Raw genomic sequence first — 57,671 nt, forward strand, 5'->3', positions numbered from 1 at the left:
TCACCAATCCCCGTTAGCTATAATCAAGCTAACCACTTGGCCTATCTGATTTCATGATCGATCAGATAGGTCTTTTTTATTGTTTTAAATGCTGTTCTCCCCGTGTCAATGTTTGGGGGGTAAAAACAGGTGAAAATATTCGGCGTGAATTACGTTTTAATAGTGGTATGCCTTGATTAAATTGTTTTGTTGCCTCAAGAACGAGAACTCCGCCGAAATAAGGAAAAAAACGCTTTTGCATTTTTTCAAATAGCACGGAAAAACGGCGAATATTTAAATTTTTCTGCGGTAAAAAATGCAATGTTTCGCTAAGTGATTGACAGGTAAAACCGGCATTGGTCACAATTTGATTTAATTGACCACGACTATAGGGTTCACCAGAACCAAAGGGCGTTGCATCAGAACCTGCCCAAAAGCCACGCCGGTTTGGTGCAATGATGATAAGCTTGCCATTGGGAGCTAAAACCCGCCATAATTCACGTAAGGTTTCGGTGGCGTTTTCAGTCTGCTCTAGGGCATGCACAAGAATGATCCTATCAAGACATCCGTCAGCAAGGGGCAAATCTTCTTCAAAGACTAAAGCTGTTGCAACATTTTGGCTTTCTGGCCAAGTTGAAGCGCCTTGCCGTGCTGGCATAAAGGCAAAACAGCAATCACATTTCAGGCGAAAAGGGGCCAGATAAGGAACGCAATAACCAAGCCCCATAATCCGTTCATCATTACGGATTGGAATATGCGGTTGCAGGGCGTATTTTAAGTTTTGCTGCACCTTTTTACCTAAAGGCGATTCATAAAACATCTGCAAAGAGTGAATATCAAGATACATTGCGTGCCAACCCTTTGCGCGAAAATGAAATTTGGATTGCTTTTTTAAAAACTGCTATTGCCAACAGCCTATTTGTTTACCCCGCAAATTATGAGCATCGAGATCGACAAGGAGACGCTGGTCTTTTTCCAGTAAATAATACCGCGTACTATTTTTAATCTCAAGCTTTTGCCATCCACCGCATTGTGTTGGCATCGAGGGCTGCGAAAAAGCAATTTTTTCGCTCCACGCTGTAGCTTTAGCAGTACAACCACACAAAAATGGCAGCCCTATTATCGGTAATAGTGCCAAAACGCTTCTATTTTTGGTTCGGTTTTGATGCACAATTTTCAAAAAAGACAACATAAATCCCCCATAAATTGCCAAATCTCATTTAAATAACGATAGTGTTATTGGTAAGTTATTTTATAATGATTAGATATTACTCGCTGTATGGCTTAAAGCATAGCAAAAAATATGCGTCTATTCATATATGGGTTTTTGACATAAATTAATGAATTGATTTACCATAAATATTTGCTAGGCTTTTGATGCAGCGTTTGTCTTAGTTTAAATGGTTTTTGCCAGATAATAACAAAAATCATACGAAATTTCCTATAAGCTTGTTAAACAATTTTTATGTAAGGAACAAATTATGGAATACCGTGCATTAGGAAAAACTGGGTTTAACATTGCGCCTTTAGTTTTTGGTGCTAATGTTTTTGGCTGGACTGTTGATGAAAAACACTCTTTTAATTTACTTGATGCTTTTATTGATGCAGGCTTAAATGCAATCGATACAGCAGATGCCTATTCAACTTGGGCACCGGGCAATAAGGGCGGTGAATCCGAAACCATCATCGGCAAGTGGCTTAAGCAACATCCCGAAAAGCGCGAAAAAGTTGTTATTATTACCAAAGTCGGTTCGGATATGTTGGAGCCTGGTAAAAAAGGGCTATCGGCGCGTTGGATAAAACAAGCGGCTGAAGATTCTTTAAGGCGCTTACAATGTGAAACAATTGATGTCTATTTATCCCATTGGCCAGATCCAGCAACCAGCCATGAAGAAACATTACGTGCCTATGAAGACCTTATCAAATCTGGTAAAGTGCGTGCCATTGGTTGCTCGAATTATGATGCAAAACTTTTGAAAAGCGCGCTGGATACAGCAAAATCCTTGAACTTACCAACTTATCAGGTGGTTGAACCTGAATATAATCTTTATGATCGCAGCGGTTTTGAAGGCGAACTTGCCAATCTTTGTAGCCAAGAAGATTTGGGTGTCATCACCTATTTTAGTCTTGCATCTGGTTTTCTTTCAGGCAAATATCGCAGCCCCAAGGATGTTGAGGGCAAAGCGCGCCAACGCATGGTTGAAAAATATGTAAATGAACGTGGACTGCATATTCTTGATGTGCTGGACACCGTATCAAAAGCACATAATGCGACCAATGCTGAAGTGGCACTTGCGTGGATTATTGCACAAAAGACAGTGACGGCACCTATTGCGAGCGCTACCAGCCTTGAGCAATTGGCAAGTCTTGTCAAAGCCACCTCACTCAAATTGAGTGATAACGATATAGCACAATTGACCAATGCCAGTGAGTATTAACCCAATAGGCATATAATTTAAGAGTTTTAGGCAAATCCATCCGCTTAGATTGGATTTGCCTTTTAATTTATACGCAAGGCTCCTTTTAAGGTCTTGCCGAAATTGGATTTAGTCACTAAATCTAGCGATCACAATAGTTTCGCAAAAATGCGACCGAATACGAAAACTAAAGCATATCGGCAATTTCCATTAAAGTGCTTTAGTCTAGGAGAGATGAATGATTGCCTTTTTTTCGACTATAAGTTATATATTAGACTTTGTTTGGCTGCTCATTATAGGCAGAATAATTTTTTCTTGGCTTTTTGCGATGAATATTATTAATCCGCGCAATCAGATCTTCGGTGTAATTGGTAATTTTCTTTATACGGCAACCGAACCTTTGCTGGCGCCGATTAGGCGTATTTTGCCGGATCTTGGGCCTATCGATATTTCACCAATTGTTATCTTTTTTATAATCTTTTTTTTACAAGAATTGATTGCAAGGTCTCTTGTACCAATGTTTGTTTAAAAAATTGGTCTAATAATCGCGCTAGATAATCCCCAAAAAATTAGAAGATAAAGCCGTTTTAGTTTTAAAAAACCTAAAACGGCTTTATTTATTTTGCATATTTGACCAAGCAGCCTCTGGTGCCAAAAACTTTAAAAACTGGCAATTTTTTTCAATTGATCATAATTATGAGGCGCGGCAACAAGAACTGGATGCCCTTTTTTAAGATTTTCACGATCGGTTGGGAACGGCATAATCTTGCCACCAGCCTCTTGCACAAGACAAAATCCTGCCGCACAATCCCATAAATGCATATAGGGTTCAACATAGCCTACAAGACGGCCTGCCGCGACATAGGCAATCATCAATGCGCCTGACGCATTACGATAAAAATTGCTACCAGCGGCTAAAAGATTTTGTAAAATATCAATCTTGCGCTCTGTCGAAATATGATGATTACAGCCAAAGCCCGTAAGTCCATTAGCAATAGTATTATGTTCGGTCACCCCAATTGGTTTTTCATTTAAAAAGGCACCATCACCGATCATTGCGCGATAAAGCTCGCTTTTACACGGTACATAAATAACGCCAATTGCTGGTTTGCCCTGATATAAAACCGCGATGGAAACACACCAATCACCAATTCCTGCTAAAAAAGGTGCTGTGCCATCTATAGGATCGATTACCCAAAGGAATTCTGATTGATGGTCGCTAATGCCACTTTCTTCGCCCAAAAATGCATCTTCGGGAAAATGTCGATAAATTGCATCCTGAATATGTTTTTCAACATTGCGATCAGCCATTGAAACCAAATCTTGCGGATTTTGCTTGGTTTCAATAATTAATTGATCACGATTATTGAAATAATCTAAGGCGAGGTTGCCAGCGCTTTTTGCCAATTGCAGCGCAAGAGCATAGCGCTCATGCAATAATTTTTCTGAATTTTTGGCCAAATTCTCATTGCTCGCCATGATCATAATATATCCGAGTTTTAAATGAATAATGTCTGTCTATTTAGTGCAATTTTATGACACAACCGTGACAGCTCCTTAGCAAAGCCTGTTTCTACCGCCAATTTTACCGATAAAAAAATCAAGCCTATGTTTTAAGCATAGCCTTGATTGAATATTTTTATGAATTTTTACCAAAACAGTTTGCAAAACTTAGCAAAATCCTGCTTGTTTAAGCTGGTTATAGGCTTGCAAAACTGCGCGGAAACGCTCCTCAGAACTACGATCGCCGCCATTTGCATCAGGATGGTGCCGTTTGATCAAAATCTTATATTGCGATTTGATTTCATCACTGCTTGCCATTTCTTTTAGCTCTAATGTGGCAAAAGCTCTTGCTTCCAGCACTTTCAATTTACGTTTAGGCGCCGCTTCAACACGCTTTTCATTAATCAGCCCATAAGGGTTACGTAAGCGCTTTTGCGAAACAGCGGAGCCTGAACGAATGCTGGAAAATTCCTGCGAGGTTTTAGTGGCTGTAGTGCGGTTAGAGCCTATTTTCCTTGTCGGGCGGTGGCCGGTTGCAGCATCCTTTTGGAACTTAGCAATTTCCGCGTCGCTAAGGTCGGAAAAATAATTAAAATTTTTATTATATTCTCGTACATGGTCAATACAAAAATGTAAAAATTGCCCTTCACGGCCACGACCAGCAGGTGCACGATGGGGGCCTGGCTTTTCACAGCCTTCCCATTGGCATTTCATTGTTTCAGGCTCGGCTTTTGCCTTTTTGCCTGAACTAATGCGTATAGAGTCAAAGAATTTTGAATTAATTGCCATGATATTTAGGTCATTCCGAATGGATTATAGTGTAATAATGTTTGACAATTGAATGAAATCGCACCAAACTTTATACAAGGCAAACTAATGCCCTTTCAAGAAAACACGATCAAACAATGATTTTGTCCTTTTTAATAAAAGATACTACGCTATATATGGGGTTTAAATTAAACTTTTAAACTTAATTAAACTGAAAGCGTTGCAGTTTCATATTTGGATTGGCGATTTTAACCAATTATAAAAAAACTGCAATAGCTACGATATGGTTTGGGAAAATAATTATGTCCAGCACGATTAAAGAAATAATGGAAAAAAAATTGCGCGCCGTTTTTACGCCTCAGCATTTAGAAGTTATCAATGAAAGTGCATTACATGCTGGTCATAGTCATGACGACGGTAGCTCTTTTGATGGTGAAGGTGAAACACATTTTAGAATAAAAATTACTTCAAGTGAATTTGTCGGCATGAAACGGGTAGAGCAACATCGTGCCATTAACGATGTATTAAAAGACGAGCTCGCTGATAAAGTTCATGCTCTTGCAATTGAGGCGCAAGCAACACCATAAACGCTACTTAACAGCGAACTATTTTTACGTGCTTTAGACCACAATCGTTTTGCTCCTTAACGAGAAATGCCAAACCTCATTTTAAATAATAAGTTTTGCCCCTAAGCTATGGAACTTCGATGCATATTCATGCGTTATCATCGCTTAAGTGGTTGCGAGATTAATATCTGATATCAAAGTAGTTAATAATAAAGTTTTATTTGTAATTCTTTGATTTGAATTATTGTAGTTTTTGATATAAATGAATTATATTTGATCGCGATTGCTTAAATGAGATAGTTAATCATTAATATGTTGGAATATATATGGAACGCGCAGCTAGAACCCAATGGCGTGATAGGCTTATTCTTGAAAATGCTTTAGATTATGCCATATTAACCACTGATATGAATGGAATTATTGATAGTTGGAGTGCTGGCGCGCATAATTTATTTGGTTGGCGCGAAGAAGAAATTATAGGCAAATCGTTAGACACGCTTTTCACGCATGAAGATCAAGTTGATGGATTGCCAGCCAAGCGGCGCGAAATGGCCCGTCAACACCGGCTGGATCCAGTTGAGCGCTGGCATTTACGCAAAGATGGCAGTAAATTTTGGGCATCGGGCGATTTGCAATTATTCCAAGATGAAAATGCCGCACCTTGGGGGTTTTTGAAAATTGTCCGGGATAGAACCAGCGAGCGGCAACATCAAGAGGCACTCCGCTTAAGTGAGGAACGTGCCCATCTTGCGCAGGAGGCCGGTGGCATTGGGTCTTTTTCCATTGATGTGGATCGAGGTATTATTCTTGCTACACCCAAATTTATGGAACTATTAGGACTTGAAATTAAGCCAGAACTTGCAATTGAAGAATTTTTAGATGTAATCGTTACCGATGTTTCTTATATTGCCAGCCAGATGCTTAATCCGCCAGATGATAATTTAGTATCGCTGGAAATTCAAATTCAACGCAGTGACAATAATGAAAGGCGTTGGATTGCTTTTCGCGCAGAAAAAGCACCAACTGATATTGGTGAAATGCAAGGGCATCGCCCGATCCTTGGCGTTATTCAAGATGTAACTGCAAGGCGGCTTGCCCAAGATAAAAGAGAAATGTTAGCGCAGGAATTAGCCCATCGGGTTAAAAATACCTTGGCTATGGTGCAAAGTATTTGCAATCAAAGCTTAAATAATGCCACGAACATTGAAGAAGCACGCCATATTTTAACTGCACGCATAAAAGCTCTTGCTGATGCACAAGATATATTAATCCATGGAGCTTCCTCCAGTATTAATTTGCATGAGATTATTGTCAATTGTCTTGAGGGCAATATTGGCCTAACCAATCGCTTTACCTGTAATGGCCCCAAAGCTGCTCTTGATAGTGAGGCGGCGCTTTCCATGTCGTTGGCATTGCATGAATTTGCAACCAATGCAGTAAAATATGGTGCTTTATCGATTGAACAAGGACGAGTGGAAATTACATGGGATTTTGATGATGGCAGATTTCATTTTGCATGGCACGAAATTGGTGGGCCTGAAATTACTAAACAACCAACCCGCAAAGGCTTTGGGGCAAAATTAGTGGAACGCTTATTGCCCGCAAGCTTGAACGGTGAAGCAAAACTTGATTATGCGCCAAATGGTTTTAGCTATCACCTTAGCGCCCCAATTAGTGATTTGATTAAACCACTTTAAGCCAATCCATGCGTCATTTACAGATTATATTACTTTGACTATTATTTAAAATTTTGGCTTAATAAAAGATGCTATGTCTTGTTATAATTTATAGTGATTTATAGATTGCCTCTCAACATTTCGCTTATTATTTTTAACTGGTCTTTTATTGGATTAGGTTTAAAATTATGTAGTTTTTGTTGGGATATTGGAAAACAACATTGACGACACTAAATATTGTTGGCACAAACAGCAAATAGCAAAAATATGTGGCAAAAAATGCGGCATATGTTATTAAATGTTTAAGTTTTTACTAAACTATCCATTGTCACTAGCACTAGTTACCATAAAGTGTCACCATCAGTGTCATTGCAAAGTTTAGGATTAAATTGCAAATATTATCTTTCTAGAGGGGTTTCCCGTGCACCGTCATTCTTATCTTTTTACTAGTGAATCCGTTTCAGAAGGCCATCCTGATAAGGTTTGTGACCGTATTTCTGATGAAATTGTTGACATGATTTATAAAGAAGCGCGAAAAACTAGCACCGATCCGTGGAGTGTTCGTATTGCATGTGAAACCATGGCAACCACTAACCGTGTTATCATTGCAGGCGAAGTTCGCGTACCTGATACATTTTTGAAAAAAGATAAGCAGGGCAATTTAGTTGCTGATGAGCAAGGCAATCCGCAAATCAATCCATCGCGTTTTCGTGCGGCGGCGCGCCGTGCCATTAAAGAAATTGGCTATGAGCAAGAGGGTTTTCATTGGAAAACCTGCCGTATTGATGTGCTACTCCATTCGCAATCAGCTGATATTGCCCAAGGTGTTGATAATGCGGCTGACCGTCAAGGTGAAGAAGGTGCTGGCGACCAAGGTATTATGTTTGGTTATGCTTGCCGCGAAACCGAAGATTTAATGCCAGCACCCATTTATTATGCCCATAAAATTTTGGAAGAAATTGCCACTGCCCGCCATAAGGGCGATGGCGAAGCTAGACTATTGGGGCCAGATGCTAAAAGTCAGGTAACGGTGCGCTATATTGATGGCAAACCAACAGAGGTAGTTTCAATCGTCCTATCGACTCAACATCTTGATGCCAATTGGGATTCAAAAAAGGTGCGTGAAGTGGTTGAACCCTACATTCGCAGCGCTTTACATGACATTAAAATTTCTGACAATTGCAATTGGTATATTAATCCAACGGGTAAATTTGTTATTGGCGGGCCTGACGGCGATGCTGGCCTTACGGGTCGCAAGATTATTGTTGATACTTATGGCGGGGCAGCCCCTCATGGCGGGGGTGCTTTTTCTGGTAAGGATACCACCAAAGTTGACCGTTCTGCTGCCTATGCCGCACGCTATCTTGCTAAGAATGTCGTTGCTGCTGGTCTATCTGACCGTTGCACTATCCAGATTTCATATGCGATTGGCGTTGCCCAGCCGCTTTCAATTTATGTTGACCTTCACGAAACGGGCAAGGTTTCCGAGGCGCAGGTTGAAGCAGCAATTCGCGCGGTGATGGATCTTAGCCCAACCGGTATTCGTAAACATCTTGATCTTAATCGTCCCATCTATGCCAAAACTTCAGCCTATGGGCATTTTGGACGTAAACCTGGCCGCGATGGTTCATTTTCTTGGGAAAAAACCGATCTTGGCAAGGCATTAAAGGCAGCAATTCAGTAATGCAATCGGATAAAACACCACATAGAACCCGTATGAGCGAGGCTTTTTATGGCCGCCGTCAAGGCAAGCCCCTACGGGACAATCAAATTAAGCGGCAAACAGATCTTTTGCCGCAGCTATTGGTAAACCTTGAGCAACCAGCGCCACAATCGCTAAAAGAATTATTTGCAAAGCCAGTTGAAGCTGTACGCCTTGAAATTGGTTTTGGTGGCGGCGAGCATTTATTGCATGAGGCTGGTCGTTTCCCTAATACCGGCTTTATTGGGGTGGAGCCGTTCGTCAACGGCATGGCAAAGCTATTAGCAGGTCTTGATGAATTGCCCGATTTGCAGTCCTCATTACGCCTTTATAATGATGACGCAACCGCACTGCTTGACTGGCTGCCTGACCAATCACTTGATGGCATTGATTTATTTTATCCAGATCCTTGGCCTAAGAAAAAACATTGGAAGCGCCGTTTTGTGAATGAGAAAAATTTGCAGCGTTTTGCCCGTGTTTTAAAAAAGGGCGCATTGTTTCGTTTTGCAAGTGATATTGATACCTATATTAATTGGACATTATTACATTGCCGCGAGCATGGTGGTTTTGAATGGGTAGCGGATAATGCCAGTGATTGGCATACACCCTATGAGGCTTGGCCCGGCACACGCTATGAAGCAAAGGCGATACGTGAAAACCGTACACCAGCATATTTGACATTTAAACATATTTAAAAGGGGCAATTCTGCCCCTTTACTTTTTTAATACTAAAAATACATTAGAGTCAGGCCCTAGATAGCAGTTTTGCCATTCGATAGATGATAAGCCTTTTCATAATATTGGCTTAATCATATTGAGTTTATAAGGTGGAGGCGACAGATGAATATTGGTTTTTTAGGCACTGGCACGATTTCTGATGCCATTATCCGCGGCCTTGCTAAATCGGATATTACCAAATCAAGCATTGATAAATCTAAAGGGGCGGTTAAATCAATCATTGTGTCACCACGCTCGCAATCTATATCCGCTAGACTTGCCACAGATTTTCCAAGCCTTGTGCATGTGGCATGTGACAATCAAGCGGTGATAGACCAATCGGATATTATTTTTATTGCTTTACGGGTGCAAGACGCGCAAGACTTGCTTAAACAATTACAATTTAAACCGCAGCAAAAACTTGTTAGCTTTATTGCAACCGCGTCAATTGATGATATTGCCGCTTGGAGTGGGCATAAGGGTGCCATTCTTCGCGCGGTGCCGTTACCATTCGTAGTGGATCATCAAAGCGCCACGCCAATATTTCCAAAAGATCAGGAAGTTGAAGGAATTTTTGCCAAGATTGGTGGCGCACTCAGCCTTGCCAATGAAGAAGAATTGAAAATTTTCATGATTGCAGGCTCACTTATGGGCAGCTATTATCGTTTTGCTGGCAGTGCAAATCAATGGTTGATTGATCAGGGCATTAATGAAAATATTTCAACGCAATTTATCAGTAAATTATTTGCAAGCCTAGCCCATGAAGCGCAATCACGGCAACAAATTGACTATAAACAACTGGAAATTGACCATTCCACTAAGGGTGGCACCAATGAGTTGGTCGCCAAGACCTTTACCGATAATGGTGGCATTGATGCGCTTATTAAAGGACTAGATAGCGCGCTTGAAAAAATGCAGTAACTTAAAATTTTATTTATTTTTATATAAATTTGCGAATTAGATATCTATAAATAGTTAGAAGATAAAGAAGGCAGCTATGGAAAACAAAGTTATTGATCCTAAAAAGACCGCTTTAATCTTGATGGATTTCCAAAATTTTATTTTAGAGAATTTTATTTCGCCAGAGCAAGCGGCACATGTAACGACAAATGCTGCAAAGCTACTTCAATGGGCACGCCAAGCCGGTGTTTTGGTTATCCATGTTAATGTTAGTTTTCGCCAAGGTTATCCTGAAATCAGTTCACGCAATGTTATGTTTGGTGATATTAAAGCCAATAAGCGAGTTATTCCCGGCAGTGACGAGATGATGATCTACGCGCCGCTTGCGCCACAAAATAACGAACCTATTGTTGGCAAACATCGCATTAGCGCATTTTCAGGTAGTGATTTTGATATGATTTTGCGGGCCAATAATATTGAAGAACTGGTGCTTGCTGGCGTTGCAACTTCGCATGTTGTTTTATCTACCTTTAACCAAGCCTTTGATCTTGATTATGGCTTGACGGTAATTGAAGATGCTTGCACCGATGGCGATCTTGATATGCATGATATTTTAATCAAAAAGCATTTCCCAAGACATGCAATGGTAATTTCTACGCAAGATTTTATAACTAGACTAGACTGAGTATTTTAAAATACTCAGCAATGTTTAAGTAAGTTTAACCAATTTTATTGCCTAGGTGGTGTATCACTTTTTCGTAATTATCTTTCATAACGTCACCGATTAAACCATCTACAATCAATTTACCTTTTTCCATAACAATGATGCGATCAAAACGATAAAGATTTTGTAGATCATGAGTTGCAACGATAAGACCATTTTCACCAACATATTCAAATATTGTATCCCAGACAGGACCAGCCAAGGCAGGATCCAATGAGGATGTCGGTTCATCAAACAAATTGAAAATACCAGGATTACGCAATAGCCTTAATAGCGTTAGCCGCCTTGCTTCGCCACCAGATATATTTTTTGCACCCTCGCTTAAATGGCGATTACTATCGGTTAGAAAGTGATTTAACCGCAATTGATGGAATGCCATCGAAAGATGACTAGCATTTTGTCCAAAGAATACCGCATGATGAATATTGCCTTCAAGAAATTGCGCTTGTTGAGGATTATAGCGAATAAAGGATAAATGCTGATCATCGCTATATTGGCTGATTGCTTTATCATTAAGAAATAAACGGGAATTTATATTTGTATCAAGACCAGCCAAGGCTTCCAATAATGTTGTTTTCCCTGAACCGCTTTCGCCAATAATCGCGACCTTTTCACCACATTTAAAGCATAAGTCCTGATCTATGGTGATAGGCGCGCCATCAAAGTTAGAGATAATTCCATGATTTAATCTAAGGCTGGTTATTTTTTCAACAATGTCGCTATTCTCTAAGCCTTTACGAGTAAAGTCTGGCTCATTTAACAATTTTGCTAAATATTGTCGATCTGAGGAAAATTGGTCTGCAAAGCGATAGGCATCCCCAATTTGGCTAACAGTCGTAAAAAGTAATGTTAGAGCTGAAAAAACAATGACAAGATCACCTGCGCTCATACGCGGCGTTGTCGATGCTTGATCTAATACTGCAGACAAAAGCATAAAGCCGGTAGCAAGGGCAATGCTAAGCGATTGATTTAAAGTTAAAAATGAACCCGAAAAGGCCGCTTTGACCGAAGATGTGACATAGCGGTTAAAAGCATTTTCAAGCGGCTTTGCGGCGCTTAGAGTTGCTCTTTCAAGCTTTACGGTTTTTGCAGCACCAAAAAGTGTTGCCAATTCGCCAACTAAACTATCTTCACAATCATTGACATCATCAATGTGAGCACGACGCCAAACAATAATATAATGGGTGATGATGACATATATAACGCAACCAATAAGCGTAAAAAACAATATCTTGATACCACCAACTACAGTAACAAGCCCTATCATTATAAACAATTGAATGATCAATGGTAAAATAGTGATAATAACATAATATAACAATTTTTCATGGGCCGCTATGCCTCTTTCAAAGCCTTTGATTAATAGACCAAGCCGTGTTGTATTAAATAATGAAAATTCCTTACCAAGCAAAGCATGTGTCCAATTAACCGATGCATCTCGCACCGCCATTTGTACAAATTTCGTAAGCACCACAGCCTGCAAAGGGGTAAGGAATACCTGCACTAAAGCCGCAAAAGCAAAGAGCAAAAGCCAAATATATTGTGCAGCGACATTAAAACCTATCGGATTAGTAATGGCATCAACAATTTTTCCCAATATAATAGGTGGCAAGATCAATGCAGCCTTACCCATACACACAATAGTAAGAAGTAGGAGAAATAATCCTAAACGCTTTTTAATCATTGGGATTAAAAATATATAATTCGACATTCCTCCTCCCTTTATACAATATTTTTCTTATTGTTGCCCCGATCATAGATTGGACTATTAAATTTGCAAACTGGTTTGTTTAATTAATTAAATTATCTATTTAAATGTTACGATATTACCTTATATGTAAGGCAAAATTTATAGCTAGCGTTTTTAAATTACAGTTTGAAGTGCATTTGTTTTATTTTTCGCAATAGCTTCTTCTCATTTCAAAAGCCACATTTATAGAGTATATATGCTTTTATTATAATTCGCCTTTTGTGTTGTTTTTTTCAAAAAGAAAATGCACCAAATAATCAAAAAAATTTTGTGCCATTAAACAAACAAAAAGATATTATTGATATAGCTAACAAAACTATTTTTTCTTGAAAGGTTCGGTTCGAACATGTTTCGTCTTACACGACATTCCCTGTTTATCGTTTGTTTGATGTTTGGCACGCTGGTAGCATTGATTAGACCGGGCCAAGCGCAGCTTGTTGTGGATGTAACGGCTAACCAGTTTAAGCCGATTCCCATTGCAATCACTGATTTTTTATCGGGCGACCAAACAGGTGCAGAAATTAGCCAAATCATTGCAGCCGATCTTGACCGTTCAGGTCTTTTTCAGCCGCTTGATCAAACGGCATTTTTAGAACGCATTACCAATCCTGATGCGATTCCTCGTTATAATGATTGGCAACAGATAGGTGCGCAAGGTCTTGTTACCGGCCGTGTTACCACCCAGCCCAATGGCCAATTGCGTGTGGACTTCCGCCTTTGGGATGTATTCAAACAAGATCAGCTAGAGGGGCGGTATTTTATATCCTCGGTTGTAACAACAGCATCAAAACGCCGCATTGCCCACCAGATTGCTGACATTATTTATGAAAAAATGACTGGTGAAAGCGGCTATTTTGACACACGTATCGTGTTTATTGATGAAACAGGACCACGTAATAAACGCGTTAAACGTCTTGCTATTATGGATCAAGATGGCGCTAATGTCAGCTATTTATCTACCGGACAAGAGCTCGTTTTAACACCGCGCTTTTCGCCAACTCAGCAAGAAATTACCTATATGGCCTATGGCAGAGATAATATGCCAAGGGTCTATTTGCAGCAAATTGAAAGCGGACAAAGAGAGCCAGTTCCTTTTAGCAATATGACCATTGCACCACGTTTTGCACCCGATGGACAAAAGGTTGTCATGAGTCTTTTGCAAGATAATGGTAGTTCCAATCTTTATGTCATGGATTTGCGCTCACATATGACAACGCGCCTTACGTCAACCTTGGCGATTGATACTTCGGCATCTTACTCGCCCGATGGTAGCAAGATTGTTTTTGGTTCTGACCGTTCTGGAAAGCCAAAACTTTATGTGATGAATGCTGATGGCAGCGATCAAAAACCGATTTCTTTTGGTGATGGTAGCTATTCAACCCCTGTTTGGTCGCCACGCGGCGATTATATTGCTTTTACTAAGCAATTGCAGGGGCAATTTTCCATCGGTGTTATGCGTCCTGATGGTACTGATGAGCGTATATTGACCAGTGGCTTCCATAATGAAGGCCCTACTTGGTCGCCAAATGGTCGTGTAATCATGTTCTTCCGTCAAGATCAGGGCAGAGGTGCAAAGCTTTACACAATCGATGTTTCTGGCCGCAATGAACGTCAATTACCAACCCCAAATGACGCATCTGACCCAGCTTGGTCGCCTTTGTTAAAATAATTAACAAAGCAAATGCAAAAATAAAAAGGCACAGAGTAATCTGTGCCTTTTTATTTGCGTAACATTTTTATCCTTATGATAATTCTGCCAATGCGCATTCTAAGCCTTCTGCAACCAGTTGGTCGGCACGCTGCTGGCTTGCCGCTTCACTATAGCAACGCAGTTCCGGCGCATTGCCAGAAGCACGAAAATGAATAATCTCGCCATTTTGCAAAATAACCCGCAAACCATCAATTGCATCCCAGCTTTTAACTGTGCCAAAGGGTTTAAAAAAGCGAATACGTTCAATTCCGTTGGAAAGAAGGACAAGAAATTTTTCGGTTTTTTCACTTGGCACACCTTGCACACGGCTGCTAGAGGTAAAGCGCAATGGCAATTCCTCACAAAGCGCATTAATCGGCAAATTATTCATTTGTGCTAGACCTAGAACACAAAGAATCGGCAATAATGCATCGCGGGTTGGCAATGCCGGTAAAACACCATTTTCTAATGCCGCATCACTGCCAAGCAATACACCGCCATTAGCCTCAAAACCAACAATCATTGATGAGCCATCTTGTTCAGCCTCATTCATATCGGCAATTACATAGGGCGAACCAACTTTACTGCGGTAAACATGAGAAAACCAGTTAGAGGTTTCTACGAGTGATGTTGAAGTGACCGGTGTCACCACCGCATCGGCATTTAAAAATTTTGCCGTCAGCATGCCAAGAATATCACCACGCAAGAAATTACCATCACCATCGGCAAGCAATGGTCGGTCACCATCGCCATCGGTGGAAATAAGCGCATCAAGATCATACTCCTTGGCGGCTTTTTTGGCTATATCACGGTCTTCTTGGCGCAAGGCTTCTGTATCAACTGGGATAAAATATTCAGCGCGATGCAGCGGAATTACCTCCGCTCCAAGCTCGGCGATAATATCCACCATAATATCACGGGCAACCGAGCTATGTTGATAAACGCCAATGCGCATTGATGAAAGGCTAGCAAAGGGAAGAACCGAAAAAGCCCGTTGGCGGTAGCGATCAAGCGCCGTAAGCGAGCTATAGGGTAAAATTTCAAAATCATCATAGGGAGCATGTAGAGGTAAACAATTTAAAATTCCCTGTTCATCAACCTTGGTGATTTCACCATCGGGCCGATAGAATTTCAAACCATTGCGATCTTCAGGAATATGACTACCTGTCACCATTATGGCCGGGCTTTGCTCATAAAGAGCGGATAATGCCAGCGCTGGGGTTGGCAATCGACCATAATTTTTGACTTTATAGCCCTCTGCAATAGCAGCCGCCATCACCGCATTAGCAATACGTTGGCTGCTTTGTCGCAAGTCACGGCCAACCAATAAGGTACCATCCTTATTTGAACAATCACATTTGCGCAAAAATCTTAAAAATGCAATTGTATAACGCTGGCAAATTTCATCATCAAGCTCCTCAACCAAGCCACGTAAACCGCTTGTACCAAATTTCAAATCGCTCATGATTTAGATCTACCCTAATTGGAATGAATGGATATGGTGCTTATGCTCAATTGTCATGCTGTTGCATTTTATTGATAAAATCAACAGCTACTTTTTCTCATGCATCACCATAAGACTGATAAAATTTTTAATCTATCAAACCAGTGTTTTGATTTTCCTTAAGCCTTACGATAAGCGCTGTTTTTTAAAGATTCGTAAAATCCATGACTTAGCTCAGAATTCTTCTAAACTTTTAGTCATAAAATACAGTTAAAAAGCCAAAAAAGTGCACTTTGAAATAGGATTGCTTAAATTTGAGCTAGAAGGATAAGTTTTTTATCTTTATATATCACACTATAAAATGGAAATGTTGGCAACTGCTCGTATATCTTCTATAAGGTGGATAGGCTATGTGCCAGATTGAATGAAGCTTTTGCTTTTATAAATTTTAAGGATATATCCCATGAATGCGCCGCTTGGTAATGTTGCTGAAGCCCTACAAGAAGAGGCTGCCCCATCTTTTCCTATTCCTGCCAATGTTTTTGCTGAAAAGGTGACAGAAGTTAAGCATTATACCGACCGCTTATTCAAATTTCGTATTACGCGGCCTGAAAGTTTCCGCTTCCGCTCAGGCGAATTCATTATGATAGGCTTGCCAAATGCTGAAAAACCTGTTTTTCGCGCATATTCTATTGCCAGCCCATTTTGGGACGAAGAAATTGAATTTTTCTCAATCAAGGTTCCTGGAGGCCCACTTACTGAGCATTTGCAAAAAATTAAAGTGGGTGACACGGTATTAATGCGCAAAAAGCCAACTGGTACTTTGGTGCTGGATGCGTTAATTCCTGGCAAGCGACTTTATCTTTTATCAACCGGTACCGGCGTTGCACCTTTTGCCAGCCTTATCCGTGATCCTGAAACCTATGAGAAATATGAAGAAGTGATTCTTATTCAGACAACCCGTGAATTAGCGGAGCTGGATTATGCCCGCGATTTGGTTAAACAAGTAAATGACGACCCACTCATTGGTGAATTCGCCAATCAATTGAAATTTTATCCTATGACCACCCGTGAGCAATCACCCCATATGGGCCGTATCACCGACACTATGCTTTCGGGACAATTTTTCAAAGATACTGGCTTGCCAGCGATTAACATAGAGGAAGACCGCGTGATGATTTGCGGCTCAATGGCAATGCTTAAGGATTGCGCGGCGATGTGCGAAACATTTGGTCTGGTGGAAGGTGCTAATAATGCACCAGCGACTTATGTGGTTGAGCGGGCTTTTGTCGATTAATCCAAAGTTTTAATATTTAAAGAACCAATGAAAAGACATCCCAAATGCCAACAGCTATAAGCCTTTGGGATGTATTGACACTGTCATCTAGCAGCCTATTTGCGATATTCATCCTTATATTGTAGTTAAGCATTTGCGTAATAGTAATATTGACGCAAACCATACAACAACAGCATTGGTGGTTTAAAGGTTAATCCTACTATTTGATATTTTCGGCAATTAGGTCAATGGCATGAATAAGACTGCACTTTTAAGCTTTATTTTTTTAGGCTTTATCTGGGGAACAAATTTTGTTTTTATAAAATGGGCATATCCCTATTTTGGTGCTGCACAAATAACTTTGCTCTGCGTTATTTTTGGATTTATCCCTGTTTTTTTCTATGCACTTTATAAAAAAGCGTTGCATGTTTCGCAATTGCGTTACTGCCACCATTTCATAATCATGGCATTATTGGTGATGGTCATTTATTATTTTGCTTATGCCGAAGGAGCGATACGCCTACCGGTCAGCACCGCTGGTCTTTTAAGTGGCACTGCACCACTTTTTACTTTTTTATGTGCCCTATTATTTTTAAAAGAGCAAAAAATCACTTGGCTTAATGCTTTTGCCATTTTCATTGGTTTTTGCGGTATTGCACTACTTGGTAATCCCTTTGCGCAAAGCGACTCCTTTGATATGATCGGCATTGGCTATATGATAATCGCGTCATTAAGCCTTGGCGTTTCCTTTGTATATGCACAAAAATTTCTGATGCCGCTCAATATTCCAATCATTGCATCAACGACCTATCAATTGGGGTTTGCAATTATTATCCTTTTGCCGTTCATTCCATTGAATAATATTGCCCCCATTTTTAACGATCCCAAAGCATGGATTGGCCTAATTATCGGTCTTGGTTTATTAAGTACAGGTGTAGCTTACGTCGCCTATTATTATATTGTTGAAAAATCTGGTGCAATTTTTGCCTCCAGTATCGTGTATGTACCACCGATTGTTGCTCTCGCTCTTGATATATTTGCATATCATCACAATGTTGGACTAAATAGCTATTTAGCAATTATTCTTGTACTGGCCGCGGTTGCACTGCTTGAGCTTGATTCATTTAAAAGCCGTGCGCAAGCTTTTTAGGATTATATCGCGCCAATTTCTTTTAATAAGATGCGCATTCTTTGCATAGTAAATGAAAAGCATGTTTTTTAAACGTAAAACCATTCAAGAAGCCTATAGCGATAATTTTGTTCTATCGGATAGGACTTTACCCTTAAAAGTTATAGCAAATAGCCGTGCTAAAAGATTGACCTTGCGCATTGAAAGTGGTGGCAAAGGCTTGAAGGTGACCGTGCCTCCACGCACCAGCAAAAAAGCAGTTGGCGAATTTTTAAACCGCTATAAGGGTTGGCTTGAGACGAAGCTCAACCATCTGCCACCACCAAGCCTTGATGAACCAATGCTTAAATCGGGGGTCAAGATTCCAATTTTTGGCAAACCCCACCGCATTTGTCATTTGGACGGGCGCGGCACAACAAGCTTGGTGACTGATAGCGAAGCCGACCCTCAAATTTTAGTTTATGGCGCAGAAAAGCATTTGCCAAGACGGCTAAAAGATTTTCTCATAAAACAAGCAGAATTGACGATCACGCCTTTGGTGGCAAAATATGCAACCGAAGTTGGGCGCAAACCAAAATCTATTCGTTTTAAAGATACAACGAGTCGTTGGGGATCATGTACTAGTGATGGGGCATTATCATTTTCATGGCGCATTATGATGGCGCCGCACAATGTCATTGATTATCTTGTTGCGCATGAAGTTTCTCATCTCATTGAAATGAATCACAGCAGTGATTTTTGGAACCTATGTGAAAAGCTTTGTCCCGAATCAAAAAAATGTCGAGCTTGGTTAAAACGCAATGGCCAAATGTTGCACGCAATTGATTTTGCTTCAAACTAACGACCTTTCTCGATAAAACCGATTTTATAGTCAGCGTTTGATAATATTTTTTCCTGCGCCGATAAATATTGCCAAAGGATATCCCCAGAGAAGAATCCGATAATTTCCGCAAATATTTTTATGATTCTTTGTAAAATTTAAAAGATTCGCGCTGATATGCAAAAAAATAAGGCATATTCGCCACGGTCGAGCATCGAAAATGGACGAAGAAAGGCGCAAATATGTCTAAAACAAGATCAGTTAACATTTTGTTTACTAAAGAATTTTTGCTTTTGTGCTTTTTCAGGCAAGTTTGTGCACATTTCTTTAGGTGTGGCTTTTTTACTACAGACATTTTCGTCAGAGCGACTATATTGAACCTAATTGCAGTCCTTTGCATGGAGAAATGAAAATGAAAATTAAGTATCTTTTAGCAGCATCAGCTGCAGCCCTTATCGCAGCAACAGCAGCAAACGCAGCTGACATCGTTCAGCCAGCTCCTTATGAGCCAGCTCCAGTTGTAACCGTTCCTACTTTTAGCTGGACCGGTGCATATGTTGGTGGTCAAATCGGTGGTTCATGGTCTGATTCAAATGTACGAACAGAACGTAACGTTGGCTTCCTACCACTAGGTTATACAAAAGGCACAAGCTGGAGCCCAGATGGTGATGGTTTTGTAGGCGGTCTATATGCTGGTTACAATTTTGAAGTTGGCAACAACGTAGTACTCGGTGCAGAAACCGATTTCGTATGGGGCGACGTAAAAGACAGCTATTCATCAATCGACCGTTATGCAGCTGATTCAGTATACAACTACAATACTGAAGGCAGCATCAAGCAAAAATGGGCCGGTGCAACTCGCGTTCGCGTAGGTTATGCAATGGATCGTTTTATGCCTTACGTAGCTGGTGGTGTTGCTTATACGAAAGTTGAGACTTCAGGTCAAAACTATTTGACAAGCGCAAATCCAGCAGCTCCTACAGTTCAAGCTGGTAGCGTTCTTGGTTACAATACTTCAAACACAATGACTGGTTGGACAATCGGCGCTGGTGTTGACTATGCTGTAACAGACAATGTTCTTGTACGTCTTGAATACCGCTATGCTGATTATGGTGATAAGACAAACACTTATACCCATACAAGCGGTCAAACATTCAAAGAAAAAGTTGACTACAAGTCAAACGACGTTCGCGTTGGTGTAGCTTACAAATTCTAATCTGAATTTGTTTCTAATAAAAAAGCCCCGAGTAAATGCTCGGGGCTTTTTTATTGCCTAATTTATGGCTTTAATATTTTTAGCGCAAATACCAACAATACATCTTTTCTCACGTATGATTATCAAAGATTATCTATAGTGAAATTTCCGCAACTAACTTGAATAACTTTATTGACAATGGCTTTGCCGATAATGCCCAATATTGAGCGTGATAAGGTCCTTTTCATTATTTTTTTATAAATTGTATCGTTTTTTTATAATATCTTCCCCATTTAATTCTTTTAACATATCGGTAAAAATTGGTGCCACATAACCAATCATATCCCAATTATTCATTGGTGTAACAAAGCTCGAAACTGATAAATCAGGATGACATAAGATATTCCCAAATGTTTTCGGGCGTAAATCTATAAGCAAGGATGCTTTATCATCCCCAGAGAGTGGCAGCAGAGTTTTAGGAAGTTGCGGCCCGATTTCATCATTATAGGGTTAGGGGCTATGATACCAATCTACTGCTCTTATAAAAAGCTTAGCCCATTGCACCAAAGACAAATTGATGTCAAGTTTGGATTCATAGAAATAATCAACTTTAAACCACCCACAATTATTGGTTGGGGCTGGAACAAGTGTTGAATATTTCAGCATAAACTCCACAAAATCGTCAGGCAGGCGGAGCCAACCATATGTTCAATTCTTTGTAATTGTTCTCGTGTAGTTGGTTGATAATAATCCAGGCCCGCAGCCTTTTTTTGTAACCAAGCGCGGTAAGCAATTGGATTTATTTCTTCAAGATTCATGAAATATTCCTCCCTTTTAAATCTGTTTTTAAATCAGATGAAATGCGAAATGAGTGGTCATATTTATGCTGCACTATCTATAGAATCAGCCTTGTCACCATTTTTTCATTTAAGGTAAATACGCAAAAAAGATCAGTTCGCTTGATCCTTAAACGAGGGTAATTAGCTAGGCAAAAACACCTAATAAGACTATTGTTTAAGCGATCAATAGATTGAAGTGCCAGCAAATTGTAGTGTCGTTTTCAGCACATAATATTGCAATAAAATCAATTAGCAATGTTAGAAAAAAACGATCACCGCCCTAATAATGCGTGATTAAAATTTTGACACAATGCATAAAAATAGAAAGCGTAGATAAACTATTACTTTAACAATATACAAAGCTACGCTAAGAGCATAAAAGCTATTACTCTCGCTTCATTTTTCCAGCAATTGCCGCATTAAGAATGGTAAGTGCTGCTTTTTGAGTAAAGCGAACAGGACTCATATGGGCAAGAGGGTGATTAACCGCCATTTGCTCTAGCAACAATTTTTCCTTACGCTTTATTTTGGTTGCACCAACCAAGTTTGTCAGCTTGCTTGGTACACCTGCTATACGACGTAGTTTTAATAAAGCTTTTGCAAATCCGATAGAGCCGCCCTTAATGCCAAGGCGATTAGCAAGATCGGTTAATCGCGGATCAAGGGTCTCAAGATTATAGGTCAGGACATGGGGCAGCAAAAGTCCTGCGGCTTTGCCGTAAGCAACACCATAAATAAAACTCAAACAACGAGCTAAAGCAGCTGTTGCACCTTGTCTGTTGGTGCCAGCAAGACCCGCCATCACCGCGGCACTTAATAAATGAGCATGGGTTTCATGATTAGCAGGATTATTGATTAATTGCGGCAATTGCGTAAACATCGTTTTTGTAGCTTCAAAAGACAAATTATCGGCCAAAGGATCATAACCACCAACGCACCAAGCTTCTATGGCATGGACAAGAATAGCAAGTGCGGAATCAACTAAAAGAGCCTTATTCTGTTTACCGGCAAGGGCAGTATCAAACAGGACTAGCTTGGGTAATTCCATCTGATGTAATGTGACAACCGGATATTTTTCCCCCACTCGATAGGAAAAACCGTAAGGTGAAAACTCGGTTGTATTACCGGCGGTCAAAGTGACAGCAATGACGGGCTTTTTAATTTTACTCGCAGCAAGGCGGGCAAAAGCAATGATGCGGCTCGAGCCAACCGCCACCACACAATCAAATTCACCTTTGACAATAATTTCATCGGCAAATTCGATGCACTGATCACTAATATAACCTATATCTTCCGAGTAGGTACCAAATGAATAATGTGCGCGGTCAAGCCTACGCAAGAGATTCCTCACAATAGCCGAATGAGCTGTTAGCTTATCACAAATAATAATAGGACTTTTGTAGCCATAATAATCAAGTTGCGCCTCAATTTCACCAATGCGACTTTCGCCCAACAAAATGCGAGTTGGAATACTCCATTCAACCTTGGTAATACTATTATTCAACATAATGAGTAATCTCTTTAAAATGCTTTGACGAATAGAAAAAAACATTTAGATTTTAATATTAATATGGGATATAAAAACAAAACTTCTATAAAATAATTGTCGTCAAAAAAATAATAACTCTATATTCTAAAATTTGCTCTTTTAAATTCCACTCGTAAAAAAACTCCCCTTCTAAAACTCTCCCCAACATTATTTTAGCTTTATAATATATTGAACAAGATATAGATTTGATAATTTATGCAAAAAAATACCAAATAAAATATTTAGCATATTTTAAATAGCTTTTTTAGATTTTACAATATTCTTGATTTTATACGCCTAAATCCTTGCCCTAATTATTATAACTGCGAGTGACGCGGTCAATAACCCGCCTCCCCATTAAACTTGCAGCAAGATCCATCATCAAGGTTGCAGTTTTGCCGCGCTCATCTAGAAAAGGGTTAAGTTCGACAAGATCAAGGCTTGAAACCAATTTGCTGTCACTTAAAAGCTCCATAATCAAATGTGCCTCGCGAAAGGTTGCACCACCAGGCACGGTCGTACCGACTGCTGGCGCAACCGATGGATCCAAGAAATCCACATCGAGGCTGACATGCAATATGCCTTTGGCTTGCTCAACACGCTCCAAAAAGCGTCGCAATAAAACGCTTACACCAAACTCATCAATATTGCGCATATCGCAAATGGTAATTGGTGTTTTGTTAAGAGCAATACGTTCATCACTATCAACGCTACGAATGCCAAAAAGGCAGAAATTTTTAAGAGGAACCGGATGTGCAAGCGCAGGATAATAGCCTTCAAAGCCTTTTTGTCCGCTTAAGTATGCAACTGGTGTGCCGTGTAAATTACCACTTTTTGTACTATCAAGCGTATGAAAATCTGTATGAGCATCAAGCCATAAAACAAAAAGTGGTTTACCAATTTCCAGCGCATAGCGTTGCATACCAACAACACTACCAGCCGATAAAGCGTGGTCTCCCCCCATGAATATTGGAAAGCCCTGCATGCGCTCTTGATAGGCACGCTCCGCAATCACGTCAATCCAATCATGCACCTGCGGTAAATGATAGATTTCCTTATTGGGATGGTGAAGCTTTGACTGATAAGTTGGCGTTATATTACCAGTGTCAATAACATTGTGCCCTAAATCTTCCAAAGCCTTAACGATGCCAGCGGCACGATAAGCACTTGGTCCCATCTCGCAGCCCAACCGTCTTGAGCCATCTTGTATGCCAACTCCAATGAGACGAATATCCATGCCTTATTCCGTTTATGTAATTTTAAAAAGAAACAAACTATCGCTATGTTATGCCGTTTTTATGTGATGTCATAATGACAAAATATTGAAAGCCCCCCAACTCATTCTAATATAGCATAAACAATAGATAACAAGCGGTCAAAACCTTAATTAATAACGGCAAAATATTCTTGCTCCAATTGCGCGATGAGGTCGGCTGCCGGCATAAAACGCGCCAAAGGCGCGCCACAACCTGCCCAATACCCACCAATATCAAAATTATGCTCTTTTGCCTTGATTGCCATCACCTGCTTTATCGCATCATAGGCATATGGATAGTCTGCAATAATGCTATTATCAATATTCATACCCCAATGGACAAAATCGCTATCAAGTGCACGTGCTGGCCGCCCAGAAATCACCCGGGTCATAGTGGTATTATTAGCTGCATCTGATTTTAACAATTGTCGATAATGATCATTTGCCGCACTTTCAGCACAACCAATAAAGGCGGTGCCAAGCTGCACGGCATACGCACCAATTTTTTTCAAAGCAGCAATATCTGCCCCATTCATAATCCCCCCTGCAGCAATGATAGGAATATTAAATGTGCTAACCAGAATATTAGTTAAAACATGAGTTGAAGATTGTCCGTCAACATCATCAGGATTGAAAATACCGCGATGCCCCCCAGCTTCATAACCTTGCGCAATGATGCCATCAAAGCCGTTTTTGGCTATAAAATCGGCTTCGGTAAGATTAGTTGCGCTAGCTAATAAAGTAGCGCCTGTTTTGCGAAAAATGTCAAGAATATTGGGGTTAGGAATACCAAAATGAAAACTGACAATTTTAGGATGCAAATCGCAAATGGCTTCAGCAAAACGCATATCATTTTTGATGGAACCATAAACTGCTTCAAGAGGTTTATTGAGTTGGGGATTTCCAGCAAACAATCTATCATTCAACACTTTGCGCCAATGCTGGTCTTTCTGAGGATCAAGCGTAACTGATGGCTCATGACAAAAAAAGTTTATGTTAAAAGGTGCATCGGTTAAGGCCTTAGTTTCCTCAATCATTGACACTGCATCTTCTAGCTTTAAATTACCGATACCAAGGGAACCAAGTGCACCAGCATTGCAAACGGCTGCAGCTAATTTTGGGGTGGATACACCAGCCATGGGTGCTTGAATAAGGGTAGAACGAAAATCATTGCTATTTATTTGCAGCTTAAACATTATAGTACCTTTTATTCGTCCAATTTTTTTGAACTTATCAGGAAAATCAGTACGCATGCAATTTTTATCTGGCATGAGTATTTTCCGCTACAAACTGTCTTGTTAACACCACAAAATATACAAAATAGTTTTTTGCATGACAGAATAAGCGCTTGCCCGATAAAGAAGCGAATAATTTGGTACTCGGTTAGACGGATTGGGACACCATACCCGGAATATGATTACTGCTTATTTGCGCCTGACAAAACTCATAAAATGCTTTAATTGCCTTCGTATGCTGGGCACTTTTAAGACTAAAAAGGCCAATTTTCATAACTGGCACTTCATCAGCGATAGGAATATATTGGATGGCTTTGCCATCAAGTGCTATTTGCGAGCGCGGAGCAACATTGGCAATTGAATAACCATAATCATTAGCGACCATGGTACGGATCACATCTTGATGAGGCGAACGAATAGCAATATTTGGGCTAAGGCCCTGTTGTTGAAAGAGACTAAAAAAATATTCACGACTATGGGGCAAATCCAAAAGCAATAAAGGCTCATCCGCAATTTCTTTGAGCGATACCGCACTACGATCTGCAAAATTATGTCCCTCGGCAATGATAAGATGAGGTGGTAAATCAGCTAGCGGTGTAAACTCAAAAAAATCTGGCACAAAACTATCATAACTCAGTCCAACATCAATAGCGCCGTCTTGAATGCCTTTCAATAAAACATCATGATTGGCAACACTTTGATTAAGCGTTATCGCTTTATACTCTTCCGTAAAAGCCTTTGATAATGCGGGCATGATCATCGGCGCAAGAGTCACCATGCAACCAACGGCAATTTGGCCGCGCAATTGACTCGTGACATCTTCAGTCACATTATATAGCTTTTCGGTTTCATCAATGATTTTCTTGGCTTGTATAAGTGCTTTTTTTCCCGCTGAAGTAAGTGCTAATCCCTGCGCATGGCGGCGGATAAACAATTTGGCTTGCAGCTCTTCTTCAAGATTGGCAATCGCTGTCGATATTGATGGTGATGAGACTTTAACGCGTTCGGAGGCAAGGCTGATGCTACCTGTTTCTGCAGTCGCTATAAAATATTCAATTTGCCTTAAAGTAATCCGCATCCTAACCCGTTCCGTTAATAAATTGATTGCTAATTAATTTTAATAATATCAAAGTCAAAATAACGTATATAAGATTTAAAAACTTAATATAAAATTTTCACTGCTATCCAACAATTAAAATCAATATTTAATTTAAATATTTCTATTTTATATCATTAAAATACTTGAATAAACCAAATAAAAATAAACTGAATACAAAACCACTTAAAAATATTATATAAAAATAATATAACACTGCTATGACAATGAAAGTTTAGGGTCTAGACTCATTAATTTTAATAATAATGAATTTTACAAAAATAAAGCAATTACTCAAGAAAATAAGATAACAAATTGTGTCATACAGTCGCAATAAGAGTAGATTCAAAACGCCTCAAGAATACAGCAGAGCATGGCGGGGGTAGCATAACTCTGCTGCATCTTGTTACCTCAACAAATGAAGTCTAAGCTTCATGAGGGGCATGTAAGATCAATCAGAAGACCTGCGGGGGGGGGAATGGTCAAAGGCTGATTGATCTGCTGCTAACACTATTGATAATATTTATATTCGTCAATAATTAAAAACTAAATTAGTATTTTTTTTGATTAGCTTATGAAAAAAAATTTTGTTTTCCTAATTTTTCGCCATAAACTGTTTCGAAATGGAACATTTAGAGTTTAATTACAAAAAATACCTAACTAGTTAAATATAAATTTAAAATTAATATTATTTTGCGTATAAATTACTAAAAAACTAAATAGTTATTATTAATTTATATTAACTTTTGATTATATCTATATAATTTTAGTATAAAAAAATTTAAAATAATTGTTTTATAATTCTTTATTCGATATAATTTAATTTCTGTCAATCATTTTAGTTTTTTTTTATAATAAATGTAAGGTTGCCTTATTTTTTTCATAAACAACGTTATAATACTTGCAGCTTTTAGCTTTTGATTATTAAGTCGGCCTTTAATTCCACGTTGAATAATTTGACTATCTCTTTTCGTGAATCACCCATAATATCAACGATTTTTCAAATATCTAAAAGGGTCAAAGATGGTGGTTTTAGAAAAAAACCTTGAACAATGGTTTAAACAATATCCTTTATTGAAAGATATGGTGGATCTACACCCGACCAGTTGGTTTAATTCAGCCTGTGCGCCTGTTAGCGAGGCGCTTGATGATGTTGGGTTGGTAAGAAGTGATATTGATGAAGCAGCCGCGCGATTACAACGCTTTTCCCCTTTTATCGCCCAAGCATTTCCCGAAACAACCGCAACAAATGGTATTATCGAATCACCGCTTTTACGCCTTACAAAAATACGAGAGATTTTTAATTTAAAAAGCGATACTCCAATCATTCGAAATTTATGGCTTAAAGCTGATAATGCCTTGCCTATATCAGGGTCAGTCAAGGCGCGTGGCGGCATTTATGAGGTTTTAAAACATGCTGAAGATATTGCTCTTGCAGCGGGGCTTTTGGCCCTTAATGATGACTATCGTCTTTTCGGTAGCCCCCAAATCAAGGAGTTGTTAAAAAATCGCAAGATTACCGTTGGCTCCACGGGCAATCTTGGGCTATCTATTGGTATCATCAGTGCAAAACTTGGTTTTCAAACTTACGTCCACATGTCCGCTGATGCGAAGCAATGGAAAAAGGATAAATTACGCGCTAATGGTGTGCAGGTTATAGAATATCAAACCGATTATGGCAAAGCGGTGGAAGAAGGGCGTCGGCAGGCTAATGGCGACCCCAACTGTTATTTTATTGATGATGAAAATTCACGCAATTTATTTTTAGGCTATAGTGTGGCAGCACAACGTCTCGCCAAGCAATTTGAAGATGCCGATATTAGAGTAGATGCCGAGCACCCACTTTTTGTTTATTTACCCTGCGGTGTCGGTGGTGGCCCTGGTGGCATAAGCTTCGGCTTAAAATGCGTTTTTGGTGACAATGTTCATTGTATTTTTGCAGAGCCCACCCATTCTCCAGCCATGTTCCTTGGGGTTTATACCGGCCTTCATGACAAAGTTAGCGTTCAAGATTTCGGCATTGATAACAAAACTGCCGCAGATGGGCTTGCAGTTGGCAGGCCATCTGGCTTTGTCGGCAAAGCAATGCAAAGATTGATTGATGGTTATTATACGGTAGAGGACAAAACCCTCTTTAGCTATTTAGCTCAACTCTATAATAGTGAAAACATTAAGTTAGAACCATCGGCAGCGGCTGGCTTTGCCGGCATTCCATTTGTTTTGCAAAATAAGGAATATTTAGAGCGCCAAAAAATCTCACAGCAAGATTTGCAAAATGCTACTCACCTTGTTTGGGCAACAGGCGGCGCAATGGTCCCTGATGATGAATTCCAACGCTATTTGGCACATGCCAATAAAAATATTTTATGATACCCCATATAAGCAAAAATATCGCAAATATTGGGATTAGATTTCAGATATAAAAATTAAAAAACTTTGCTGTAAAAAACTTACAGCAAAGCCTTATCATAAAATCAAAAAACTAATTTAATTGGCATTATTCAAATCAGGTGACGGCATATCATTTGCTGGTATTGGCAGGCGCGCCACCACATGACCTTGTTTATAATTATAAATAACCAATTCAGTACCACCGGATGGTGCTAAAGTTTCAAGTGAGATAAGATCACCCGAAAGGCTATGGGATAGAATACGCGTACCAATGGGTAAATCAATCTCGCGATTAATGGTAGCGGGCGGCGTAGTGGGCAAATTATTATTAGCGTTTTGGCCATTTCCAGCTGTTTCGGCAGCGCTGTTTATTGACTTAACCGCTAAATCATTGGGCACTGACGATTGGGTTATTTCTGCCGTTGCTGGCGTATCAGGTGTACGCGTTGCCTTATAAATAACCGCAACAAAGACCGCAATCACCAATAAAAGGGTAATAGAAACCGAAACAATCATCAAGCGCATTAATTTACGCCTTACACGTTCTACAGCTGGATCAAGAGTGTTTTGATTTGGAGCTTCCTGATAATGGTCTTGTTGATAAGTGTAATCACCGTCGTCATAACCATGATTGTGATTATTTTGCATTTCGGATTTTCTCCATTCAGCCTAATATTATAGCCGGTGTTCCGGAATTTAATTTTGTGAGCCATTTACTAATATTAAAACAAAGTCAATAGGTTGTAATTGTAGATAATGGCATTTTTAAATTTTTCTAGCCTCTACACTACCTAAATTCTTTAAAGGCTTTATTAATAAAATTGATTTGGCGCGTTTTACAGCAAAATCAAGTGAAGTCTTTTTTGCTAAAAGCCACCCCTCCCCATTTCATCAATGGCTTTTTTAAAATGATTTTATCAGGAAAAAATTATGAAACGCAGTTTGGGTTTGAACCATCCGCCACAATGCTATAAATAAACATCTAAGCGAAGCAATTGGTAGCAATTTCAAAGGCAAAGATTGGCAATTTGAAGGATCTTTTTGGATAATTAAAGCAATAGGCCTAAAAATATCGTTTAATTTGATATCGATTATACAAACACCAATAGCTTTCACATTTAAAAAATGCGGTAATTTAAGTAAAATATCGCGACTTATCGCGCCAAGAGAACATATTATATAGGATTATAATGCAAAAACTTATAACAGAAGCGGAAACCAAGAGCAAAAGGCTTGACCAGTGGCTCGCAACCGCATTAGCGGCAGATTTTTCTAGAAGCCGTCTCCAAAGCCTCATCCAAGAAGGTGCTGTTTCTGTTGATGGCAAGGTTATTTTAGAACCCAAATTCAAATTAAATGGCGAACAAACAATTACGCTCATTTTGCCAGAACCAGTTGATCCAGAACCACAAGGCGAGGATATCCCTCTTGATATCCTTTATGAGGATGAAGATCTTATTGTACTTAATAAGCCACAAGGTCTTGTTGTCCATCCAGGTAACGGTAATTGGCAAGGCACCATGGTCAATGCCCTTGTCTATCACTGCGGCGATAGCCTATCAGGCATTGGCGGCGTTAAACGTCCAGGCATAGTGCATCGTCTTGATAAAGATACCAGCGGCGTGATGGTCGTTGCCAAGAATGATTTTGCCCATAAGCATTTAAGCGCACAATTTGCCGATCATGGTCGCACTGGCGCATTGGAGCGCGTTTATAGTGCTGTCGTATGGGATGTACCTGCGCGTAACAATGGCACAATAGAAACCTTTCTTGGGCGATCAACCCGTGACAGAACGCGCCAAGCCGTCGTTGGTGAAAGCCGCAGCGATGCCCGCCATGCTGTAACCCATTATAGCGTTATTGAAAAATTTGGGGCAAGAGAAGATGCAGGGGCCTCAGCAAGCCTTATTGAATGCCGGTTGGAAACGGGTAGAACGCACCAAATTCGCGTCCACATGGCGCATCTTGGTCATTCATTGCTTGGAGACAATGAATATGGCGCATCTTTTAAAACAAAAGCAAACCGCTTACCAGACGAGGTAAGAGCGGTTGTTCAAGCCTTCCCACGGCAAGCACTTCATGCTGGCCAATTGGCATTTGAACACCCCAAAAGTGGTGAAGTAATGCATTTTGAAGCACCCATGCCGCAAGATATGGCAGAATTAGTAGCAGCGTTACGCACGATCAAGGTATAAATTTACAGTCAAGGTTTAAATTCAGAATTAAGATTTAAGTTCATTGAACGAATTGAAACTATTAAGCCCATCAGAACCATTCATGCAATGATTGGTTCTGATGGGCTTTTTGCAAAACATCTAAGTGATTTGTGTAAAATTAACGGTTTTCCCCCGGTACCCATAAAATATCGCCGCCCTTATCGCTATTGGCATAGCGTGCCGCTACAAAAAGCAAATCAGAAACGCGATTAATATAATGCAATGCCGCAAGATTAATCGGCTCGATTTCCTGTAGCGCAACCATATCACGCTCGGCGCGCCGACTAATCGTGCGGGCAAGATGCAAATATGCGCTTGCATGGCTACCGGCTGGCAAAATAAAAGAGCGTAACGGCTCCAATGTCTGATTTAAAATATCAATCTCTTGTTCAATACGACTGACTTGCGCGGCAACAATACGCAAATCATGGTTGTCTTGAACATTATCATCACGCAATGGCGTTGCCAGATCCGCACCAAGATCAAAAAAATCATTTTGAATGCGTAGCAGCATCACATCAAGCATACTGCCTTGCTCTATGTAAAGCCGCGCAACGCCAATGGCCGAATTTGCTTCATCAATAGTACCATAGGCTTCAATACGTGGATTAGATTTGCGCAAGCGCGAACCATCAACAAGGCCCGTTGTGCCATCATCACCTGTACGTGTGTAAATTTTGTTTAGCTTAACCATGAGATTACCCTTATTGATGAAAATGCAGTAACTTAACCTTAAAATTTAGGCTTGCTCTTGGCAAGCAATGACACCGTAACCAAAAATTATATATAAGATAAGCAAAAACTGGCGGACATGATAAAATATCAATTCAAGATCAAGGAGACTAAGGCCTAAAAAACAAAACCTAGTAAATAGCCTTTTATTGCGCCACTTTGCTCTTCAAGACATCATAACCATAGATAATGCATGATTAGATGACAGCAATCAGCATGACACAAAATTTAAAGAAATTTAAAAAAATGGAAAATATAAAACCAGATGGCTTTTAGCAAACTGGAGCGGGCGATGGGATTCGAACCCACGACCCCAACCTTGGCAAGGTTGTGCTCTACCCCTGAGCTACGCCCGCTCATCTGCGTATTGAAGCAGTATACTTCATTTCAGGATTGGCGTTATATGCAGCAATCACTTACAAATTGCAAGCGCAAAATTGAAATAAATCTCAAAAAATATAAAAATAATTTAAATCCTATAAAGAAAGGAGATTTACCAGCACTTATTGGACTTTTGATAGCGCAGTCAAATGGCATTCGATGCTTGATTATTTCAGCATGTAATGTGAATAGATGCTAATATTATAAAATTATTCAAAATATATGCTTAGTGACATAAGCAAATGCTATAGCAATTTATAAGAAATATATGCGCAAGATTTTGAAAATTGGAGCGGGCGATGGGATTCGAACCCACGACCCCAACCTTGGCAAGGTTGTGCTCTACCCCTGAGCTACGCCCGCTCATCTGCGTGTTGAAGCAATATGCTTCATGTCAGGATTGGCGTTATATGCCGCAACGGTTATGATAATGCAACAAGAAAATTCATTTTTTTATAAAAAAAATATAATGATATGATTTTATTGAATAATTTTAAATTTAAATTTGCATGTTTTTTTGGTAAAATGCGTTTCTGTAAAATTTTGATTCCTTTTAAGACAATTGCTTGCAAATTGGTACTTGCAAATTGGTACTTGCAAACTGGTACTTGCAAACTGGCTTTCGTTAAAATCAAGATGGAATAAAAGGCAGGGTTTTTGTTTTCAAGCATATCAGCATTAGATTTAATTTTGTGGTTGCGTAACCAAGCAGCAAGCCTTAAATCAAAAGGCATATAATAGAAAAGGATTCTTGGCAAAATGGCGCAACGAAAGGCCCATGAGGTTGATGGTTTTATTCGCAAGCCCTCGTCAACTTTTCCCATTATACTGGTCTATGGGCCAGATAAGGGATTGGTATCTGAACGCGCATCGCTTTTTGCCAAAAATACTGGCATAGACTTACAAGATCCTTTTTCAACCTTAAAGATTGATGCCAGCGAAATTGATAGCGACCCTGCTCGCCTTAGTGATGAAGCCCGTACTGTATCGCTATTTGGCGGCGAACGCTTAATCTGGGTACGCAATGGCGGTGCACAAAAAGGCTTGGCTGAGGCAGTAAAATGGTTGATAGCAACACCGCCACAGGGCACTTATGTTTTAATTGAAGCTGGTGATTTGAAAAAAGGCGTGACTGGCTTACGCGGTATTGTTGAGGCCGGGTCGTGTGCGATGGCGCTTCCTTGTTATAGCGATAATCAAAGTGGCATTGATGCGCTTATTGACCAAGTGCTTGATGAATTTTCGATGAAAATCTCATTAGATGCACGCAAATGGCTGCGTGAAAGCCTAGGTGCTGATCGCTTGGCCTCGCGCGGTGAATTAGAAAAACTATGTTTTTATGCCAAAGGGCAGAGCGAAATCAGCGTAGAAGATGTCGCCAATGCAGTTAGCGATGTCAGTGCGCTTTCGCAAGATGAAATTATTGATGGCGTAGTTTCAGGTAATGTTGATAGTTTCAACCAGCATTTTGACCGACAAGTTGAAAGTGGAGTCGCTTTATTTCTTGTTTTAAGCGCAGCTCAACGGCAATTCCAACAATTAATGCAGATGCGCGCGCAAATGGATAATGAGGGTAGTTCAGCAAGCCAGTTAGTGAAATCGGCGCGTCCACCGATATTTTTTAAACGAGTACCCATTGTCGAACGGGCATTAAATAATTGGACGATGCCGCGAATTATTCGCGCTATGGAACGGCTACAAACTGCCGTGCTTGAAAGCCGTAAATCCGCAACCCTTGCCACGCCAATTATCCGCCAAACATTACTCGCTTTAACGATTGAAGCGGCACGCGCAGCGCAGCGTTAAAAAACTAAGCTTGCCATATTATCCACAATATTGGTGAAAATAGCAAAACGCATTAAAGCTCTTTTCAAGAGATTGTTCACCTTTATCTGGCACAATTACTATTCAAAATGACAAAGACTCATTTTAGTCGCAGTTTTTTGAAATGCATAGTGCTTGAAGGTTTACGCCTCATTCACGCATAAAGATTATGATTTAGACGAATGACATAGAATACATATCTAAAAAGCGCAAAAACTTTAAGGATATGCGGTAATGGATAGAATATGCTTGCAACGATTGATACATTTTTAGCGCAAAGCCTTGCGGGTAGCACTCAGACACCAACATTAATCATTTGGTTTGGTATTTTTTGCGCCAAGGGGCTTTTATATTTCATACCGCTACATTTATTGCTTTTATGGTTTGCTGGCGGCAAATTCGAGCGTCGTGCTGCTTTGACAATTGTTGCAAGTATTATAATCGGTTTATTTATCAGCCATTTGATTGGTCTTGTTTTTTACCGAGAGCGCCCCTTTGTTGCCGGTATTGTTGAAGCACTTATTCACCATTCACCCAATGCGTCATTTCCTTCAAATCATGCCACAATTTGTGCCGCCTATTTTTTTAGTCTTTATTTATTGCGCTATAAAATGGCCGCAAAATTTGCGCTTGGCTTACTCGTGCTTGTTTGTTGGGGACGTATTTTTGTTGGCGTGCACTATCCCTTTGATATTTTCGCAGGAATTATCCTTGGTGGTCTAAGTGCTTATGGCTGCACCCGCTTTGTTTTACCTAAAATCCCAGCAATTTTTATAGCTTTTCCAGCACAAAAACTATCAGAGAAGTAAATATTATCATTGCTACGTCCTAAAACAAACCTTACAAAAATATTTCAATAGTAAAAAAGAAATTGCATTGATGCCATCGCATGCAATTTCCAAGTCTTTAAAAAAGCTTCATCATAAGAGCGTTTTTTGAAAAGTATGAAGCGGTTTTCGGACAAAAAATGCGGTGTAAACAATGGATTAGAGCGCCAATCTGACCCAACCAGATCGGTGCTCTAGTGGGACGGTGCAAGGGCTGGAAATTCGCTTAAATCTTCATCTTGATAACGGTTATACAAAAATTGCGGCCTCGCCATTGATGGGTTAAGGTCACTATCATTGAGTATAGTAGCTAATGATTGGTTGAAACTTGCAGTGACATTATCGCGAAATTGCTGATAGCAATCCTCGCGCATGTAAAGATAACCTAGCACCGGCATGATTTTAATAAAAGGCTGTGCAAAATCACATTGCTCTGGCCAATAGGCATAAGCCTCAGTTGGGTTAATCCCATAAACCAAGCGCCAAATTCGTGTTTTGTCCCAATGACGCTCTGGCATGAAAGAAAACGCTTCACCGCCGGTTTTATATTTATAATAATAATGCATATCGCGATTAACAATCAGCATTGGCGGCGGCGCAAAAGTAGCCATCAAAGCATCATATTGTTTAAAAATTGCTTTTTCATTGATATTTTCAATATTAACGCTGCGATATAATGATGTGCCTGTAAGCAGCATCAACGCAACCGCCAACAGGCTCATTTGCAGATATTTTGCAAGTGTTTTTGGCTTTGGTATTGGCTGGTCTTTCAAAAACCATATACTGATGAATAAAACGAGTAAGGGAAAGGCTAGCGCGATGCGTTCACCAAAATTCATTGTCTCTTGACCAAGGCTTGGTAAAAAACAAGAAAATAGCGGTAAAAAGTGCCATAGATTACTTTTTGACGACCGCACCGCAAAAAATAGCAAACCAAGCACCCAAATACCGCAAAAGAGTAGCTCCAGCTTTATTGCAAGCGGCAAAAATGGCTCGCTTAATAAGGCAATTAACCCCAATTGAAGTTGATTACTTTGAAAGCGGTAAAAATCAAATAGCCCCAAGTATAAAACACCGCTCACCAATGCAGCAATGAGACCGATAGAGAGAAGAGTAACCGCAATCAGTATTTGCCATTTTAACTTGGCAATATTACCACCCTGCCCTGCGTGCAATTTTACCTTGTTATTATCTTTTCTTTTGGACCAATAATAGCCGATAAGGGATAGCGAAAAAAGCCCGATATAAATGATTGCCGATTTATGGAAAAACACCGCAAGACATGAAAATCCCATAAAAACAAAAATATAGCGCGGATAGCGATACATAAAATTTACGGTAATCACTAAAATAATCCAACTGGTAAATTGTTTAGGAAATTCAACCGCCATAAAATAAAAGCTAGGTGAAATGAAAATCCAATACAAAATAATAAGCGCTAAAGCACCGTTTTTTATAGTTTTTAAAAGGAGATAAAAGGCAAGTAAAAACAAGCCAAAACTAAGAGCGATATAGATTTTCACCATTGCTTCGCCATTATTGACAAAATATGCAAGCGGTCTCATCAGCCAAAACAGCCAACTATCATCGGGAATACGCAAGCGACCATGATCAATGAGGCTTTGCGCTTGCACTGCATAATAATAGCCATCATAACCATAAAAGTAGCTTTGATGAAACAGAATAAGCCCAAGCTGAAGCGCAGCCATAAAAATGGCTAAGCAAATAAAGCCAGTTCTCCAATAATGCTTCATATTTTTGTACAAAACGGCACACGCTTAACAGGGACTACAAGGTCGGTATAAATATCGGATTTTACGGCATAAACATCTTTTTCAAGTAATATTTTACGCAATTTTTCCCGAAGTTCACCAATGGTTTTTGCTTCAACCACAAATCCGTCATCAAGTAAAACGCTAAGCCCTAAATCTTCACCTTCATATTCTTCCCTATCATAGATTGGCATAGCAACAAGGAAATTTAAAAGCTTTTTTTGCTCACTTTCAGCAAGATTTGAAAATTTTTCTATTTTAAAAAGATTTTGGAAAATTTGTGGGGCGGCATGGGCAATTTCATCATTTCCCTTACCACTTATATAACCAACACTGCGTGAAAAAGACGTTTGATATTTTTTACCAAATAGTCTCATCTCATTTGGTTTTACAAGCTCGAAATTACCTTCTGCAACTGTAGCAAAGGGGCGATTTTTACTATCTGGCTTGAAACGCGCAGGATAAAGCACAAAGCTGCCATTACTACGCAATCGAAAGGTTGAAACATAACAATGATCCTTGCGCAAGTACTTCTCGCTCAAAGTTGCCCAATCCATATCACCAAAAAAACTACTAAATGTTTTATCGGTAAAAGCATTGTCCGTAAGTTCGGCGATTATTGGTATTTCTTGACTAATAGGCACAATAATTGCGCCCTTATTGTCAATAAAGCGCAATTCGGATAACACAACATCTCTATAGGCTTGCCCTTTATAAATATCGGCAATTTCCAAAACAATTTGGCTATTCGTGATTGGTTTTGGCAGCATAATTTTTTGCATGGCTTGTTCGTCTTTGACCGCAATTTTTTCGCCATTTATCAAAAGAGCTTTCACGCGGCTATTAGCATAAAAATGCTTATCTGACCTTTGATAGCCATTCCATATCATCACACCCGCAATATTGTGTTGGTTTTTAAAGTTAAGGGCGATTTTGGTGCCAATGCCATTGCCTTTTTTACCATCTGTTGCAAAGGCCATGCTGGTATTGGAATCAAAAAGATGGCTTGGATGATAAGCATTTTGTGGATCAAGAATTGAAGTGGCATTGAGTTCTATCAATGGTGCTTCAATCGGTAAATTAACCGCCAAAGCATGCGGCTCATTATAAATTTCTTTAACTAATGAAGGTCCACCAAATGACTCTAAAATATCTTTATTCACAAGATCAATTGAAGTGACTTCCCATTTTGCAGCTAGGTTACCGTCAATGATGCGAAAAAATACCGATTTCGCTTTATATTGGAGTTTAAACGAGCCGTCTATACGATATGGTTCGCGCCTTAAAACATAAACGGCCTTACTGGGATCGATCTCGAAACGTTGAACAACAAAAGGAATTGGATCCCTATCTTCTCCCATTGTATCAGCAATAGCATCACTACCATCAAGATAGGCGGTAAAGGTGAGGCCTTCGCTATTACCGGTAACCGTTATCACGATATAATCTAGTTGGAAGGGCTGTTCAAATTGAAAGGCAAAACCTTCATTCACCCCGCCATCCTTGGTTTGTGGTTGCCAAGCCCCTTCACAATTTTTATCTAAAAGACAAATAATTGACGTTGATTGCTCTGTTGCGCTTGTTGGTGATGCCATTAAAATAGTTGGCACTATTTGATCTGTTGCGCTTGTTGGTGATGCCATTAAAATAGTTCGCACTATTTGATCTGTATTGTCTTGCGTATATCCTAAAGTTGGTAGGAAACCAATAATGACAATAATGACAGGGCAAAGCCGAAATAGATTATTAAAAAAATACCTCATCAGCTTATGCCCCTTTTTATAATTGAATAATCAATGGATATTGGCAAAAATTTAACAGCCATAAATGCTAACTTTTATTATTAACTCTGTATCTTATATTCTTCAACAGGCGAAATAAACCACATTTTCTCAAATATTGGTTTAGATTTTTGTACAAAATGGCACCCGATCAACAGGGACAACAAGGTCGGTATAAATGTCAGATTTTACCGCATAAACTTCTTTTGTCAGCAATATTTTACGCAGTTTTTCACGCACCTCACTAATTGTTGCCGCTTCAACCACAAATCCTTGGTCAAGCGAAACAAATAGACCAAGATTAAAATCTGGTTGATCCGCGTAAATTTTTTCAGGCTCTTCATAAAGTGGCTCATTAATAAGCAAACTCAACAGGTCTTTTTGTTCTTTTTCGCTAAGGTCAGAAAATTTTTCAATGGTAAAAAGGCTTTGAAAGATACTAGGTGCGACTTTAAGGAGCGCATTATCTTCATTTTCCTTTAAATAACCTGTCATACGTGAAAACATGGTTTGATATTTTTTGCCAAATAATTTGAATTTATTTTGTTGAATAATTTCAAAGTTACCCTCGGCAGCTATAGCAAAAGAATGCAGCCTATCAATGCCTTTAATATTGTGCGAATAAAGGGAAAAACTTCCATTGCTACGCAAGCGAAATGAACCAACATCACAAATATCAGCTTCAACTTCGCCGCGTGCAAAGACCATTTGACTCAAAAAACCACTAAAACTTCTATCGACGAAATGATTGTTAGTAAGTTCTGCTATCAATGGCGTTTCTTGGCTAACGGGTAAAATAATCGCGCCCTTATTGTCAATAAAGCGCAATTCGGACAGCACAACATCCCTATCGTCCGCCCCTTCATAAATATCGGCAATTTCCAAAACAATTTGGCTATTGGTGATTGTCTTTGTCAGCATAATTTTTTGCATGGCTTGTTCGTCTTTGACCGCAATTTTTTCGCCATTTATCAAAAGATCTTTCACGCGGCTATTAGCATTAAAATGCTTATCAGACCTTTGATAACCATTCCATATAATCACAGCCGCAATATTTTGTTGATCTTTAAAGTTAAGGACGATTTTAGTGCCAATGCCATTGTCTTTTTTACCATCGGTTGCAAATGCGTTACTGGTATTGGAATCGAAAAGATGGCTTGGGTGATAAGCATTTTGTGGATCAAGAATTGAAGTGGCATTAAGCTCTAGCAATGGTGCTTCAATCGGTAAATTAACCGCCAAAGCATGCGGATCATCATAAATATCTTCAACTAAAGATATTTCACCGTTTATTATTTCAAAAATATTTTTATTAACAATATCAATTGAGGTCACGGTCCATTTTACTGGTGAATTACCATCGGTAATACGAAAAAATACCGATTTGGCAGAATAATCAAGCGTAAGCGGTTTATTAATGACAGAGTACGGATCGCGCCTTAAAACATAAATGGCCTTCTTGGAATCGATCTCGAAACGTTGCAAAATAATACGAATTGGGTCGCTATCTTTATCTGCGCCATCAATAATAGTATCTTTACCGTCAAGATAAGCGGTAAAGGCAAGACTATTGCTATCACCTTCAACTGTGATGGAGATATAATCAAGATGGTAAGCTTGTTCGAATTGGAAGCCAAAGCCTTCATTAACCCCGCCATCCTTGGTTTGTGGTTGCCAAGCCCCATCACAATTTTTATCTAAAAGACAAATAATTGATGTTGATTGCTCTGTTGCGCTTGTTGGTGATGCCATTAAAATAGTTGGCACTATTTGATCTCTATTGTCTTGCGCAATTGCGCTTATTGGTAAAAAACCAATAGCCGCCAAACAAAGCCCCAATAGATAATTGTAAAAACGCTTGGTCATTGCCTTCCCCCCTTTAATGCAATTATTCGATGATTGGATATTGCCGAGCATTTGGCAATTCAAAATGCCACCATTCACTATTAATGCCTTTAAGCCCTGCTTTTTTCATTAAGCCAAACAATAGGTCGCGATTTTTGCAAGCAAGACTATCGGCTTTGGGGCATTTATAGTGCGCTGCGGCCTTACTGGTAAAATCATCAAAAGCAGTTGGAAAAAGCAATATTTTCCCATTTTCATCAGCTAAAGCCACATCAATCGCCGCGGCGCGATTATGGTTTGAACCGTTTTTTGGATTAGCAACATAACGGCGGTCGGGCATAATATCCCACATGGCTTTTTGTACAGCAAGTGGACGAAAACAATCCAATAGAACAAGTTGCAAGTGTTGATCTTGTAAATCCTTTTTAATTGTTTCAAGTTTTTTTGCTAAATCCTTATGAACAAGGCAGGTGCTTAGACCATGCTCTTTATAAATAGCACGATGCAAAAAATTATTGTCACTCGCATAGCGCAAATCAAGCAAATAAGGCGTGCCGTTTAATGTTATCAATTCAGCATTATCATTAAAATCTTTGCTTTGCCCAAAAGATGAAATACTGATTAAAAAATAGATACTTAAGCTAATTAATCCAAAAATCTGCTTCATTGAAAATCCTTTAAACTATCAACCACATCAAATGCATCGGGCACATACATCATCGGCGCAATATTTTTACGATAGAGCGTCTCGCTTATTAAGCTATCCCCTTGCCATTGCTGGCGCCAAATTTCATTAAAGCGGTAAAACTTGCCCTCGCATTGCAAAAATCTATGATTTTTTTCACAAATATCATATTTTACATTAAGCGTGTCATTGACCAAAATGTCACCAATCAAATGGTTTTCATCAAGGCTAAGACGTAACTGCCAAATATTTGGGCTATTATTGGTAAAGCGGTAATCAAGATAATTATAAAATATAGTTGCCCCACAACCAAATGGCACAAGCCGCTCATCATCGCGAAACATATCACGCGAATGGTGATGATGCTCAATAATATCTAAATTGCTATGCAATATCAACCAGTGCAGCATATTGGCAATTTGACAAAGACCACCGCCAATACCCGCCCTCATTGTATCACCTGACAGCTCCAAGCCTTTGCGAAAACCGCGCAGGCGATGGGCATGCCCCACTAATTTATAAAAAGAAAAAGTTTCACCAGGGTGAATGACAATACCATCAAGGAGCGGAATTGCCTTTTTTAAATTGGTAATCTTATTTAACTGCAACTGATGATAGTCTTCACCAAAATTGCGAATGAGCTTTGATTGATGGGAAAATACCCGATGGGGCAAACTGTCGACTTGCCGCTTTCGCGCAAATTTTTGTTGATCTTTGCTATTGCGCCAATAACGCAAACATCTTTGCCGCCAGATGGCGACAAAAAACAATATCGGATGTTTTTGGCTTAATCTTTTGGCCACACGTTCCCCCATCTGTAATCAAACCATATAAAAATGCTAAAATGATACAGTATTATTTAAGGCATTGATTTATTATTTTATAAAAAATTTAGAAAAGCTCGGCATTAAATTAATAAAAATATTAAAATAATAGTTTTATACAGCAAAATAATTGTTTAATAATAAAAATAATCATTGAAGAGGAGAAATGATGGCAAACAATAATGAAAATGACAATCAAAGCCAACAAAATGGTGGCGCGTTAAATCCTCAGCAAAGGCGTGCTATTATAGGCTATGATATCAGTTTTTATGAAATTTATCTTGAAGGCAATGACCTTTCACTTGCAACAATAAAGCAGATCGCCAGTCTTTATGAGGTAAATTTTGTCAAAGCAAAAGCAATTTTAAGCAAAGGTAAGATTTTTATCAGCAAAGGCCACCCGCTTAAGATATTTTTTTGGCTGAATAAATTTCATCAACTCGGTCTAAACTATAAAATCTATCCTAATTTTCCTTATGATCCTTTTTTATTTGCGGATGAAGACTTAAGCTTTCATCAAAAACACTGGAAACTTGGTGACGAACCGGCTTAAAAAATTTGAAATATTTTGAGGCAAGCCATGTTGAGACAAGCGATGCTTTGCGAGGGCAAAAATGAAAAAATATATATTTCTTTTTATTGGTGCTGTTTTTGTAGCTATTATGCTCATTGCCTTAAATATTGATAGGGAATTTAAACAGGCTTTAGCAAAGGCCGAAAAAGGTGACGCAAACGCGCAATATGAAGTTGGCGAAAGCTATGCCAAGGGCAAAGGTGTTGAGCTTGACTATAAGCAAGCCTTTCATTGGATTGAAGCATCAGCAAAGCAAGGCAATGTGAATGCACAAGCTCGTCTTGGTTGGCTCTATGCGAATGGACAAGGTGTAGACAAGGATTATACCCAAGCATTATATTGGTTTAAAACTCTCAGTGACCAAGGCAATCCTAAAGGACAAATAGGCCTTGGTTGGCTTTATGAAACTGGCAACGGTGTCAAACAAGACGAGGAAGAAGCAGTCCGTCTCTATCGTTTGGCCGCAGACCAAAACAATGCAAGGGGGCAAACGGTCCTTGGAATTATGTATGAAAGTAGTACGGGCGTCAAACAAGATATCAATGAAGCTCTACGCCTTTATCATTTGGCGGCAGAAAAAGATGATCCAGCCGCTCAAACTATTTTAGCAATTAAGTATTTTAACGGCACTGGCGTTGCACAAAACAATGTTGAAGGACTGCGCTTTTTGCAATTAGCAGTAGATCAAGACTATGCTAGGGCACAGAATTACCTAGGTATATTATATTTAGAAGGTGAAATCGTTGACCAAAGTGAACGCCAAGCTATCCATTGGTTTAAACTTGCTGCGGCTCAAGGCTATCCACCAGCACAAACTATAATGGGCTTTAGGTATCTTATTGGCGAAGGTGTAAAACTAGATAGGCGTAAAGGCATGCGCCTCATGTATTTAGCTGCAGAACAAAAAGATATTACAGCACAAGCTTGGTTGGGCTTTCACTATAGCTTACGATATACAACTGAATTAATGGTACGTAATCAGGAAGCAAGGATTAATGGTTCCGAAAAATATAGCGATAGCGGTCTTATCAAAGATGGAGAAAAGGCTTTTGGCGATGACCCTGAAATACAAAAATTGCGTGCGCTAGCTATTTATTGGCTTACATTGGCGGCAGACCAAGGCCATGAAAGTGCCAAAGAAGCCTTAGCCAGATTTCAAGCAGAGGATGAAAACAACGAAAATGAGGAAAATGAAAAAGATCCGAATTTGTCGCATAAAAAAAGTAACGATGAAAAGCCTAATCGCGTAACCGTTAAAGAACCGAACATATCCCATACATTAACTGTTGCTGAAGCATTTAACCGCGTCAATGAAAAAGACGCAAATTTATCGCAAGACATTGTTTTTGCTGAAGCACTTAATCGGGCAAATGATAAAGATCAACTAAAAAAGCAAGAAGAAATAGCAGCCGCTCAAAATGCTGCTGAAAAAGGTAATGCACAAGCGCAATATAATCTTGCAACCCTTTATTATAACAGCGATGAAAGCCCTAACAACATGCAATCAGCATTTTCTTGGTTTCAAAAAGCTGCAGAGCAAAACCATGTTGAGGCACAATTTAATTTAGCTATCATGCTATATTATGGTATTGGCACCCAAAAAGACATTGCCAAGGCAAAATATTGGTTGCAGCTTGCCGCCGACAATGGCAGTGCCGAAGCCAATGCCTATTTAGAAATGATTAAATAAAAATAAATTAGTACTTTATCGCGTTTATAAAAGCACAACTACCCATTGTCATGGTTAAAATATTTTCAATCCAAAATACTAAAATCTTATTTTTAAGAGTTTATTTAATTTGCTTTTTTATCACGTTTTTCAATAGCCTCACGTGGACCTTGGGGCAAACTTTGAAACATCGTTTCAATTTCTTTGGGTTTTGTAATTCTATCTTCAACAATAATATTTAATAATTTGAATAGGCTAAGAGCAATTTGTGGATCATCTTCAATATTAATTTCACCTGGGTGAACAGCATTATTGCCAATTACACGACATATATCCGCTGCTTGTTGTATGCGTGGTGACAAACCTTTTTCTACAAGAGATTTAATGTCATTATTAATATTTTCACCTTTTTCCCCAAGATGAACCATTAATTTTTGTAAGCATAACCGAAGTAAAGCAGATGCACCTTTAGGCGACAGGTTTACAATGCTTCTTGCTTCCATATAGTCAATTTTACAATTTTCAGGCATATCAATATTTGGTAGTTCGGCATTGCTTGCAACCGGAACAACCATCTTTTTATCATACCAATATGAAGCTCTGTCGCAGTGTGTACACTTTGCCATGAACATATCTGAAGATATTGTACGCGTATAATATCGAAGATATAATTCAGTCCAATCTTGTCTAGAATAAACATCACAATAGGGGCAACTATATGCTTCTTTTTGGTATTCTGGCGGATAATATGAGGTCATCCATTTAACCTTTTAATATTGGATTATTTTTTACAAATATATCAAAAACTATTTAGCAGATAAGATAATAAACCAGATAAAACAAGATAATAGCTTGAATATAAATTTAATTTTTATAGTTTTGGCGTAACTATCTCGTTATCTGCCCGCGTATTCATATTAAATGCCGCAGCCATAAGGGTTTTAGTATAATCTTCGCGCGGATTAGCAAAAATATCCTTTGCCGCACCCCGTTCCACCACTTTACCATCACGCATCACCAATACTTCATTGGCAAGGGCTTTAACCACTTTTAAGTCATGGCTAATAAAAAGATAAGAAAGATTGTGTTTTTGCTGTAATTCACGCAGCAAATCAACCACTTCTGCTTGCACACTCATATCAAGGGCAGAGGTTGGTTCGTCCAGCATAACAAAACGCGGATTTAACACCATGGCACGCGCTATCGAAATACGCTGCCGTTGGCCGCCTGAAAACTCATGTGGATAGCGGTGGCGCGTTTGCGGATCTAGGCGCACCTCCTCCATCGCAGCAATCACCTTATCCTCACGTTCATCATAGGTGAGTTTTGGCTGATGAATAGAAAGCCCCTCGGCAATAATTTCTCCCACCGACATACGTGGCGACAATGAGCCAAAAGGATCTTGAAAAACAATTTGAATATCGCGGCGCAATGGCCGCATTTTCTTATAACTTAATTTATTGATATTTTTGCCATCAAATTGAATAATACCTTTTGATGAAATCATACGCGTTAAAGCAAGCCCTAATGTCGTTTTACCTGAACCAGACTCGCCTACAACGCCGATGGTTTGGCCGGCTTTAATATTGATATCAATATCATTAACCGCCTTGATATAATCAGTGGTTTTACGGAAAAGCCCCGTTTTAATCGGAAACCACACACGCACTTTTTCACCACGCATGATAATTGGCGCATTGGGATCAACCGCAGGCGGATTACCCTTTGGCTCGGCCGCCAAAAGCTTTTTGGTATAGTCATGTTGTGGATTAGCAAAGATTTCTTCAACCGATGCCATTTCAACAATTTCCCCCTTGGTCATCACCGCAACACGATCAGCAATTTTGCGGACAATGCCAAGATCATGAGTGATAAACAACATCGACATTTTATGTTGTTTTTTTAAATCTGCTAAGAGGTCAAGGATTTGCGCCTGCACCGTTACATCAAGAGCAGTGGTTGGTTCATCAGCAATTAATAGCCGCGGATTATTGGCTAATGCCATGGCAATCATCACCCGCTGTCTTTGTCCGCCAGATAATTCATGCGGATAAGAACGTAAACGTGACGCCGCATTTTTAATGCCAACTTGCTCTAAAAGTTCAACCACGCGAGCACGCGCCGCATTAACACTCATTCCTTGATGGATACGCAAAATTTCACCAATTTGCTGCTCGACCCGATGTAATGGGTTAAGCGATGTCATTGGCTCTTGAAAGATCATCGAAATATCTTTGCCGCGCACGCGTTGCAATTGCTTTTCGCTAAGCTTCATCAAATCCTTATCCATATCATCTTGGCGAAACAGCATTTCACCTGATGGATGGCTAGCCATGGGATAGGGCAAAAGTTTTAATACTGATAAAGCCGTGACAGATTTTCCGGACCCTGATTCACCCACCAGCGCAACGGTTTCGCCGGGCATAATATCAAAGGACACATTTTTTACCGAAAGCTTTTCTTGACCATCCTGACGAAAGGCCACAGAAAGATCGCGGACTGAAAGCATTGGCGTCATTGAAGTGTCTTTCTTGGGTCAAATGCATCACGCGCTGCTTCACCAATAAAGGCAAGCAAGGATAAAAGCACGGCAAGAGTGATAAAGCCGGTTATTCCAATCCAAGGCGCATTAATATTGTTTTTTGCTTGCAACATTAACTCACCAAGCGAAGGCGAACCAGGTGGTAAACCAAAGCCAAGAAAATCGAGCGAAGCAAGGGCAGAAATACCAGCGGTTAACAAAAATGGTAAAAAGGTAATGGTGGCGACCATCGCATTTGGCAATAAATGGCGGATCATAATGGTGGCATTGGAAACACCCAGAGCCCGCGCTGCATTAACATATTCAAAATTACGAGCGCGTAAAAACTCGGCGCGTACCACGCCAACTAATGTTACCCATTGGAACAGCAACATAATTGCCAGCAAAACCCAAAAACCCTGCGCAAAAAAAGCCGATAGAATAATCAGCAAATATAGGGTTGGGATAGACGACCAAATTTCAATAAAGCGTTGGAAAATAAGATCGACCCAACCACCAAAATAGCCCTGTACCGCGCCAGCAGCAACACCAATAATCGTCGATAATACGGTTAAAATAACCGTAAAGGCAACCGACACGCGAAAACCATAAAGCGCGCGCGCAAAAATATCGCGAGTTTGATCATCTGTACCTAAAATATTCCAATTGCCAAATTTACATTCGGGATTAGCCGCACCGCCAGCATAAAACTTGCACCGCTCATCCATGCTTTGCATCCAAAAGGGTGGCGACAAAGCTTCTGACTGCTCGCCTTTTGTATCATAAGAATAATGGATAGGAGGCCAAATAGCCCAACCATGCTCTTCTATTTCTCTTTGGATGTCACTATCACGAAAATAAGCCGCCGCCAAAGTGCCGCCAAATTTTTCATCGGGATAATCAAAAAAGGCGGGAAACAGTAATTCACCCTTATAGCTTGCAATAATCGGCCGATCATTGGCGATAAAGGATGCCCCAAAAGAGCAAAGACATAAAAATATAAATATCCAAAGGGCCCAATAACCACGGCGATTTTTTTTAAAATTGCGCCAACGCCGTTGGTTAAGTGGAGATAAAAATGGCTGGCGATGTTTTTGTTTATTGTGCTTTTGCTCGCTTGAATGGTGCACATCCTGCGCAATTTCGCCAGCCAAGCCACTTGTCAAGCCACTTGTCAAACCATTGGCAGCAACTTCATTCGCCATAATATTTGAAGGATTATTGGCCATTAGACATCCCTCTTGTCAAAGTCAATACGCGGATCAACCGCCATATAGATAAGATCTGAAACAAGTGAAACGACCAAACCCAGCAATGAAAAAATAAACAATGTGCCAAGCACCACCGGATAATCACGCTTAACCACTGCCGTATAGCTCATTAACCCCATGCCATCTAAGGAAAATAGCATTTCAATAAGCAGCGATCCTGTGAAGAAAGAGGCAATAAAAGCCCCAGGAAAACCAGCAATAACCACCAACATTGCATTGCGGAAAACATGGCCATAAAGCACTTTGCGATCACTTAACCCTTTGGCACGCGCAGTGACCACATATTGTTTACGAATTTCTTCCAAAAAGCAGTTTTTTGTAAGGAGTGTCGTTGTTGCAAAAGCTGAAATTACCATAGCAGCAATGGGCAAAGTAATATGCCATAAATAATCAAGGATCTTGCCACCCCATGACAATTCATCAAAATTATCAGAGGTTAATCCGCGAAGTGGAAACCAATCAAAGAATGAGCCGCCTGCAAAGAATACAATCAACATGACGCCAAACAAAAAGCCGGGGATAGAATAGCCAATAATGATAACGGCACTTGTCCACACATCAAAGGCAGAGCCATCTTTAAGCGCTTTGCGAATACCAAGGGGAATAGAAATAGCATAGGAAATGAGCATCAGCCAAAGGCCAAGCGATACCGATACGGGCAAGGTCTTTTTAATCATATCAATAACAGAGGCATCAGAAAAAAAAGATTTGCCAAAATTAAATGTACTATAATCACGTAACAAAATAAGATAGCGTTGCCATGCAGGCTTATCAAAGCCAAATTTTTCCTCTAGTGCTTTAATAAAGTTAGGATCCATACCTTGCGCACCGCGATAAAGCGATTGACTGGAACTAGACCGCGAACCAATATTTTCAGCGTTAATGCCCATGTCACCACCACCACCAGAAATACGGTTAAGTGCGCCATCCCCACCACCTTGCAATTGAGCTGCAATAGTTTCAATAGGCCCACCTGGGGTAAATTGCAAAATAACAAAAGTTACAGTTAATATGCCAATAATGGTTGGTATAATTAACAATAAACGGCGGATTATATAGGCTGCCATCACACTTCCCCATTTTTAGACTGCGGCATTATCCACGCGGTTAATGTCATTTCCATTTTCTTTCTTTGAACATGCAGTTAGCTTTTAAAAATAAACAGTAAGCGGATTGTCGCTGATTTTGCCGCACGGATAAAAATAAACAATAAACCTATATGGTAAATAAAGTGCAAAATAACGGTTAATCAATAAAGTTAGTTTTAGTGATAAAGCCAATTAACGATTCCCAATGGATTGCTTTAAAGCTTGTTCCTTTTGCTGATCAATTGACCAAGAAAAAATGTCATAACCGGCCGCTTCTGGCTGTGGACGCGGAATATCAAATTTATCCCAATAAGCAATATTAATCTTTGATGATGTCCATTGCGGTACCACATAATAATTCCACAACAAAATACGGTCCATTGCTCTTGTTGCAGCAATCAAATCATCGCGATCCTTAGCATAAATAATCTCGTTAATCATTTTATCGACTGCAGGATTTTTGATGCCTACATAATTTCCACTATCATTTATATCAGCTGCAGCGGAGCTAAAAAAATTAAGCTGTTCATTGCCCGGCGAGTTCGATTGGCCAATTGCAATGGAAATTACATCATAATCAAAATTAAAAAGACGATTTTGATATTGCGCATCGTCAATGGTGCGCATTGTTACATCAATGCCAAGCCGTTTTAAATTGGCAATATAAAACGAGGTTGCCCGCTCGAAACGAGCATCATCTAACAAAAATTCAATTGTAAATGGTTGACCTTGCGCATTAACCAATTGATTGTTTTTTAACCGCCAACCAGCATCTTGCAATAATTGCATAGCTTCACTTAAATTTTTACGCAAGTCAGTCGGTTTACTATATTTTGGTAAAGTGAACGGCTTTTGAAATAATTCTGCCGGAATTTCATTCTTAACACTTTCCAACAGCTGCAATTCTTTACCCTTAGGTAACTCCTGGGCGGAGACAAAATCAAGGCCATAAAAATAACTGGTGATGCGCTCATATTTATTAAAAAATAATAAGCGGTTCATTTGTTCAAAATTAAAAGCAAGGTTTAATGCTTTGCGCACCCTGATATCATTAAATTTCTCACGACGTATGTTTAAAAAATAGCCTTGCATGCGACCACTTCCATGATTTTCAAAGCTTTCACGCTTAACCAATCCGTTTTCTACCGCAGAAAAATTATAGTTTTGCATCCACGATTGGATAGTATTTTCTTGCCGAAAATCGCTTATGCCGCCTTTTTTAAAGGCTTCCCATTTAGCATTATCGTTAAAATAATAAGTATAGCGAAGAGCATCAAAATTATAGCGGCCGACATTAACTGGCAAATCTTTGCCCCAATAATCATCAACCCGCTTATAAAGCGTCGACTTACCCGGATTATAATTTTCTAAACGGTAGGGGCCAGAGCCAAGAGGTATTTCACGTAAAGGTTTTGAAAAATCACGCTGTTTGCCACTCGCGTCTTTTGCCTCCCACCAATGTTTTGGCAAAATACGTAATTGTCCAAGAATATTTGGCAGCTCTCTATTTCCAGCCTTTACAAAGGTAAAAGTTACTTCATTTTTTCCCGTGACTTTAGCAGATTTTACGGCGCTATAATAGGAGCTATTACGAGTTGAGTATTTTTTAATAATGTCAAATGACCATACCACATCTTCGGGCGTAACCGGCGTACCATCGTGAAATTTAGCTTTATCGTTTATTTTAAATTTCACCCATGAATAGTCATCAGGATATTGGACAGCAGTCGCAATAAGCGGATAATTGACACCTTCTTGCTCAGTCGAACCTGCCATCAAAGTATCATAGATCAACAAAATATTGCGATCAGCCGTACCTTCAGGAATAAAAAAATTAAAATTATCAAAGGTACCTTGCAGCGCTATGTCGTTAAATGTCCCACCCTTTTTTGCATTAGGATTGACATAATCATAATGCTTAAAATCAGCACCATATTTTGGTGGAACGCCAAGGCTTGTACTTGTTCGCCATATTGGTTCAGTTTTAGGCAGGCTTTGCTGCGTGTCGTCAGATTGAGGTTTTTCTTGCTGATTGTTAACAGGATTAGCAAAGGCTATAACCGCGCAATGAAACGGTATAATCAAAGCAGTTAAAAGTATGATTTTTAAAAATTTCATTACTCTTTGCATATTGAACCTTTACCTAACAACCCATTTATAACCATCTATGGTCTGCATTTTAAATTGCATTATCAACGCATTTTGCCAAACCTATGGCAAGCATTTCATAATTAATTATCTTTAATAAATGAATAAGATAGACTTTTACACCAACAAAATAATGTAAAAATTATTGGCCAACACGATCTTGTTCTTTATCAACCTTTGGTAAATCCTGCGGATTATCGCTTAAGGAGCGTAAATAAAGCAAAAGATCAGCTCGATCTTGTGCATCTTTCATGCCCTTATAGGTCATGATTGTGCCTTTTAAGGTGCGTTGTGGTGCGCTTAAAAATGCGTCCAAGCTTTGATAATTCCATTTTGCACCATTTTGTCCCAATTGGCGCATGGCGCTTGAATAATTAAAGCCATTAAGCGAAGCAGCTGGACGATCGACAATCTGCCACAAATTAGGTCCTAGACGGTTTGGACCATTCTCAGTGGGTATATGACAAATACCACACTCACCAAATAATTTTCGCCCATGTTCTATATCACCTGTTGCAAGGCGCGCTTCCAACGTCTTAGTTGTTGCAGTTGTTTTATCAGCGACATTATTTGCGCTTGGCTCTTGCACAAGACTATTTTCACTTTTTATTGGATCAGGATTGCTATAAATTGTCTCACTAACATAATAAAGTGTGATAAGCACAATAAGCCATAATAGGCAGACAAGAATAAAATTATTAATGGTAGCAACGGAAATGCGAAACATGAGACAAAGAAAAACCTTTTAAAAATAGCTTTGGTAAAATAGAACTTTTGTAATAAGACTGCAACGTCTATAAAGTCGCAGCACACCCACCATCGGCAATGATTTAAAGTGGTAATGCTGTTTTTGAGGATATTTCATGACCCAATCCGCCCTTATCATTATTCCAGCCCGTTTGGCTTCTACTCGTTTACCCGGCAAGCCACTTGCCGATATTTGCGGCAAGCCGATGATTGTCCATGTCGCAGAGCGCGCGCGAGCTGCCAATATTGGCCCGGTTGTTGTCGCAACCGATGATGAAACCATTAAAGCGGCGGTGCTTCAACATGGTTTTAATGCGGTGATGACAGCCAAAGAACATGAATCAGGTTCTGACCGTATTTTTGAAGCTTTGCAAAAGGTGGATAGCAATGGCAAATATGATGCGATTATCAATGTTCAGGGCGATTTGCCCACCATTAGTCCAGATGAAATCCGTGCCGCTTTTGCGCCGCTTGATGACAAAAATGTCGATATAGCTACCCTTTGCGTTGAAATTACCCGTGAAGAGGAAAAAAACAACCCCAATGTCGTCAAAGTTGTTGGTTCGCACATTATGCCGCAACGTTTGCGCGCCCTTTATTTTACCCGCGCCACCGCACCTACAGGCCCCGGCCCACTTTATCATCATATCGGGCTATATGCCTATAGGCGTGAAGCTCTAACCCGCTTTGTTAGCCTAAAACCTTCTCCATTGGAGCAACGCGAAAAGCTAGAACAATTGCGTGCATTGGAAGCTTTTATGCGCATTGATGTTGAAATTATCAATAGTATTCCCCTTGGTGTTGATACCCCAGAAGACCTTGAACGCGCCAAAGAAATCATAAAATTAGAAAATGGAAAGGCTTTAAAATAATGGCTACACAACCAGCGCAACAAAAAGCAAAAATAGCCTTTCAAGGGGATTATGGTGCTAATTCCGATACGGCCTGCCGCAATATGTTTCCCAATATGGAGCCTTTGCCTTGTGCAACTTTTGAAGATGCATTTAGCGCCGTTGAAAGTGGCGAAGCAGAGCTTGCGATGATCCCAATTGAAAATACTCTGGCTGGTCGTGTTGCTGATATCCACCATTTATTGCCGCGCTCACCTTTGAATATTATTGGCGAATATTACCTGCCTATCCATTTTCAACTTATGGTTTTACCCGGTGTAAAACGTGAAGAAATTAAAACCGTTCACAGCCATATTCATGCACTTGGCCAATGCCGCAATATTATTAAGCAAAATGGTTGGAAGCCAATGGTTGCTGGCGACACAGCCGGTGCCGCCAAACTGGTTGCCGAAAAAGGCGAACGCAGCATGGCAGCTCTTGCACCATTTTTAGCGGCAGAACTTTATGGCCTTGATATTTTACAAGAAAATGTTGAAGATTCAGCCGATAATGTTACACGCTTTGTGGTTTTATCCCGCAATGCTCATCGCCCCCAATATGACGAAAATGACGAAAATATTGTTACAACGATTGTTTTTCGCGTCCGTAACGTACCAGCCGCGCTTTATAAGGCATTGGGTGGTTTTGCCACGTGCGGCATCAATGTTACTAAGCTTGAAAGTTACCAGCTTGAAGGACAATTTAAAGCAACACAATTTTATATTGATATTGAAGGCCACCCAGAAAGCCATCTTGTGCATTTAGCGCTTGAAGAATTAAAGTTTTTTTCAAGTGAATTGCGCATTGTTGGGGTTTATAAGGGCTCAAACTTACGCGTTGAACAGCGCAATCTTTAAAATATTATTAGGGGACAACAATGGAAAATGCCGTTAATATTCGTTATTTACAACAAGCGGACCACGAAGCATGGCTTGAATTATTTCGCCAATATCTCATTTTTTGTGAAACTGATCCTGAAACATTTGAAATCGATGTTGTTTGGCAACGCATGATGGACAATAATTTTCCAATTTTTGGCATTGGTGCTTTTATCAATAATGAATTGAGCGGCATTGGTCATTTTGTCATTCATGCCTCAACTTGGACAAGTAAACCCTATTTTTACCTAGAAGATTTGTTTACTGCTGAACATTCGCGAAAAAGAGGCATTGGCAGTAAAATACTTGACTTTATCCACGAAATTGCCAAGCATAATGGCGGCGACTATCTTTATTGGATAACCAAAGAAAGCAATAAAGCCGCCCAAGCCCTTTATGATCAAAAGGCTGAAAAAACTGATTTTATCCAATATCGCATTAAAATCGAAGCTTAATTTTTTTCAAAGTTATTAAATAAAGGCATTTTATTATGAGTGATCAAAAAGGCAAAAAGAAAACTTTGCTTCACCGCCGCCATTTTTTAGCCCTAGGCATCGCGCTTGCGCCTAGCATTTTATTGCCGCAAACAAGCTTTGCCCAGCTTAGTAAATTTTTTAAAAAAGAAGATGAGGTTACCCAGCTTTTTAATGCAATCCGCAAGGAAAATCGCCTATCCTCTATGAGCCCAGATCCATTGCTGCAAAAAGCTGCCCAAGACCAAGCAGAGCGCATGGCACAAAAGCAAAAAATGGGGCATTCGATTGGTTGGGGCAATGATTTTGGCTCACGCGTTCGCAGATTTGGTATAAGAGGCGCAGCAGCTGAAAATGTTGCGGCAGGCCAACCTGACCTTGCAACAGTTTTTAAAGCATGGATGAACTCCAAAGGCCACCGCAAAAACATGCTTGATCCAGAATTTAACCATTATGGCCTTGCCTACGCCGTATCACCGCAAAAACCAAACTATCGCTATTGGGCTTTAGTACTTGGTAAATAATAAGCTAAATATATCTTGTCAAAATATGCTTGTATCAATCCATGGCTCTTTGGTTAGCCTAAGGGCAATAAAATCCATAAGAGCTTGGACACGATGCGGTCTTTTACGCCCTGGAGGCGTTACAATATACAGCATTAATGGCTTTATTTGCCAATCATCCATTGCTGTTTGTAGACTGCCATTTTGCAATTCATCCCAAACCATAAATTCTGGCTGTAACGCAACACCCAAGCCAGCCAGTAAAGCTGGGGTTAAGGCTTCGGCATTATTGGCCTGCATTTGCGCTTCGGTAATTTGAGTAAATTCGCCATATTCTTGATGGACAAAGCTCCAACCTTTTTTACCATAATTATAAGTGTATTTTAGTGTCTTGTGATTGGCAAGGTCGCGCGGGTGGAGGGGCTTGCCATATTTTTTAAAATAATCTGGCGCCCCAACAAGAAGAATACGTACCGAACAAAGGCCTCGCACCACAAGACTTGAGTCAACCATATTGGCAATGCGTAATGATAGGTCAATTTTATCCTCGATAAGGTCAATCTGCTTATCGGAATAATCGGCATCAATTTCCACATCGGGATGTTGGGTTAAAAAGTCAGCAAGTATGGCTGCTACATATTTAACCCCAAAGGAAATCGGTAATGAAATACGTATTTTGCCCCTTAGGCTGGTTGCCTGTTCGCTGATTTCTTCTTCAATCGCATGACCGTTTTCAAGAATTGCAATTGCACGCTCTAATGCCGCTTGTCCTGCTTCAGTTAAAGAAATTGCTCGTGATGTGCGCTGCACCAACATAACATTTAAGCGCGTTTCCAAACGGGAAATAGCTTTAGACACTGTTGCTTGTGAAAGATTAAGATCTGCTGCTGCCTTAGCAAAAGAGCCAATTTCTGCCACTTTAGCAAATATTGCCCATCCCTCTAAATCGGGTAGAATTGTCGCCATGGCTTTAAACCCATTTTTTTAAATATCACTTTTATTCTTACCATAAATCCATAAAGCATTTAAAAAAATATGCAAATGCGATAGCAAATTGGTAAGATAGCAAAATTGGAAAGCTTGCTATTCCCTTTTGCTCATTCTCAAAAAAGCAGTGCGGTCTTATATTCCTCATTAATCAACACCTAAATTAATAAGGAAAAGAAAATGATTGAACATAGACCTTTTCAACAACTTGGCGCAGCAAATCATGGCTGGCTCAATGCCAAGCATCATTTTTCATTTGCCAATTATCATGACCGCAACCGCATGCATTGGGGTAAATTACGGGTGTGGAATGATGATATCATTGCAGCTGGTACCGGTTTTCCAACGCATCCCCATAATGATATGGAAATTATTACCTATGTGCGCGAAGGGGCCATTTCTCATGCCGATAGTCTTGGCAATAAGGGGCGCACGGTTGCGGGCGACGTGCAGGTGATGAGTGCTGGCACCGGTATCGAGCATTCTGAATATAATCAGGAAACAGAAGATACCAAAATATTTCAAATTTGGATTTTGCCTGATAAAAAGGGCGAGCGTCCATCTTGGGGAACCAAACCTTTTCCAAAAAATGAGCGCTCGGGGCAGTTTGTCGTTTTGGCAAGCGGCTTTGATGGCGATGATGATGCCTTACCCATCCGCACCAATGGTCGAATATTAGGCGCGACCTTAAAAAAAGGTGAAAGCGTAGATTATCACTTTGCTGATCAAAGCCGCTTTGGCTATCTTGTTCCAGCTAAGGGCAAGGTCGAAATTGATACCATCATCCTTAATACCGGTGATGGCGCAGCTATTCGTAATGAAGACATGATCCGTGTCACGGCACTTGAAGACGCAGAACTTGTCTTGGTGGATGCCGGTGCTATTTAGTTAAGCCTTGTAAAATATGAATAGATGTAAAATATCAATAGATTTGGCGGAAAATTTTTTAGAAAACATAAGAGTTAAATATAACTCAGTTAATCATCCGCTGCGAGTGAACAGCTGCGGATGATTAAAGGCAAAGTCCATTGATTAAAAATAGGGTCAGAACCTATTAATTTAAATGAAATGGCACAATAAACAGCAAAAATATACAAGGAGGAAAGCGAAAAGTGGGTGGTATACCCATTTGAGCTTTACGACGCAGTAGATTACAGCTGTTTTTGTGTCCTTTCAGGATACAAGTAAATTTTCGCGATAACTTTGTCGAAGTTCCTTGAAAATATTCATATTTCTCGGCGGATCTTCTCTTGTTCTCACAAAAATTTCCTCATACCATTTCGTTCAAATTAATAGGTCCTGACCCTAGTCAATAGTGATCCTAAAACTTATAACCAGGAATAATGAGCGGGTTATCGCTTAATGCTTGTCTATCGGCAGTATCAATCGCAGGTCGATTTAAAAATGCATCAAAAAGCCCGCGGACATAGGTTTCATCTAAACCATCACCAATAATCACAAGGCGCGTCTCGGGCTTATTATCTGGCCAATTATCAAGGCGTTTTGGTGGATGGAACATGCCCTGCACACCATGAATTATCAATGGTTGGTCTGGCCGTTTAATGGTTTGGACAATACCTTTCATCCGCAAAATACGCTCGCCTTGCGATGCGCGCATTAAATCCACAAAGGCTTCAATCGCAGCATAATCAACGGGTTGATTATGGGTAAGGCTAAATGAGCGAATTTTATCGCTATGGCGGTTTACATCATCATGATGATGGCTGTGGTCATGGTGATGATGGTTGTGATGATGCTCATCGTGGTTATGGGCATCATTATGATGGTCAAGGCGTTCCTCATCGGCAAGCCAGCGTTTGACATCAGCAGTTTTATTATCAATATCATAAATACCGGCGCGGAATAAATCGCCAATATGGTGTTCTATATCGCTACTTAAGTAAATCTCAGCACGCGGATTAATGGCTGTAATTTTGCTTTTTAAATCGGCTAAATGAGCCTTTCCTTCAACCATATCTGCTTTGGTAATAATGACTCGATCAGCAACGGCTAATTGTTTGACAGCTTCTTGGTAGGTTTCCAAAGTTTTAATGCCATTTACCGCATCCAGAGTGGTAATAACACCATCGAGCTGTAACGCTTCAATAATAATCGGATGAGCAAGCAATATTTGTAAAATTGGCGCAGGATCCGCAAGACCCGTTGTTTCAATAATGATGCGAGTTAAATGATTGATTTGCCCCATTTGTAATTTGTCAATTAATTCTGCAAGCGTATCAACAAGATCACCACGAATAGTGCAGCATAAACAACCATCAGAAAGCGAAATGATCCCTTCATCAGCCTTTTCAACCAAAAGATGATCAATGCCCACTTCACCAAATTCATTAATAATAACAGCGCTATCTTTAAGCAGATTATCGCGCAACAAGGTGTTTAAAAGGGTAGTTTTACCAGATCCTAGAAAACCAGTT

At 39.8% G+C, this 57,671-nt stretch carries 51 protein-coding genes and 2 tRNA genes (1 of these 53 only partly in view); 24 read left to right on the top strand and 29 right to left on the bottom strand.

What is annotated here, in order from left to right:
• Window positions 1-76 precede the first annotated feature (76 nt).
• Complete coding sequence (locus N5852_RS00185) at window positions 77-826, bottom strand: class I SAM-dependent methyltransferase (RefSeq protein WP_262098319.1); 750 nt, start codon at window positions 824-826, stop codon at window positions 77-79.
• A 54-nt stretch (window positions 827-880) separates the two neighbouring features.
• Window positions 881-1,171, bottom strand: coding sequence for a hypothetical protein (locus tag N5852_RS00190; RefSeq protein WP_262098320.1), 291 nt, complete (start codon window positions 1,169-1,171; stop codon window positions 881-883).
• A 289-nt stretch (window positions 1,172-1,460) separates the two neighbouring features.
• On the opposite strand from N5852_RS00190, the gene N5852_RS00195 reads away from it, so the two are divergent.
• On the top strand, window positions 1,461-2,417 hold the full coding sequence (locus N5852_RS00195; protein ID WP_262098321.1) for an aldo/keto reductase: 957 nt from the start codon (window positions 1,461-1,463) through the stop codon (window positions 2,415-2,417).
• Window positions 2,418-2,634: 217 nt separating this feature from the next.
• Window positions 2,635-2,925, top strand: coding sequence for a YggT family protein (locus N5852_RS00200; protein WP_262098322.1), 291 nt, complete (start codon window positions 2,635-2,637; stop codon window positions 2,923-2,925).
• Between the two features lie 131 nt (window positions 2,926-3,056).
• Here the strand turns inward: N5852_RS00200 and N5852_RS00205 are convergent, their stop codons facing one another.
• Window positions 3,057-3,857 (bottom strand): inositol monophosphatase family protein, encoded by an 801-nt coding sequence (locus N5852_RS00205; RefSeq protein WP_262099785.1) that lies wholly within the window; start codon window positions 3,855-3,857, stop codon window positions 3,057-3,059.
• A gap of 210 nt (window positions 3,858-4,067) precedes the next feature.
• Window positions 4,068-4,688 carry a J domain-containing protein gene (locus N5852_RS00210; protein WP_262098323.1) on the bottom strand — a complete coding sequence of 207 codons (621 nt, stop codon included), beginning with the start codon at window positions 4,686-4,688 and terminating at the stop codon, window positions 4,068-4,070.
• A gap of 281 nt (window positions 4,689-4,969) precedes the next feature.
• On the opposite strand from N5852_RS00210, the gene N5852_RS00215 reads away from it, so the two are divergent.
• The 6 genes from N5852_RS00215 to N5852_RS00240 all read left to right on the top strand — a co-directional run bounded on the left by N5852_RS00215 (window position 4,970) and on the right by N5852_RS00240 (window position 10,913).
• Entirely contained in the window at window positions 4,970-5,254 is a 285-nt protein-coding gene (locus N5852_RS00215; RefSeq protein ID WP_262098325.1) for a BolA family protein, read from the top strand.
• A gap of 305 nt (window positions 5,255-5,559) precedes the next feature.
• Window positions 5,560-6,930 carry a sensor histidine kinase gene (locus N5852_RS00220; protein WP_262098326.1) on the top strand — a complete coding sequence of 457 codons (1,371 nt, stop codon included), beginning with the start codon at window positions 5,560-5,562 and terminating at the stop codon, window positions 6,928-6,930.
• A 400-nt stretch (window positions 6,931-7,330) separates the two neighbouring features.
• A complete protein-coding gene (gene metK, locus N5852_RS00225) occupies window positions 7,331-8,593 on the top strand; it encodes a methionine adenosyltransferase (RefSeq protein ID WP_262098327.1) in 1,263 nt (420 codons plus the stop codon).
• Window positions 8,593-9,306, top strand: coding sequence for a tRNA (guanine(46)-N(7))-methyltransferase TrmB (locus N5852_RS00230; protein ID WP_262098328.1), 714 nt, complete (start codon window positions 8,593-8,595; stop codon window positions 9,304-9,306). Before metK ends, N5852_RS00230 begins: the two co-directional genes overlap by 1 nt.
• Before the next feature lie 145 nt (window positions 9,307-9,451).
• The gene (locus N5852_RS00235; protein ID WP_262098329.1) at window positions 9,452-10,249 is read left to right on the top strand and encodes a pyrroline-5-carboxylate reductase; all 798 of its coding nucleotides are present in this window, start codon (window positions 9,452-9,454) and stop codon (window positions 10,247-10,249) included.
• Window positions 10,250-10,325: 76 nt separating this feature from the next.
• Window positions 10,326-10,913 carry a cysteine hydrolase family protein gene (locus N5852_RS00240; RefSeq protein ID WP_262098331.1) on the top strand — a complete coding sequence of 196 codons (588 nt, stop codon included), beginning with the start codon at window positions 10,326-10,328 and terminating at the stop codon, window positions 10,911-10,913.
• Between the two features lie 34 nt (window positions 10,914-10,947).
• Here N5852_RS00240 and N5852_RS00245 read toward each other — a convergent pair whose 3' ends face one another.
• Window positions 10,948-12,663, bottom strand: coding sequence for an ATP-binding cassette domain-containing protein (locus N5852_RS00245; RefSeq protein ID WP_262098332.1), 1,716 nt, complete (start codon window positions 12,661-12,663; stop codon window positions 10,948-10,950).
• Window positions 12,664-13,048: 385 nt separating this feature from the next.
• On the opposite strand from N5852_RS00245, the gene tolB reads away from it, so the two are divergent.
• Complete coding sequence (gene tolB / locus N5852_RS00250) at window positions 13,049-14,371, top strand: Tol-Pal system beta propeller repeat protein TolB (RefSeq protein ID WP_410004221.1); 1,323 nt, start codon at window positions 13,049-13,051, stop codon at window positions 14,369-14,371.
• Window positions 14,372-14,444: 73 nt separating this feature from the next.
• Here tolB and N5852_RS00255 read toward each other — a convergent pair whose 3' ends face one another.
• Window positions 14,445-15,857, bottom strand: a complete 1,413-nt coding sequence (locus N5852_RS00255) for a phosphomannomutase (RefSeq protein ID WP_262098333.1) — start codon at window positions 15,855-15,857, stop codon at window positions 14,445-14,447.
• A gap of 442 nt (window positions 15,858-16,299) precedes the next feature.
• On the opposite strand from N5852_RS00255, the gene N5852_RS00260 reads away from it, so the two are divergent.
• From N5852_RS00260 to N5852_RS00275, 4 genes are all read left to right on the top strand, one after another.
• Window positions 16,300-17,133: a ferredoxin--NADP reductase gene (locus tag N5852_RS00260; RefSeq protein WP_262098334.1), complete on the top strand. Its 834-nt coding sequence runs from the start codon at window positions 16,300-16,302 to the stop codon at window positions 17,131-17,133.
• A 232-nt stretch (window positions 17,134-17,365) separates the two neighbouring features.
• Window positions 17,366-18,262, top strand: coding sequence for a DMT family transporter (locus N5852_RS00265; RefSeq protein ID WP_262098335.1), 897 nt, complete (start codon window positions 17,366-17,368; stop codon window positions 18,260-18,262).
• A gap of 52 nt (window positions 18,263-18,314) precedes the next feature.
• A complete protein-coding gene (locus N5852_RS00270; RefSeq protein ID WP_262098336.1) occupies window positions 18,315-19,082 on the top strand; it encodes a M48 family metallopeptidase in 768 nt (255 codons plus the stop codon).
• 391 nt (window positions 19,083-19,473) lie between these two features.
• Window positions 19,474-20,277, top strand: a complete 804-nt coding sequence (locus N5852_RS00275; RefSeq protein ID WP_262098337.1) for an outer membrane protein — start codon at window positions 19,474-19,476, stop codon at window positions 20,275-20,277.
• Between the two features lie 638 nt (window positions 20,278-20,915).
• On the opposite strand, the gene N5852_RS00280 is transcribed toward N5852_RS00275, so the two are convergent.
• The 5 genes from N5852_RS00280 to N5852_RS00300 all read right to left on the bottom strand — a co-directional run bounded on the left by N5852_RS00280 (window position 20,916) and on the right by N5852_RS00300 (window position 26,191).
• Complete coding sequence (locus N5852_RS00280) at window positions 20,916-21,074, bottom strand: hypothetical protein (RefSeq protein WP_262098338.1); 159 nt, start codon at window positions 21,072-21,074, stop codon at window positions 20,916-20,918.
• 406 nt (window positions 21,075-21,480) lie between these two features.
• Window positions 21,481-22,602 (bottom strand): iron-containing alcohol dehydrogenase, encoded by a 1,122-nt coding sequence (locus tag N5852_RS00285; RefSeq protein ID WP_262098339.1) that lies wholly within the window; start codon window positions 22,600-22,602, stop codon window positions 21,481-21,483.
• A gap of 331 nt (window positions 22,603-22,933) precedes the next feature.
• On the bottom strand, window positions 22,934-23,860 hold the full coding sequence (gene rocF, locus N5852_RS00290) for an arginase (RefSeq protein WP_262098340.1): 927 nt from the start codon (window positions 23,858-23,860) through the stop codon (window positions 22,934-22,936).
• A gap of 146 nt (window positions 23,861-24,006) precedes the next feature.
• Entirely contained in the window at window positions 24,007-25,149 is a 1,143-nt protein-coding gene (locus N5852_RS00295; protein ID WP_262098341.1) for an NAD(P)H-dependent flavin oxidoreductase, read from the bottom strand.
• A 112-nt stretch (window positions 25,150-25,261) separates the two neighbouring features.
• Window positions 25,262-26,191 carry a LysR family transcriptional regulator gene (locus tag N5852_RS00300; protein ID WP_262098342.1) on the bottom strand — a complete coding sequence of 310 codons (930 nt, stop codon included), beginning with the start codon at window positions 26,189-26,191 and terminating at the stop codon, window positions 25,262-25,264.
• A 1,041-nt stretch (window positions 26,192-27,232) separates the two neighbouring features.
• On the opposite strand from N5852_RS00300, the gene N5852_RS00305 reads away from it, so the two are divergent.
• A complete protein-coding gene (locus tag N5852_RS00305; RefSeq protein WP_262098343.1) occupies window positions 27,233-28,579 on the top strand; it encodes a D-serine ammonia-lyase in 1,347 nt (448 codons plus the stop codon).
• 117 nt (window positions 28,580-28,696) lie between these two features.
• On the opposite strand, the gene N5852_RS00310 is transcribed toward N5852_RS00305, so the two are convergent.
• Window positions 28,697-29,248: a hypothetical protein gene (locus tag N5852_RS00310; RefSeq protein WP_262098344.1), complete on the bottom strand. Its 552-nt coding sequence runs from the start codon at window positions 29,246-29,248 to the stop codon at window positions 28,697-28,699.
• Window positions 29,249-29,790: 542 nt separating this feature from the next.
• Here N5852_RS00310 and N5852_RS00315 point away from each other — a divergent pair.
• Complete coding sequence (locus N5852_RS00315; protein WP_262098346.1) at window positions 29,791-30,795, top strand: RluA family pseudouridine synthase; 1,005 nt, start codon at window positions 29,791-29,793, stop codon at window positions 30,793-30,795.
• A gap of 139 nt (window positions 30,796-30,934) precedes the next feature.
• Here N5852_RS00315 and N5852_RS00320 read toward each other — a convergent pair whose 3' ends face one another.
• The 4 genes from N5852_RS00320 to N5852_RS00335 form a co-directional block, all read right to left on the bottom strand.
• Complete coding sequence (locus N5852_RS00320) at window positions 30,935-31,510, bottom strand: cob(I)yrinic acid a,c-diamide adenosyltransferase (protein WP_262098348.1); 576 nt, start codon at window positions 31,508-31,510, stop codon at window positions 30,935-30,937.
• Between the two features lie 319 nt (window positions 31,511-31,829).
• Window positions 31,830-31,904, bottom strand: a tRNA-Gly gene (locus N5852_RS00325).
• Between the two features lie 313 nt (window positions 31,905-32,217).
• A tRNA-Gly gene (locus N5852_RS00330) sits at window positions 32,218-32,292 on the bottom strand.
• Between the two features lie 59 nt (window positions 32,293-32,351).
• Window positions 32,352-32,663 (bottom strand): hypothetical protein, encoded by a 312-nt coding sequence (locus N5852_RS00335; protein WP_262098349.1) that lies wholly within the window; start codon window positions 32,661-32,663, stop codon window positions 32,352-32,354.
• 25 nt (window positions 32,664-32,688) lie between these two features.
• On the opposite strand from N5852_RS00335, the gene holA reads away from it, so the two are divergent.
• Entirely contained in the window at window positions 32,689-33,735 is a 1,047-nt protein-coding gene (gene holA, locus N5852_RS00340; protein ID WP_262098350.1) for a DNA polymerase III subunit delta, read from the top strand.
• A 263-nt stretch (window positions 33,736-33,998) separates the two neighbouring features.
• A complete protein-coding gene (locus tag N5852_RS00345) occupies window positions 33,999-34,562 on the top strand; it encodes an undecaprenyl-diphosphatase (RefSeq protein ID WP_262098351.1) in 564 nt (187 codons plus the stop codon).
• Between the two features lie 212 nt (window positions 34,563-34,774).
• On the opposite strand, the gene N5852_RS00350 is transcribed toward N5852_RS00345, so the two are convergent.
• The 5 genes from N5852_RS00350 to N5852_RS00370 all read right to left on the bottom strand — a co-directional run bounded on the left by N5852_RS00350 (window position 34,775) and on the right by N5852_RS00370 (window position 41,466).
• Window positions 34,775-36,289 (bottom strand): hypothetical protein, encoded by a 1,515-nt coding sequence (locus tag N5852_RS00350; RefSeq protein WP_262098352.1) that lies wholly within the window; start codon window positions 36,287-36,289, stop codon window positions 34,775-34,777.
• 41 nt (window positions 36,290-36,330) lie between these two features.
• Complete coding sequence (locus N5852_RS00355; RefSeq protein WP_262098354.1) at window positions 36,331-38,115, bottom strand: NADase-type glycan-binding domain-containing protein; 1,785 nt, start codon at window positions 38,113-38,115, stop codon at window positions 36,331-36,333.
• A gap of 141 nt (window positions 38,116-38,256) precedes the next feature.
• Window positions 38,257-39,999 (bottom strand): NADase-type glycan-binding domain-containing protein, encoded by a 1,743-nt coding sequence (locus N5852_RS00360; RefSeq protein ID WP_262098355.1) that lies wholly within the window; start codon window positions 39,997-39,999, stop codon window positions 38,257-38,259.
• Between the two features lie 22 nt (window positions 40,000-40,021).
• Entirely contained in the window at window positions 40,022-40,645 is a 624-nt protein-coding gene (locus N5852_RS00365) for a M15 family metallopeptidase (protein WP_262098356.1), read from the bottom strand.
• Window positions 40,642-41,466: a VanW family protein gene (locus tag N5852_RS00370; protein ID WP_262098357.1), complete on the bottom strand. Its 825-nt coding sequence runs from the start codon at window positions 41,464-41,466 to the stop codon at window positions 40,642-40,644. The genes N5852_RS00365 and N5852_RS00370 overlap by 4 nt, the downstream gene beginning before the upstream one ends.
• A 190-nt stretch (window positions 41,467-41,656) precedes the next feature.
• Between N5852_RS00370 and N5852_RS00375 the strand changes: the two genes are divergently transcribed.
• Window positions 41,657-42,040 carry a hypothetical protein gene (locus N5852_RS00375; RefSeq protein WP_262098359.1) on the top strand — a complete coding sequence of 128 codons (384 nt, stop codon included), beginning with the start codon at window positions 41,657-41,659 and terminating at the stop codon, window positions 42,038-42,040.
• 61 nt (window positions 42,041-42,101) lie between these two features.
• Window positions 42,102-43,751 (top strand): tetratricopeptide repeat protein, encoded by a 1,650-nt coding sequence (locus N5852_RS00380; RefSeq protein ID WP_262098360.1) that lies wholly within the window; start codon window positions 42,102-42,104, stop codon window positions 43,749-43,751.
• A 104-nt stretch (window positions 43,752-43,855) separates the two neighbouring features.
• Here the strand turns inward: N5852_RS00380 and N5852_RS00385 are convergent, their stop codons facing one another.
• From N5852_RS00385 to N5852_RS00410, 6 genes are all read right to left on the bottom strand, one after another.
• Entirely contained in the window at window positions 43,856-44,356 is a 501-nt protein-coding gene (locus N5852_RS00385; protein ID WP_262098362.1) for a DUF4145 domain-containing protein, read from the bottom strand.
• Window positions 44,357-44,601: 245 nt separating this feature from the next.
• On the bottom strand, window positions 44,602-46,248 hold the full coding sequence (locus N5852_RS00390) for an ABC transporter ATP-binding protein (RefSeq protein WP_262098364.1): 1,647 nt from the start codon (window positions 46,246-46,248) through the stop codon (window positions 44,602-44,604).
• On the bottom strand, window positions 46,245-47,480 hold the full coding sequence (locus N5852_RS00395; protein WP_262098365.1) for an ABC transporter permease: 1,236 nt from the start codon (window positions 47,478-47,480) through the stop codon (window positions 46,245-46,247). The genes N5852_RS00390 and N5852_RS00395 overlap by 4 nt, the downstream gene beginning before the upstream one ends.
• Complete coding sequence (locus tag N5852_RS00400) at window positions 47,480-48,589, bottom strand: microcin C ABC transporter permease YejB (RefSeq protein WP_262098367.1); 1,110 nt, start codon at window positions 48,587-48,589, stop codon at window positions 47,480-47,482. Before N5852_RS00400 ends, N5852_RS00395 begins: the two co-directional genes overlap by 1 nt.
• Before the next feature lie 213 nt (window positions 48,590-48,802).
• Window positions 48,803-50,728, bottom strand: a complete 1,926-nt coding sequence (locus N5852_RS00405; RefSeq protein WP_262098369.1) for an extracellular solute-binding protein — start codon at window positions 50,726-50,728, stop codon at window positions 48,803-48,805.
• A 172-nt stretch (window positions 50,729-50,900) separates the two neighbouring features.
• On the bottom strand, window positions 50,901-51,485 hold the full coding sequence (locus N5852_RS00410; protein WP_262098370.1) for a c-type cytochrome: 585 nt from the start codon (window positions 51,483-51,485) through the stop codon (window positions 50,901-50,903).
• Window positions 51,486-51,621: 136 nt separating this feature from the next.
• Here N5852_RS00410 and N5852_RS00415 point away from each other — a divergent pair, with 136 nt between their 5' ends.
• The 4 genes from N5852_RS00415 to N5852_RS00430 are packed head-to-tail and all read left to right on the top strand — an operon-like array spanning window position 51,622 to window position 54,270.
• On the top strand, window positions 51,622-52,377 hold the full coding sequence (locus N5852_RS00415; RefSeq protein WP_262098372.1) for a 3-deoxy-manno-octulosonate cytidylyltransferase: 756 nt from the start codon (window positions 51,622-51,624) through the stop codon (window positions 52,375-52,377).
• Window positions 52,377-53,252, top strand: a complete 876-nt coding sequence (locus tag N5852_RS00420; protein WP_262098373.1) for a prephenate dehydratase — start codon at window positions 52,377-52,379, stop codon at window positions 53,250-53,252. Before N5852_RS00415 ends, N5852_RS00420 begins: the two co-directional genes overlap by 1 nt.
• A gap of 20 nt (window positions 53,253-53,272) precedes the next feature.
• A complete protein-coding gene (locus N5852_RS00425) occupies window positions 53,273-53,728 on the top strand; it encodes a GNAT family N-acetyltransferase (RefSeq protein ID WP_262098374.1) in 456 nt (151 codons plus the stop codon).
• A 35-nt stretch (window positions 53,729-53,763) separates the two neighbouring features.
• On the top strand, window positions 53,764-54,270 hold the full coding sequence (locus N5852_RS00430; RefSeq protein ID WP_262098376.1) for a CAP domain-containing protein: 507 nt from the start codon (window positions 53,764-53,766) through the stop codon (window positions 54,268-54,270).
• An 18-nt stretch (window positions 54,271-54,288) separates the two neighbouring features.
• Here N5852_RS00430 and N5852_RS00435 read toward each other — a convergent pair whose 3' ends face one another.
• Entirely contained in the window at window positions 54,289-55,215 is a 927-nt protein-coding gene (locus N5852_RS00435) for a LysR family transcriptional regulator (protein WP_262098378.1), read from the bottom strand.
• Window positions 55,216-55,416: 201 nt separating this feature from the next.
• Here N5852_RS00435 and N5852_RS00440 point away from each other — a divergent pair, with 201 nt between their 5' ends.
• Window positions 55,417-56,124: a pirin family protein gene (locus tag N5852_RS00440; protein ID WP_262098379.1), complete on the top strand. Its 708-nt coding sequence runs from the start codon at window positions 55,417-55,419 to the stop codon at window positions 56,122-56,124.
• A gap of 433 nt (window positions 56,125-56,557) precedes the next feature.
• Here the strand turns inward: N5852_RS00440 and N5852_RS00445 are convergent, their stop codons facing one another.
• A protein-coding gene (locus N5852_RS00445; protein ID WP_262098381.1) for a CobW family GTP-binding protein crosses the window boundary here: on the bottom strand, window positions 56,558-57,671 show its 3' portion. Its footprint extends 35 nt past the window's final position; the window shows 1,114 of its 1,149 coding nt (coding positions 36-1,149); its start codon lies beyond the right edge, outside the window — the gene reads right to left on this strand; the stop codon is at window positions 56,558-56,560.

Source organism: Bartonella sp. HY328 (genome assembly GCF_025449335.1).
Taxonomy (GTDB): domain Bacteria; phylum Pseudomonadota; class Alphaproteobacteria; order Rhizobiales; family Rhizobiaceae; genus HY038.

What these genes read in the sequence shown, in the direction of transcription:
- N5852_RS00185 (WP_262098319.1), bottom strand. Translation starts at nt 826, where the DNA reads ATGTATCTTGATATTCACTCTTTGCAGATGTTTTATGAATCGCCTTTA.
- N5852_RS00190 (WP_262098320.1), bottom strand. Translation starts at nt 1,171, where the DNA reads ATGTTGTCTTTTTTGAAAATTGTGCATCAAAACCGAACCAAAAATAGA.
- N5852_RS00195 (WP_262098321.1), top strand. Translation starts at nt 1,461, where the DNA reads ATGGAATACCGTGCATTAGGAAAAACTGGGTTTAACATTGCGCCTTTA.
- N5852_RS00200 (WP_262098322.1), top strand. Translation starts at nt 2,635, where the DNA reads ATGATTGCCTTTTTTTCGACTATAAGTTATATATTAGACTTTGTTTGG.
- N5852_RS00210 (WP_262098323.1), bottom strand. Translation starts at nt 4,688, where the DNA reads ATGGCAATTAATTCAAAATTCTTTGACTCTATACGCATTAGTTCAGGC.
- N5852_RS00215 (WP_262098325.1), top strand. Translation starts at nt 4,970, where the DNA reads ATGTCCAGCACGATTAAAGAAATAATGGAAAAAAAATTGCGCGCCGTT.
- N5852_RS00220 (WP_262098326.1), top strand. Translation starts at nt 5,560, where the DNA reads ATGGAACGCGCAGCTAGAACCCAATGGCGTGATAGGCTTATTCTTGAA.
- N5852_RS00230 (WP_262098328.1), top strand. Translation starts at nt 8,593, where the DNA reads ATGCAATCGGATAAAACACCACATAGAACCCGTATGAGCGAGGCTTTT.
- N5852_RS00235 (WP_262098329.1), top strand. Translation starts at nt 9,452, where the DNA reads ATGAATATTGGTTTTTTAGGCACTGGCACGATTTCTGATGCCATTATC.
- N5852_RS00240 (WP_262098331.1), top strand. Translation starts at nt 10,326, where the DNA reads ATGGAAAACAAAGTTATTGATCCTAAAAAGACCGCTTTAATCTTGATG.
- N5852_RS00245 (WP_262098332.1), bottom strand. Translation starts at nt 12,663, where the DNA reads ATGTCGAATTATATATTTTTAATCCCAATGATTAAAAAGCGTTTAGGA.
- tolB (WP_410004221.1), top strand. Translation starts at nt 13,049, where the DNA reads ATGTTTCGTCTTACACGACATTCCCTGTTTATCGTTTGTTTGATGTTT.
- N5852_RS00255 (WP_262098333.1), bottom strand. Translation starts at nt 15,857, where the DNA reads ATGAGCGATTTGAAATTTGGTACAAGCGGTTTACGTGGCTTGGTTGAG.
- N5852_RS00260 (WP_262098334.1), top strand. Translation starts at nt 16,300, where the DNA reads ATGAATGCGCCGCTTGGTAATGTTGCTGAAGCCCTACAAGAAGAGGCT.
- N5852_RS00265 (WP_262098335.1), top strand. Translation starts at nt 17,366, where the DNA reads ATGAATAAGACTGCACTTTTAAGCTTTATTTTTTTAGGCTTTATCTGG.
- N5852_RS00270 (WP_262098336.1), top strand. Translation starts at nt 18,315, where the DNA reads ATGAAAAGCATGTTTTTTAAACGTAAAACCATTCAAGAAGCCTATAGC.
- N5852_RS00275 (WP_262098337.1), top strand. Translation starts at nt 19,474, where the DNA reads ATGAAAATTAAGTATCTTTTAGCAGCATCAGCTGCAGCCCTTATCGCA.
- N5852_RS00280 (WP_262098338.1), bottom strand. Translation starts at nt 21,074, where the DNA reads ATGAATCTTGAAGAAATAAATCCAATTGCTTACCGCGCTTGGTTACAA.
- N5852_RS00285 (WP_262098339.1), bottom strand. Translation starts at nt 22,602, where the DNA reads ATGTTGAATAATAGTATTACCAAGGTTGAATGGAGTATTCCAACTCGC.
- rocF (WP_262098340.1), bottom strand. Translation starts at nt 23,860, where the DNA reads ATGGATATTCGTCTCATTGGAGTTGGCATACAAGATGGCTCAAGACGG.
- N5852_RS00295 (WP_262098341.1), bottom strand. Translation starts at nt 25,149, where the DNA reads ATGCCAGATAAAAATTGCATGCGTACTGATTTTCCTGATAAGTTCAAA.
- N5852_RS00300 (WP_262098342.1), bottom strand. Translation starts at nt 26,191, where the DNA reads ATGCGGATTACTTTAAGGCAAATTGAATATTTTATAGCGACTGCAGAA.
- N5852_RS00305 (WP_262098343.1), top strand. Translation starts at nt 27,233, where the DNA reads ATGGTGGTTTTAGAAAAAAACCTTGAACAATGGTTTAAACAATATCCT.
- N5852_RS00310 (WP_262098344.1), bottom strand. Translation starts at nt 29,248, where the DNA reads ATGCAAAATAATCACAATCATGGTTATGACGACGGTGATTACACTTAT.
- N5852_RS00315 (WP_262098346.1), top strand. Translation starts at nt 29,791, where the DNA reads ATGCAAAAACTTATAACAGAAGCGGAAACCAAGAGCAAAAGGCTTGAC.
- N5852_RS00320 (WP_262098348.1), bottom strand. Translation starts at nt 31,510, where the DNA reads ATGGTTAAGCTAAACAAAATTTACACACGTACAGGTGATGATGGCACA.
- N5852_RS00335 (WP_262098349.1), bottom strand. Translation starts at nt 32,663, where the DNA reads ATGCCTTTTGATTTAAGGCTTGCTGCTTGGTTACGCAACCACAAAATT.
- holA (WP_262098350.1), top strand. Translation starts at nt 32,689, where the DNA reads ATGGCGCAACGAAAGGCCCATGAGGTTGATGGTTTTATTCGCAAGCCC.
- N5852_RS00345 (WP_262098351.1), top strand. Translation starts at nt 33,999, where the DNA reads ATGCTTGCAACGATTGATACATTTTTAGCGCAAAGCCTTGCGGGTAGC.
- N5852_RS00350 (WP_262098352.1), bottom strand. Translation starts at nt 36,289, where the DNA reads ATGGCTGCGCTTCAGCTTGGGCTTATTCTGTTTCATCAAAGCTACTTT.
- N5852_RS00355 (WP_262098354.1), bottom strand. Translation starts at nt 38,115, where the DNA reads ATGAGGTATTTTTTTAATAATCTATTTCGGCTTTGCCCTGTCATTATT.
- N5852_RS00360 (WP_262098355.1), bottom strand. Translation starts at nt 39,999, where the DNA reads ATGACCAAGCGTTTTTACAATTATCTATTGGGGCTTTGTTTGGCGGCT.
- N5852_RS00365 (WP_262098356.1), bottom strand. Translation starts at nt 40,645, where the DNA reads ATGAAGCAGATTTTTGGATTAATTAGCTTAAGTATCTATTTTTTAATC.
- N5852_RS00375 (WP_262098359.1), top strand. Translation starts at nt 41,657, where the DNA reads ATGGCAAACAATAATGAAAATGACAATCAAAGCCAACAAAATGGTGGC.
- N5852_RS00380 (WP_262098360.1), top strand. Translation starts at nt 42,102, where the DNA reads ATGAAAAAATATATATTTCTTTTTATTGGTGCTGTTTTTGTAGCTATT.
- N5852_RS00385 (WP_262098362.1), bottom strand. Translation starts at nt 44,356, where the DNA reads ATGGCAAAGTGTACACACTGCGACAGAGCTTCATATTGGTATGATAAA.
- N5852_RS00390 (WP_262098364.1), bottom strand. Translation starts at nt 46,248, where the DNA reads ATGACGCCAATGCTTTCAGTCCGCGATCTTTCTGTGGCCTTTCGTCAG.
- N5852_RS00395 (WP_262098365.1), bottom strand. Translation starts at nt 47,480, where the DNA reads ATGGCCAATAATCCTTCAAATATTATGGCGAATGAAGTTGCTGCCAAT.
- N5852_RS00400 (WP_262098367.1), bottom strand. Translation starts at nt 48,589, where the DNA reads ATGGCAGCCTATATAATCCGCCGTTTATTGTTAATTATACCAACCATT.
- N5852_RS00405 (WP_262098369.1), bottom strand. Translation starts at nt 50,728, where the DNA reads ATGAAATTTTTAAAAATCATACTTTTAACTGCTTTGATTATACCGTTT.
- N5852_RS00410 (WP_262098370.1), bottom strand. Translation starts at nt 51,485, where the DNA reads ATGTTTCGCATTTCCGTTGCTACCATTAATAATTTTATTCTTGTCTGC.
- N5852_RS00415 (WP_262098372.1), top strand. Translation starts at nt 51,622, where the DNA reads ATGACCCAATCCGCCCTTATCATTATTCCAGCCCGTTTGGCTTCTACT.
- N5852_RS00420 (WP_262098373.1), top strand. Translation starts at nt 52,377, where the DNA reads ATGGCTACACAACCAGCGCAACAAAAAGCAAAAATAGCCTTTCAAGGG.
- N5852_RS00425 (WP_262098374.1), top strand. Translation starts at nt 53,273, where the DNA reads ATGGAAAATGCCGTTAATATTCGTTATTTACAACAAGCGGACCACGAA.
- N5852_RS00430 (WP_262098376.1), top strand. Translation starts at nt 53,764, where the DNA reads ATGAGTGATCAAAAAGGCAAAAAGAAAACTTTGCTTCACCGCCGCCAT.
- N5852_RS00435 (WP_262098378.1), bottom strand. Translation starts at nt 55,215, where the DNA reads ATGGCGACAATTCTACCCGATTTAGAGGGATGGGCAATATTTGCTAAA.
- N5852_RS00440 (WP_262098379.1), top strand. Translation starts at nt 55,417, where the DNA reads ATGATTGAACATAGACCTTTTCAACAACTTGGCGCAGCAAATCATGGC.